Raw genomic sequence first — 57,671 nt, forward strand, 5'->3', positions numbered from 1 at the left:
CCGTCTTCGGCGAAGCGTTGGCCGTTGGTGCGGTCGAAGCCGTCTTCGGCGAAGCGTTGGCCGTTGGTGCGGTCGAAGCCATCTTCGGCGAAGCGTTGGCCATTGGTGCGGTCGAAGCCATCTTCGGCGAAGCGTTGGCCGTTGGTGCGGTCAAAGCCGTCTTCGGCGAAGCGTTGCGCGTTGGTGCGGTCGTAACCGTCTTCGGCATAAGTAGCCGACTGGCTCTGTACTGCGGCGAAGGTGTGGCTGTTGGTGCGGTCGTAGCCATCTTCGGCGAAGGCGCCTGCTGCGAAAACGCTGAGGGCCAGGGTCAGGATGATTTTGTTTTTCATGATCGTTGCTCCGTGGGTTTTGAGAGGTTGTTTGTTTCTATGGGTTTAATGCTACTCCGATTAATTTGATTAAAAAGCGCAAAAAATAGCGTATAAAAATCGAATTAATAGATGTATTGGTGCGCCTAAGTGACCGCCCCAATGCAAAGTCTCAGCATTCAGATATGGGGAATTCCTCGGGCGTCTGAGGCTTTTCGCGCTATGGAAAGCATGGGGGAGTGAAATTAATGGGGGGTTAAGACAGAAAAAATTCCGCTCCATCGCCTGGCCAACGTTTTTTTCATACGTCGCCAACCGATTTTTCAGGCTTTGCTCATCACCATCGCCGCACCCCAATCTGGAGCGGTAAACAATGAATAAACTTCCGCAAATCACCTTGGCCTTCTGGGTCATGAAGATCTGCGCCACCACCCTTGGCGAGACCGCTGGCGACCTGCTGTCGATGACTCTGAACATCGGCTACGCGCTCAGCTCGGTGTTGCTGATCTGCGTGTTCCTGCTGACCCTGTCGGGCCAGTTGTTCTCGCGCCGCTACCACCCGATGCTGTACTGGTTGGTGATCCTCTCCACCAGCACCGCTGGCACCACCCTGTCCGACTTCATGGACCGTACTCTGGGTCTGGGGTATGCCGCCGGCTCAGCGTTGTTGATCGGCATTCTGCTGTTGACCTTCCTGGCCTGGCGTTTGAGCGGAAACCCGCTGGACGTTACCCGCATCAGGAATCGTGCTGGCGAGCTGTTCTATTGGGTGGCGATCCTGTTTTCCAACACCTTGGGCACCGCGTTGGGTGATTACCTGGCCGATGATTCGGGGTTGGGCTTTGCAGGGGGGGCTCTGTTGATTGGCACTACCATCGGCCTGGTGGTGCTGGCGCGCTACTGGACGCGTATCCCGGGCGTGGTGCTGTTCTGGGTCGCTTTCGTCCTGACTCGACCGTTCGGCGCGACCCTTGGCGACTTCCTGACCAAACCTTACGAGAAGGGTGGGCTGGACTTTGGCACCATTGGCTCTTCGGCTGTGCTGGGCGGTTTGCTGCTGGTGCTGGTGCTGATGGCGACCTATTACCAGCGTCGTGAGCCGCGTCAGGTGTTGGAGATGTCCTGAACGGTCTGTTATCCCGCAATTGCAGTGTCGATCGCAATGAAGAAGGGGCGCTCCGTGCAACGGAGCGCCCCTTTCTCAACGGCGCAAACTCAGGATCAGTCAGTGGTGATGCGCGAGTGCTTGCGGGTGTCCTTCATGGTTGCGTACACCAGCAGTGAGCATGCGATGCAGCCGGTGACATACCAGTAGAAGCCGGTTTCCATGCCCACGCTCTTGAACCACAGGGCGACATATTCGGCGGTACCGCCGAATACCGATACGGTCAGGGCGTAGGGCAGGCCGACACCCAGGGCACGGATTTCGGTTGGGAACAGCTCTGCCTTGACCACCGCGTTGATCGAGGTGTAGCCGCTGACGATGATCAGCGCGGCCATGATCAGGAAGAACGCGCCCCACCAAGTCTGGATGGTGTGCAAGGTGCTGAGGATCGGCACGGTGAACAGGGTGCCGAGGACACCGAAGGCGATCAGGATCGGACGACGGCCGATCTTGTCGGACAGGCCCCCGATCACCGGTTGCAGGCACATGAACAGGAACAGGGTGGCCGCCGAGATGGTGGTCGAATCACTGATGCTCATGCCCACGGTGTTGACCAGGTACTTCTGCATGTAGGTGGTATAGGTGTAGAAGGCCAGGGTGCCGCCCATGGTCAGGCCGACCACGGTCATCAGTTCCTTGGGGTGGCGCATCAGGGTGCGCATCAGGCTTTCCTTGGACTTTTCCTTCTTGCTGAAAGAGGCGGTTTCTTCCATGCCACGGCGCAGCCACAGCGCGACCACCGCGCACAGCGCCCCGATCACGAACGGTACGCGCCAGCCCCAGGCATACAGCTGCTCGGTCGTCAGGGTCTGTTGCAGGACGATCAGCACCGCCAGGGCAATCAGCTGGCCGGAAATCAGCGTCACGTATTGGAAGCTGGAGAAGAAGCCACGGCGGTCCTTGCTGGCCATCTCGCTGAGGTAGGTGGCCGAGGTGCCGTATTCACCACCGACCGACAGGCCTTGCATGAGGCGGGCGATCACCAGCAGGATCGGTGCAGCGACGCCGATGGTTTCGTAGCCGGGGGTCAGGGCGATGACCAGGGAGCCGGCGCACATCAGCAGCACCGAGGCCATCAGCGCGGCCTTGCGGCCTTTGCGGTCTGCATACAGCCCCATCAGCCAGCCGCCGATCGGGCGCATGAGGAAGCCCACGGCGAAGATCGCAGCGGTATTGAGCAATTGAGCGGTGGAGTCGCCAGCAGGGAAGAAGGCTTTGGCGAAGTACAGCGAGAATGCAGCGTAGACGTACCAGTCGTACCATTCGACCATGTTGCCGATGGATCCACTGAAGATCGACTTCAGGCGGCTGGCGGTGGTTTTTTCCGCGGCGGGCGCAATGGCCGCCCCGGCGGGCAGGGAGGTGGCGTTATCCATCAGGGATACCTTCTCGTTGTTTTTGTGGAGCGCGCCAAAGCGCAGCTTGAGAAGGGTTTTGCAGAAGGTGTGCCAAATGAGTGCGGGACGATCCATTCGAGGGCGCCGCATGCCTGTCATCTACCGGCCAGCCCTTGCGCAGACTGGCCTTGCCGCAATCCCAGCAGGCGCTGGCGTGCCGGCGATGGGCTGCAAAGCTGAGCAGTCCGGACATGCCGATAAGCGGATTTCCGCCTATCTCTAGCGCTGGTTAGGCAAGTTTCCGCCTATTGCAGAAAGTCCTCGCGCACCAACCCATGCCGCTGCATCTTCTCGTTCAGCGTTCGCCGTGGCAGTTGCAAGGCCTCCATCACCGCCTTGATTTCGCCCTTGTGCTGGCGCAACGCTGCGCGCAGGCACTGTGCCTCGAAAGCCTCCATCTGCTCGACCAGCGACTGTCCGGCAGGACTCACTTCGATGTTCGCTGAACCCAACCCCAGGGCATGGCGTTCTGCTGCGTTGGCCAGTTCGCGCACGTTGCCCGGCCAGTCATGGGACAGTAACTGCGCCAACTGAGGCCCCGACAACGGCGGCACGGTCCGTCCCAATTTTTCAGCGGCCGCACGGGCGAAATGCTCGAACAGCAGCGGTAGGTCTTCACGCCGTTCACGCAACGGCGCCAGACGCAGTTCAGCCACATTCAGGCGGTAGGCGAGGTCTTCGCGAAAACGGCCGGCGCGGGCTTCTTCGAGCAGGTCGGGCTTGGTCGCGGCGACGATGCGCAGGTCGACATCGATGCTCTTGTTCGCTCCCAGGCGTTCCAGCTTCTGCTCTTGGATCACCCGCAGCAGTTTGGCTTGCTGGGCCAACGGCATGCTTTCGATTTCGTCGAGGAATACCGTGCCGCCGTTGGCGTATTCCAGTTTGCCGATGCGTTTGCCTTGGGCCCCGGTGAAGGCGCCGCTCTCATGGCCGAACAGCTCCGCTTCGAACAGCGACTCCGGAATCGCCGCGCAGTTGAGCGCGACGAATGGTTTGTCCGCTCGCGGACCGAAGTCATGCAGGCAGCGCGCCACGCGCTCCTTGCCGCTGCCGGTTTCGCCGCGAATCAACACATTGACCGGGAGACTCGCCAAGTCGAGCACTTGCCGACGTAACTGCTGCAGACCCTGGGACATGCCCAGCAACGTGGACTCAAGGCGCAACTTCAGGTCAGCCTGTAGGTGCAGGTGGCGGTTTTCCAGAACCAGCTGACGTTTTTCCAGGGCCCGGCGCAGGCTGCCCAGCAGGTGTTGCGGGGTGAAGGGTTTTTCCAGGAAGTCGTAGGCACCGTTGCGCATGGCCTCCACGGCCATGGGCACATCTCCATGGCCAGTCAGCAGGATTACCGGCAGGTCGGGGTCTTGCGCGTGCAGATTGCCAAGCAACTGCAGGCCATCCATGCCAGGCATGCGCACATCGCTGATGATCACGCCGGGAAAGTGCGCTGGCAGCTGGGCCAGGCAGTCTTCGGCGCGGGCGAACAGCTGCACGGTGAAGCCGGACAGGCTGAGCCATTGCTCTACCGCCGTGCGAATGCTGGCTTCATCATCGACGACGATCACTGAATTCAACATACAGGTTCCAGGTCGCGGGGCAGGGTGAGGCTGAGACGGGCACCGCCAGGCAGGTTCTGGGCCTGCAACTGGCCACCGGCCTCATGCACGATACCGTAGGAAATCGCCAGGCCAAGGCCCAGCCCTTCACCGACCGGTTTGGTGGTGAAGAAGGGATCGAAGACTTTGCCAAGGTCAGCCTCTGCGATGCCGCCTCCAGAGTCCAGAACGCTCAGGCGCCACTGCTCGTCATCGGCTTCGATGCGGATCTCCAGGCGTTTGTAGCGCTTGTCGGCCATGGCGTCCAGGGCGTTGTGCAACAGGTTGATCAGCACCTGCTCCAGGCGGATGGCATCGCCCCGTACCCAGGCCGGGCGCGCCAGGTACAAGGCGACTTCGACCCCTTCGTTGCGGATGCGGGTGTCGAGCAGGTGCAGCGCCTGGTCGACCACATTGGCCAGGTCCAGGCGCTCGCGCAGCCCGACCGGGCTGTTGCGGGCAAAGGTCTTGAGGTGGCTGGTCAACGCCGCCATGCGAGTGAGCATCTGTTCCAGCGGCTCCAGCGCCTTGCGGGCATCGTCGTAGCGGCCATGGTCGAGCAGCAGGCGCAGGGTTTCCAGTTGCATGCGCTGGGTGGTCAGCGGCTGGTTGATCTCGTGGGCCAGGGCCGCCGACATCTGTCCCAGGGCGGCGAGCTTGGCCGACTGCACCAAGCCTTCCTGGGCCGTGCGCAGTTCACGGGTGCGCTCCTCGACCAGGCGCTTTAGCTCTTCGCGGCTGCGCTGGCGCAGGCGTGCCAGGCGCAAGCGCTGGCTGACGAATAAGGCGGCGAACACCAGGCTTAGCCACACCGCCGCGGCGCCCAACGCTGCATTACGGCCGTCGGCGGCGACCTGCGGTTTGCGCAGCAGGTGCAAGGTCCAGTCCTCGCTCTGCAGCGGCAGGCTTTCCCACAGGTAGTCGGCCGGACCGTCCGGGCCTTGTACACGGGTCAGGTGGCTATTGCTGGCGAAACGGGTGAGTACATGGTGCTGCAAGGGCACCAGGGGCTGCTTGTCGTACTGGCGGGTTTCGGCGAGCTCCGCACGGTCGGCGGCACTGAGCGGTTGCAGCTCGCGGTAGCGCCAGCCGTCCTGGTTGGCGATGAACGTGATGCCACGGGCGTCGCTGACCAGCAGCACGTCGCTGCCCTGGCGCCATTCGCGTTCCAGCTCGGGGAATTCGAGCTTGACCACCATGGCGCCGAGGAAGCGCCCGTGTTCGTCGGTCACCGCGCTGGCAAGAAAGTACCCGGGTACGCCGCTGGTCACCCCAACGGCGTAGAAGCGGCCGCTGCCTTCGCTGCGGGTCTGTTTGAAGTAGGGCCGAAAGGCATAGTTGGAGCCGACATAGGTGGTTGGCAGGCGCCAGTTGCTGGCTGCGATGGCCAGGCCGGTTCGGTCCAGCAATTCCAGTGTCGAAGAGTTGGCTGCGCCGTTTATTCGCTCAAGCTTGCGGCTCAGGGCGTTTTGCTTCGCCTCGTCGACCGGGCCGCGCAAGGCCTCGACGAACTCCGGGTCCAGCGCCAGTACCGCGGGCAGGGCGCGATAGCGCTCGATCAGGGTGTGCAGGGCATTGGCGTAGAGCCCCAACTGTTGGCTGGCGCGGCGGGCATCGTCCTCCATTGCCTGGCGCTTGGCCTGGTGCATGGCCCAGCCTGCGCTGAGCGAGGTGCCCACCAGAATCAGCAGGATGATCAGCCCCAGACGCAGGGCGCGAAAGGAAAATGGCATGGGGCGGTCCGGTGAACGATGGTTGAGGCCTTCTCGCCGGCAAAGCCGGCTCCTACAGGGATTATCATGTCCTTGTAGGAGCCGGTTTACCGGCGATAGGGCAAGCTGCTTACAGCAATTCGAAACGCTTCTGTTGCACCGCCTCGGAATCGAGCCCGACCTGGACGTTGAATTCCCCTGGCTCGGCGACCCGCTGCAGTTGGCCATTGTAGAACTTCAGGTCGTCTTCACTGATGCGGAAGGTGAGCGTTCGCGACTCACCAGCCTTGAGCATCAGTTTCTGGAAGTTCTTCAGCTCCTTGACCGGCCGGCTCATGGACGCCGAAACATCCTGCAGGTACAGCTGCACGACCGTTTCGCCGTCGCGCTTGCCGGTGTTCTTCACGGTCACCTTGGCTTCCAGCGTGTCGCCGCGCTTGAGGTCTTTCTTCGACAGGGTAAAGCCGGACAGCTCGAAGCTGCTGTAGCTCAGACCGTAGCCGAAGGGGTACAGCGGGCCATTGGGTTCCTCGAAGTACTGCGAGGTGTAGTTGCCCGGTTTGCCCGGCGTGAACGGCCGGCCAATGCGGGTGTGGTTGTAGTGCATCGGAATCTGCCCGACCGAACGCGGGAAGGTAATGGCCAGCTTGCCCGACGGGTTGTAGTCGCCGAACAGCACATCAGCGATGGCGTTGCCGCCTTCGGTTCCGGCGAACCAGGTTTCCAGAATGGCGTCGGCCTGTTCGCGTTCCCACCCAATCGACAGCGGACGACCGTTCATCAGCACCAGCACCAGCGGTTTGCCGGTGGCCTTGAGCGCCTTGATCAGCTCACGCTGGCTGGCGGGGATTTCAAGGGTGGTGCGGCTCGACGATTCGTGGGACATCCCGCGGGATTCGCCGACCACCGCAACCACTACATCGGACTGCTGGGCGGCCTTGACGGCCTCATCGATCAGCACGGCGGCAGGGCGTGGGTCGTCGACGATCTCTGGCGCATCGAAGTTGAGGAAGTTCAGGTAGTCGAAGATCGCCTTGTCGCCGGTGACGTTGGAACCTTTGGCATAGACCAGTTTGGCCTTGCCCTCCACGGCGCGGCGCAAGCCCTCGCGTACGGTCACCGAGTGCACCGGTTTGCCGTCGGCGGCCCAGCTGCCCATCATGTCGATCGGGGCGTCGGCCAACGGCCCGACCAGGGCGATGGTGCCGGACTTTTTCAGCGGCAGGGTCTGGTGGCGGTTTTCCAGCAATACCAGGCTGCGGCGTGCGACATCCCGGGCCGCCTCGCGATGCAGACGCGCATCGGCGTAGGGTTCCTTGGGATCGTTCTCTGCCTTGCCGATCCGCACGTACGGGTCCTTGAACAGGCCCATGTCGTACTTCGCCCCGAGCACTTCGCGAACCGCCTGGTCCAGTTCGGCCTGGGTCACTTCACCCGTCTTGAGCAGCCCGGGCAGCTCCTGGCCATACAGCGTGTCGTTCATGCTCATGTCGATGCCGGCCTTGATCGCCAGTTTCGCCGCCTCGCGGCCATCGCGGGCCACGCCATGGCGGATCAACTCCTGAATGGCACCGTGGTCGCTGATGGTCACGCCCTTGAAGCCCCACTCCTTGCGCAACAGGTCATTCATCAACCAGGTGTTGGAAGTGGCTGGCACGCCGTTGATCGAGTTCAGCGCCACCATCACCCCGCCCGCGCCGGCATCCAGTGCCGCACGGTAGGGGGGCAGGTAGTCGTTGTACATCTTCGGCAGGCTCATATCGACCGTGTTGTAGTCGCGTCCGCCTTCCACTGCACCGTACAGGGCGAAGTGCTTGACGATGGCCATGATGCTGTCGGGGTTGGCCGGGCTGTTGCCCTGGAAGGACTGGACCATTACCTGGCCGATCCGCGAGGTCAGGTAGGTGTCTTCACCAAAGCCCTCGCTGGTGCGTCCCCAGCGTGGGTCGCGGGCGATATCGACCATTGGGGCGAAGGTCATGTCCAGGGCGTCCGCCGAGGCTTCGATGGCCGAAGTGCGGCCGACCTTGGCTATGGCGTCCATGTCCCAGGTCGCGGCCATGCCCAGGCCGATCGGGAAGATGGTGCGGTTGCCATGAATGACGTCGTAGGCGAAGAACATCGGGATCTTCAGGCGGCTGCGCATGGCCGCGTCCTGCATCGGGCGGTTCTCGGCGCCGGTACGGGAGTTGAAGGTACCGCCGATACGGCCGGCGGCGATCTCCTCGCGGATCTTGTCGCGGGGCATTTCCGGGCCGATGCTGATCAGGCGCAGCTGGCCGATCTTTTCGGCTTCGGTCATCTGGCTGATCAGATGGTTGATGAACGCCTGCTTGTCCTCGAGGGGGGGAGCGGTGGGGGCGGCGAGGGCCGCCTGACTGGCAAGGCCCAAGGCCAGGCCCAGCAAAGACAGTTTCATCATCAATTCCATTGTCGAGGCCTCTGCCGTATCCAGGGGGCGATACGCGCGCGGCCGAAGTTTTCAGGCGGCTATTGTTGTACAGTTTGCAAGGATCACGTCCAGCGGCGAATTATGCCTGAATATGCAAGCCGCGGATGAGCACCTGTGTGCCGGGACGACAACTATAAGAACGATCGAGAGCGCCAAGGCATGACCCTCCTCAACGAATATGACCGGCGCCGAATCGCCGAGGCCATCGCCCGTGCCGAAAAGCGCACCGATGCCGAACTGGTCACCGTGCTGGCGCGCCGCGCCGATGACTACGCTTATCTACCGCTATTCTGGGCCGCCGTGCTGGCATTGGCCGTGCCCGGCCTGCTGCAATGGTTGTCTGGCTGGCCGGGCATGCGCGGGCTCCTGGTCGCCAATGTGTTGCTCTTCGTCGGCTTGTGCCTGCTCTTGCGCAGCCCACGCCTGGCGGGATGGTTGATTCCACAGGCGCTGCGCCGCTGGCGGGCGTCGCGCCTGGCTCGCCAGCAGTTTCGCGAGCAGAACCTGCAACGCACGGCGGGCGGCACTGGTGTGCTGATTTTCGTCAGCGAGGCCGAGCAGCATGTCGAAATACTGGTCGATCGAGGCGTCAGCCAGCACCTGGACGCTGCTGCCAGAGCTGCCATCGTCGCCCGCTTTGCCGAACACGTGCGCCAGGGGCATACCTTGCAAGGCTTCGTCGAGTGCATCGAGGCTTGTGGCGAATTGCTGAGCGAACACCTGCCATCGACCCACGCCCGCAACGAGCTGCCCAACCGCTTGGTGGTCCTCGACTGATCGGCTCCCACTGGGTTGTCGTGGCACGGTAGAATGCGCGCATTGCGCTGCGCGCTTCCCGCTATTCGAGGCACCCGTTTTCCATGTCTGCTCGTACTTTCGCTTCACCCGCGCCGGATGCGCGTGCCCAGTTCCTTGAGCTGCTGGGCGCTGCCATGCACGGCAATACCCTGGTCAAGCTGGTGCTGGCCCGCCATGTGGGGGCCGACCAGACCTTGCAGCGGATCATGGCCAAGCCAGTGCAAGTCAAAGGGCAGCCCAACCTGTCGCTGGTGTACCGCCACCAGACCCGCGATATCACCCGCAACCTGTCATTGGACCAGGCCCTGACGCTGGTCGCCGAGCTGCTGCCGGAGAGTTTTCGCAATGCCCATCTGTTCGACGCTGACGGCGAAGTGCAGCTGACCTTCAGCAAGAAGGGCAAGCCAATGTTGCAGCGCCATGGCGCCCAAGCCCTCCGCGAAACGTCAGTGAGCACGGGGCACGACCGCGAGAAGAAGCGTTACCTGGAGCTGTCCCGGCCGTTTCTGCGTGATCTGGGGGTAACTGATGCACAGGGTGCGCTGATCCCTTCCATGTCGCGCAAATGGAAGCAGATCAACAAGTTCATCGAAGTTTTCGACCATGCGCTGGCCAATGCCCCGGTGCCGGCCGAGCAAGTGCTGCGGGTGGCCGACTTCGGTTCGGGGAAGGGCTACCTGACCTTCGCCATGCATGATTACCTGCGCAACACGCTTGGCCGTGAAGCCCAGGTGACGGGCGTCGAGTTGCGTCAGGACATGGTCGACCTGTGCAATGCAGCGGCTTCGCGCCTGGAGCATCCTGGCCTTGAGTTCCAGTGTGGTGATGTTCGCAGTGTGGTGCCAGAGGCCATCGAAGTAATGATTGCCCTGCATGCTTGCGACATCGCCACTGACTACGCCATCCACACCGGTATTCGCTGCAACGCCGCGATCATCATGTGCTCGCCATGCTGCCACAAGCAGATCCGCCCACAGTTGCACAGTCCAGGGCTGCTACAGCCGATGCTGCAATACGGCCTGCACCTGGGGCAGCAGGCCGAGATGCTGACCGACAGCCTGCGCGCGCTGTACCTGGAAGCCTGCGGCTATGAAACCAAGGTGTTCGAATTCATTTCGCTGGAGCACACCAACAAGAACAAGATGATTCTGGCGGTCAAGCGTCGACAGCCGGTGGACAATGGCGCATTGCTGGAGAAAATCTCGCAGCTCAAGGCGTTCTATGGGGTGCAGGAGCATTGCCTGGAGACGTTGCTCGCCGCCGACGGCCTGATCGCTCGCTGACCCCTCAACTGCGCCCGCTCGGTACCTCGATGGCCAACTCCGCCAGCCCCAACGGGTGGCTGCTCGCATCGAAGAAGTGCACTCCCGTTCCAGGCAAGTCACCGAACCTGTCCATGAAGTGTTGCTTCTGGTTGATTACCGAAGCGTCACTCAATGGTCGGATGGCGATCGCCAGGTAGGCCGGTCGGGCATGGCGAATGGCTTCGAGCAAATGCCCGTCTGTGCTGTCCAGGTGTTGTCCGAACAGGCACAGGCCCTGGCTTTCCTGCGCCAGCTGCGTCAGGCACCAGCCGAGGTAGTCGGAGTTGCGGATGGCGCGCAGTTTTTCGTCGCTGCGTTCTTCATTGACGAACAGTGGCACCTCCCCCGGAATGTTCACGGCGAAGCCATCGAGCAGTTCAGCGCATTCGGCACTGCGCTGGCGGGTGGAGCCGTCAGGCAGCTTGAGCAGGTGCATCCCGCCGTGCAGGTGCATGACCCGGGTGCCTTCGCAGCGGGTGCGGCGCAGGTCGAAGAAGCCTTGTTCGTCGAACAGCGTGGCGAATCCCTGTGGGGCGTGCTGCAGGGCCCACGGCAGAATCAGGTCGTAGTTGCTGGTATAGACGCTGCGGTACTGTCGCAAGGCCTGGTTGATGGTTGTCAATGTGCTCGCCGGCATCAGCGACCAGGGCAGGTGCACGGTGCGCACGGCGTGGATCAGTGCTTCCTTGATCGAGTAATAGCGGTTCAGGGGGGCAGTGGAGTTGATCGCCAACGCAGCATTGGCACGTACGGTATGGTTGAGGGTGCTGAGTACCGTCTCGAACATCTCCGTGCCCAGGGACTTGAACAGGGCTTGGTCGCTGACAGCAAGGCCTTTCTTGCGTCCGGCACGCTGGGCTTGTTCGAACAGCGAAAAGTAGCCGAACGGTTTCCACAGTGCACGGCTGGCACCATTGCCCAGCAGCAGGGCGTCGCAGCGGTGGCGTTGGTGGAGGTCGGGCCAGGTGGCGAGGTGGGCGTCGAGTGCAGGCATGCGAAGGTCCATTCGGTGGAGCGGGGCGGGGCGACTTTAGCATGTCGGGCAAGGCGAGGGTGGCTGGCTACCCAAAGGGCACACGCCACACAGCTTGCTCGCCCTCTGGACGCCGCCCCAGCCATGAAGTAGCGACCCCCGCCTGTGGCCTGCTGGCAATCACTCGGGAGCAGGGTTCCGTTGCGGGTTCCGGCTCCTGTTGCGCCATAACCGATACGCCCTTATCCCCGCGCGAACCGAGCCGAACAGCAGCTTGTCTTCCATTTCCCGCGCCATACCGGAGCGCACCAGCATGCGCAGGAACGTGCCACGGGCACGGGCGATGGCGAAGTGGATGCCCTGGGCCGAGAGGGTATCGCGCACTTCGCGCAGGGCGGCGATGCCGCTGACATCGATACGGGTCACCGCTTCGGCGTCGAACAGTACGGCCTTGGGCTCGGCCTGGCTTTGCACCGCTTCGAGCAGGCGCATCTTGAAGTAGTCGGCGTTGAAGAACAGGATCGCGTCATCGAAACGGTACACCACCAGGCCCGGCACGGTGCGGGCTTCCTTGTGGAGGCGGATGTCGACCTGGCCTTCTGTTCCTGGCAGCCAGCCCAGCACGGCGTCGGTGGGTTGGTAGATGCTGTACAGCAAGCGCAGGATCGCAAGGGTCACTGCGAAGACGATGCCTGGCAGTACGCCCAGGCTCAGTACGCCGACGGTGGTCAACAAACACAACCAGAACTCGAAGCGGCTCAGGCGTTTGATATGCTCAAGGGACTTGATGTCGATCAGCCCCCAGCCGGCCATCAGCAGCACGGCTCCGAGCGCGGCCTGTGGAATCCAGGCCATGGGGGCGGTGAAAAACAGCAGTATCAGCGCAATCACCAGGGCGGCGATGATGCCCACCAGCTGGCTCTTGCCACCGACCATGTCATTGACCGCCGTACGCGAGTCCGCGCCGCTGATGGCAAAGCCTTGGGAAATACCAGCGGCCAGGTTGCTCACGCCAAGGGCCACGAACTCATGGTTGGCGTTGATCGCGTAGCCGTGGCGTGCGGCGAAACTGCGTGCGGTGAGCATGGCGCTGCAGAAGCTGACGGTGGCGATACCCAGGGCGTCGCGCAGCAAGCTTTTGGTTTCCGCCAGGTTGCTCTGTGGCCAGGCCAACTGGGGAATGCCGGCCGGCACCGGACCGAGGATGGCCACCCCGAAGCGGTCCAGACCGAACAGGCCGACCACCAAGGTGAACAGTGCAACGGTGACCAGTGCCGCCGGTAGGCGCGGGTGGCGTCTTGGCAGCCACACCAACAGGCCCAAGGCGGCGAGGCCAATGATCAGCGTCAGCCAATGGATCTCGCCCAAGCGCTGGGCAAAGTTGATCAGGCTGAGAATGAAACCGTCACCTTCGATCTTGAAGCCCACCACCTTCGACATTTGCCCAGCGATCAGGCTCAGGCCGATGCCGTTGAGGTAGCCGATCAGAATGGGCCGGGAGAAGAAGCTGGCGATGAATCCGGCCCGGGCAAGCCCTGCGCCGATCAGCATGACCCCCACCAGCACCGTAACGATCACCGAAAGTTCGGCGATGCGTTGCGGATCACCCATCGCCAACGGCGCCACGGCGCCTGCGATCATTGCGCAGGTGGCAGCATCGGGGCCGACCATCAGTTGGCGCGAGCTGCCGACCAGGGCATAGACCATCATTGGCAGTACGCAGGCATACAGACCGTATTGGGGGGGCAGGCCGACGATTTGCGCGTAGGCAATGGCGATGGGAATCTGGATCGCCGCCACGGACAGGCCTGCCTGCAGGTCGGCGTGGAACCAGTCACGGCGGTAATGCAGCAGGTTGGCCAGGCCCGGCAACCAGCGGGAAAGAAACATACGCGGTCCTTTCGAAATGTTTCACGAGTCCATGGAACATATGCCTGGCAAATTGCTTTGCCGGCAAGTGAATAGTGCGGCGGGAATTCAAGCCGAATGGGTGGCACATGGCCATAGGGCCAGATCAAGGAAAAGGCAGAAACGAAAAAAGGAGCCGAGGCTCCTTCTGACAGCGATGACGTTGCTGGAACGTCATGCGGGAATGCGATGTGGAGCGGGTAGAGGGAATCGAACCCTCGTCGGAAGCTTGGGAAGCTACTGTTCTACCATTAAACTATACCCGCGTAGACGGTCGACTTTTTACCAGAACCCTCCTTCCTTGAGAAGCCCAAGTTATAAAAAAGCTGTCGGCGACCCATAGCCTGCGGGTGAACGGCTACGGGACGCCGATGCGCTCAGATGGCCAGTGCATGTTGCCCCGGGACGAAGTTGAAGCGTTGACGGGTTTCACGCACGGTTGGCTTGAGGAAGCCCAGCACGACATCACGGGTTTCCTCGCAGGCGGCCTTGTGCTCCATGTCGAGGAAGTGGCCAGCATCGCGGATCACGCTGAAGTGGCTCTTGCCAACGTGCTGGCTGAAGTGCCGGGCATCCTCGGCGGTGGTGTACTCGTCGCGATCACCGTTGATGAACAGCACCGGAATGTCGATGTTGACCGCAGCTTTCAGTGCACGCTCCAGGTCGTGTTGCAGCACTTGATTGATGTGGAAGTGCATCTGTGCGTACTCGTGGCTGTCCAGGCTGCTGACATGCCGGTAGTTGAAGCGCTTGAACAGCGACGGCAGGTGCTTGCCAATGGTGTCGTTGACCAGGTTGCCCACCTGGTAGCGGTCGCAGGCAGCCAGGTACTGGCATCCGCGCTCCAGGTAGTCGCGCATCGCTTCGTTGATGATTGGCGAGAACGAGCTGACCACCGCTTTCTTCACCAGTCGCGGCTGGTGCGCCAGCGCCAGCAGGGTACAGGCGCCACCCCAGGAGAACGACATTACGTGGTCGGCGCGGAAGTGCTCGATCAGCTCAAGAAGAATGTGCGCTTCGGTCTCCTTGGTGATCAGGCGCTCCTGGCGGTTGTGGGGCTTGGACTTGCCTGCATAGGGCTGGTCGTACAGCACCACGTTGAATTGTGGGTGCAGGTTGCGCACCGTCTGGGCGAACGAGGCCGTAGTGGCCAGCGACCCGTTGATCAGGATGATCGTTTTTTCGGCCGCTTCCGCGCGATAGAACTCCGTGTAAACCCGATACTGACCTTGAATATCAAGTACAGCAATTTCTGGCCTCATGTCTTCGACTCCTGGCGCAAAAAGGGTATTCGCGTCACCTAGGGTGCACGTTCTTTATGACAGGTAGGCATACGCCTGAAGAGAAACCGGGGGCCCTGTGTCGATCCTTGGCACGTGTGTCGACGGTATTGTTTTTCGCGGGCGATTCGCCGTGCCCCAAGGCATCGAGGCCCTGGGTGGCCGGCAAAAGGCGTCTTGGACTGCGTGTGTGACTAGCAAGTCACATGCAGACTGACGATTTGGATTCAAGCAGCAGGTGCGGGATCCCGCAAGTGCCGTTCAGGGAAAAATGTGACGTTGGCCGCTGGACGGTCGTGTGTCGATCATCTGCCGCCTGCCGGGGGGCCTTGGTCGGCACGCCGGCTCCCGCCTTCGCCGCTTTTCGTGGCCCTGGAAGGTGAGCTAGACCGAGGCGATTTCCTCGGCTGTCAGCGCCCTGAACGCCCCTGGCTCAAGGGCTGGGTCCAGTTGAATCGGGCCCATGCTTTCCCGGTGCAGCCCCACGACTTTGTTGTCGAAGTGCCCGAACATGCGCTTGACCTGGTGGTAACGTCCTTCGACGATTGCCAGCCGGGCCTGCCGCGGGCCGAGGATGTCCAGTTGGGCAGGCAGGGTGGTGAGGTTTTCGAAGGCGAAGTAGAAGCCTTCCCGGAACCTGGCGACATAGTGGTCGCCGATCTCGTCCTCGGTCTCGACCAGGTAGCGTTTGGGCAGTTTGGTCCTGGGCTGGGTGAGTCGTCTCGACCATTGGCCGTCATTGGTCAGGATCATCAGGCCGGTGGTGTTGTAGTCCAGGCGTCCGGCGATGTGCAGGCCGTCTCGCTGCTCGGCGGGTAGCAGGTCCAGCACCGTGCGGTGCCGAGGGTCCTGTGTGGCGCTGACGCAACCGGTGGGCTTGTGCAGCATCAGGTAGCGAGCCGGGTAGCCTGCCTGAAGCAACTTGTCGTCCACTTCGATGCGGCTGAAGTCGTTCACTTCCAGCAGTGGGTCATGCGCCACCTCGCCATTCACTCGCACACGTCGTTGTGCCAGCAGTCGTCGCACCTGCTGACGGTTGTAGTCGGGGAGATTGGCGAGGAAACGGTCAAGTCGCATGAGGCACGGCAGGGATAACAGCGGGGGGGCAGTCTAGCGCGTTGGCGAGTCGGGCGCTGCTTCGAGTTGTGCCAGAACACCGGCACAGCGTGGACACAGGCAGGCCTTGTCGCGCAGCTCGGCGGGCAGGGCCTGGAGCACGGCGGGGTCGATGGCCACGCCAAAGCACCAGCAAGCCTGGGTGGCGCTGCGTGGATCGGCCAAGGTGCACTGGTTGGGGGCGCCACAGGCGGGGCAGTGCTGCTTGTCATTCATGGTCGGATCCGGGGATTTCAGTGCAGACGCGGTTGCGACCGGCCTGCTTGGCACGGTAAAGCGCTCGGTCGGCGCGGGTCAGCAGGGTATGGACGGTGTCGCCCGGCTGAAGGTTGCCCAGGCCGATACTGGTGGTCAGGCGTAGCGGTTGGTCTTCGTAGGTGAACGTCAATTGTTCGGTGCGTCGGCGGATCTTCTCGGCCACTTCGATGGCTTGGCGACCGTTGGCCTCGCGCAGCAACACGATGAACTCCTCACCGCCCCAGCGGCAGATTATATCCGACTGGCGCAGGCTGCCTTGCAGCACCTGGGCGAACTGGCGCAACACTTCGTCGCCTGCCAGGTGGCCGTGGGTGTCGTTGAGCGCCTTGAAGTGGTCCAGGTCGATCAGCAGCGCCACCAGTGGCGCCCGGTCACGCTGGGCTTCCAGCAATGCCTGGGCGGCCAGTAGGTCGAAACTGCGTCGATTGGGCAGGCCGGTAAGGCTGTCGAGCGTGGCCAACGCGGTCGTGCTGGCCTGGTGCCGCTGGAGCATTGCATTGAGCAACGACAGCACCACCAGGGTGATCATCGCGCAGATCGCCAAATTCAGGTAAAGAGCATGGCGGACGCGGTCCAGCGTGCCGGTCTCGCGCTTGTCCACCAGGAGGTACCAGTCCAGCTCAGGCAGTTTGCGCACGTTGAGGAAGTGACTGTGTCCAGCGCCATCCTGATATTCGTGGCTGCCTTCGTCAGGCACCGCGGCTTGCGCCAGCAGCGCGGCGAAGTCGCCGCTGTCGCCGAGCATCTGTCCGACGCGCAAGCCATGAGGACCGCCATCGGAGCCGGTCAGCAGGATCTTGCCTTGGGCATCGGTGAAGAACACCGAGCGCTGATAGCGCCGTTGGTAGTTGTCGATCAGCTTGACCACCGACGCCACGCTGAGCCCCACACCTGCCGCGCCGATGAAGCGTTGCTGGTAGTCCAGCACGCGATAGTTGATGAACACCGTCAGGCTGTCCTGGTTGGCCATGTCCAGGTCGACGTTGATCTCGTAAGGGGCCTTGAGCTCGCGCAGGCGGAAATACCATTCATCGCGCCAGGTGCCGGGCTGGACTTGCTTGAGTACGCCTTTGGCCTGGTAGTAAGTGAGGCTGCGGTCGGAGACGAAGAACGAGGTGCAGGTGTCCTGCTTGCCCATGACTTCGCCCAGGTAACGGGTGATGCGCCGGGTGTCCTGTTCGCCGGCCAGCACCCAGTCGCGCAGGAAGGTGTCCTGGGCCATCATCGAGGCGATCAGTACAGGGCGAATGAGGTCTTTCTGGATTTCCGAGTAGACCGTGTCGGACGTCAGCGGCAGTTCGGTATGGACGATTCCGTCATGGATGGCGCTACGCGAGGAGTAGTAGCTGAGCAGCGAGGTGGCCAGGAAGCCGCAGGCCAGCAGCACCAGCAGGGTGAGGATCAGCGAGCGCTGTGAAAACAGGGCGGAGCGTGGAGGCATGATCGTCCCGTGATGTGTGCCGAGCTGCCCATTCTAGTGAGATGCCCGAGAAATGACTGCATCTTTTTTGGGGGTACTCGGACCTGTTTCAATTTGTTGCGAAAATGGCACTGCACCCCGACTGGACGGTCTTATTGGTTGTCGACGATCGCTTCTCGTCGACGCTCGCCAGCGCCGCTGTTCGGGCACCCCTGCGGTCCAGGAGGCCGCCATGTCCTATCGAATTCTGCTGATCGCCCTGCTGGGCCTGATGACGTCCGCCTGCGTGCCCTACTACGAGAGTGGGGGCTATTACCGCTCGGATTACTACTCCTCCGATCGCTACGTGTCGCCGGGGTACTACCGTTATGACCGCTACTATGTAACGCCACAACCGCGCTACTACTATCAGCCAGCGCCACGCTATTACCGGCCAGCGCCTGCACCGTACTACAGGCCTCATCCCCGTCCGGGTGTGAACCAGTGGCATGGTAACCCTCGCTTCGACTATGGCCATCGCCAGCGCTATGACGATGGGCGTGACCGCGATCGTCACGACTACCGCAATGACAGCAAGCGTTACCAGAACGAGCGGTGGCATTCGAACGGACACGGTGACCGTGACCGGCGGCCGGACCGTGGCCGCGGAGGGGACCGCAACTGGCAACGGTGATTCAGCTCCATCGCTTGCTGCAGGGGCTGCACTGCAGCCCCGAACACCAGGGTGCTAGGCCAGGTCGGCCAATGGATGCCGGCCTTCCCACACTTTGGCGAAATGTGCCTCGACCACCGCCAAGGGCACCTGTGCGATGTCTGGCCAGTGCCAGTGTGGCTGGTTGTCCTTGTCCAGCAGACGGGCACGTACGCCTTCGCTGAACTCTGGGTGCCGGCAGCAGTTGAGGCTCATGGTGTATTCCATCTGGAAAACCTGGGCCAAGGAAAGATGCCGCGCGCGCCGAATTTGTTCCCACACCAGATGCGCGGTCAGCGGGCAGCCTTCGTGCAGGCGTTGGCCTGCTTCGGCCAGCAGTGGGTCCGAATGCTGTTTCAGACCCTCAAGCGCACGCCAGGCACTCGCGGGGTCGGCCACGTCGAGCAACTCGTCGATCATTCGTCGGCGCGGCAACCACTGCGCCTCGGGTAACTCGGCACAGGCTCGATGCTGTTCGGCCTTGAGCAGACTGTTCAGTTGCAGTTCGGTTTGTTCCTGCCAATTCAGTTGCAGCAGCTCCTCGATCAAGGCCTCTTGCTGGTGTTCGCCCAAGAAGCGGTCGGCCAACCCCAGGTCAATCGCGTCGCGGGCGTTGATCGGTGCGCCGGTCAGACCCAGGAACAGCCCCAACCTGCCCGGCAGACGGGCGAGGAACCAGCTGGCGCCGACATCCGGATAAAGCCCGATGCTGATTTCCGGCATCCCCAGGCGGCTGCTGGGTGTCACGATACGTACCCCGGCGCCCTGCAGCAGCCCCATGCCGCCGCCGAGCACATGGCCGTGGCCCCAGCACAGCAGGGGTTTGGGGTAGGTGTGCAGCATGTAGTCGAGGCTGTACTCGGCGGCGAAGAAGGTCGCTGCCAGTGGTGGGACGCTGCCTGGGTGTTCGCGGCAGGCTTGGGCCAGCGCCCGCACGTCGCCTCCTGCGCAGAACGCCTTGGGCCCGCTGCCGCGCAGCAATACGCAGACTACGCCAGGGTCGTGGGCCCAGGCATGCAGGTGTTCAGCCAACACCTCGATCATCGGTAGATTGAGGGCATTGAGCGCCTTGGGGGCATCCAGCGTGGCAATGCCGATACGGGCGCCGTCGGCGCCGGTGAGTACCTCGCAATGAATGGACATGTGCTACCTCGTACAGGTCATCGCACAAGTATGGCTTGCCTTGCCGATCATGCCGGTCGCCGGTCGGACTGATTGACAAGGGGGGGCGGCTTACCTAGTGTCGCGCCATTGTTTACGGATGGCCCCATGACTGACGACGATCGCATCAAACTCGAACCCAGCTGGAAAGCCGCATTGCGTGGCGAATTCGACCAGCCCTACATGCACCAGCTGCGCGAGTTCCTGCGCCAGGAGTACGCGGCCGGCAAGGAAATCTACCCACCGGGGCCGCTGATCTTCAATGCGCTCAACTCCACCCCGCTGGAGCAGGTCAAAGTGGTCATTCTCGGCCAGGATCCTTACCACGGCCCAGGCCAGGCCCATGGTCTGTGTTTCTCGGTGCAGCCGGGCGTGCCGACACCACCGTCACTGGTCAACATCTACAAGGAACTGCAACGCGACCTGAACATCGCCATCCCTGATCACGGCTATCTGCAAAGCTGGGCCGAGCAGGGCGTGCTGCTGCTCAACACCACCATGACCGTGGAGCGTGCGAACGCGGCTTCGCATGCCAAGAAAGGCTGGGAGTTCTTCACCGACCGCATCATTCAGGTGGTGAGCGAGCAGTGCCCGAATGTGGTGTTCCTGCTGTGGGGCGCGCATGCCCAGAGCAAGCAGAAGCTGATCGACGGTACCAAGCATCTGGTGCTCAAGTCGGTGCATCCGTCGCCGTTGTCGGCCTATCGCGGTTTCTTTGGGTGTGGGCATTTCAGTCGGGCCAACAGCTTCCTCGAGCAGCGGGGGGTGGTGCCGATCAACTGGGCATTGCCGCCACTTTGAACAGGGTCATCGCCGGCTGCTACAGAGGCGACGCGCTCCGCACAGGAGCCGGCTTGCCGGCGATGAGGCCCGGGCGCGCTCAAGTCTTCCACAATCTGAACAACGGCTCTGCCAGGAACAGCACCATCAGCAGGCGCATCACCTGCAAGGCCGTCACCAGTGGCACCGACAGCTGCAAGGTCTCGGCCGTCAAGCTCATCTCGGCAATCCCACCGGGCATCATCCCCAGCGTCAATGACCGCAAATCCAGCCCGGTCATCACGCTCAAGGCCCACGCCGCACTTCCGGCAATAAGCATGCACAGCGCCGTGGCAATCAATGTGCGTCCGAGAAACGACGGTGCCCGGCGGAAGAACGCACGGTTGAAGTGGCAAGCCAGGCCGCTGCCGATCAGCCATTGGCCGATCTGACTGGCGCCGTTGGGCAGGGCGATTTGCAGATTGCCCGCCAGGCTGACTGTTGCCGCGACCAACAATGGCCCGAACAACCAGGGGTTAGGTTGACGTAAGCGCTGCCAGGCCAGGCCTGCCAAGATGCTCAGCGGCACGATCAGGGCCAGCCAACTCCAGCTCACGCTGCCGGTATGATTGAGCGGTATGCCATCCCCCAGCAGGAACTTGAACAGCGCCGGCACCACCAGCACCACGGCCAGCACCCGCAGGCTCTGCGCCGCAGCGACCTGGCTGAGCACGGCTCCGTTGCGTGCGCCGAGGTTGACCATTTCCCCGGAGCCGCCCGGCATACTGGCGAAGAACGCCGTCGCCCGGTCCTCGCCGGTGCGGCGCAGCATCCAGACCCCAATCACGCTGGACAGCGTGGTGAGCAGTGCGCCGAAGAAGATCAAGGCAAAATGGCTGCTGACCTGCTCGACCACCGCCGGCGTGAAGTGCAGGCCGATGCCGATGCCGATGATGCATTGCCCGCCCTTGCGGCCATTAGGGATTTCCGCGAGCTGCCAGGGCGTCAGGCAGCGCACCAGGATGATCGCCAGCAACGAGCCGACCATCCATGGCAAAGGCCAGCCGATCGTGCTGGCGAGAAAGCCACCAGCCAGCCCGACCAGCCCGGTTGCCCAGAACAGAGGGAACTGCCGATCAGGCATCGGCCATGGCCCGACGCTGCAGGCTGCGTTTACGCCAGATGCGCACCAGCGGCAGGGCCAACATGCACACCACCAGTACCCACACACCCATGCTGATGGGGCTCGACCAGAGGATGCCCAGTTCACCGTTGGAGATCGACAGCGCGCGGCGCAGGTTTTGCTCCATCAGGCCGCCGAGGATGAACCCGAGCAGGATCGGCGAAAGCGGGAAGTCCAGCTTGCGCAGGATGTAGCCCATGATGCCGATGCCGACCATCAGGAACAGGTCGAAGGTGGTGGCGTGCACGGCGTATACGCCGATCGCGGTGATGATCGCGATCACCGGCACCAGTGCCCAGTTCGGTACTGCGAGGATGCGGGTGAAGAGGCGGATCATCGGGATGTTCAGGATCACCAGCATGATGTTGGCGACGAACAGCGAGGCGATCAGACCCCAGACGATGTCCGGTTGTTGCTCGAACAGCAGCGGGCCCGGTGTGATGTTGTACAGGGTCAGTGCGCCGATCATCACCGCCGTGGTTCCCGAGCCCGGTACGCCGAGGGTCAGCATGGGCACCAGCGCGCCACAGCACGAAGCGCCGATGGCGGTTTCCGGGGCTGCCAGGCCTCGGGCATCGCCCTTGCCGAACTTGCCCGAGCTACCCGCGATGCGTTTTTCGGTCATGTAGGCCACCGCGCTGGCCAGGGTTGCCCCCGCACCTGGCAGCACGCCCATGATGAAGCCAAGCAGTCCGCAGCGGATGTTGACCACGAACACCGAGGCGGCTTCCTTGAAGTTGAACAGCATGCGCCCGGTGGCCTTGACCGCGGCGTGGCCGTGGTGGGTCTTCTCCAGCAGCAGGAGAATCTCGCTGATCGAGAACAGCCCCAGCACCAGGACCACGAACTGAATGCCATCGGCCAGGTGCACGCTGTCGCCGGTGAAGCGGTATACACCGCTGTTGGCGTCGATGCCCACTGCCGACAGGAACAAGCCGATAAGTGCCGCGATGAAGGTCTTCAGCGGTTTGTCACCGGCCATGCCGCCGAGGGCGACGATGGCGAACACCATCAGCACGAAATACTCGGCCGGCCCGAAGGCGATTGCCCATTTCGCCAGCAACGGCGCGAACAGCACCATGCCGCAGGTGGCGATCAAGGCGCCGATGAACGAACTCCACGCCGACAGCGACAGGGCCACGCCAGCCAAGCCCTGGCGGGCCATCGGGTAGCCGTCGAGGGTGGTCATGACGGTGGAGGCTTCGCCCGGAATATTCAGCAGGATCGAACTGATCCGGCCGCCGTACTCGCAGCCCAGGTAGACCGCGGCCAGTAGAATCAGGGCCGACTCCGGCGGCAGGCCGAGGGCGAAGGCGATGGGAATCAGCAGGGCCACGCCGTTGATCGGACCCAGGCCCGGCAACAGGCCGACCACCGTGCCGATCAGGGTACCGGTGAGGGCGGTCACCAGGTTGTAAGGGCTCAGGGCCACGCCGAAGCCCTGGCCCAGGTAGCTCAAGGTATCCATGTGTCAGTTCTCCAGTACGTCGAGCAGGCCGAGGGGCAAGGGCACATCCATCACACGGTCGAACAGCCAGTAGAGGAACAGGCTCATGCCCACCACCACGATGGCGCTGTGCAGCCAGCGGCCGCCGTACAGGCGGGCCATGGGGATGCCGACCAGGATGGCGCTGAGGATGAAGCCCAAGGCCTCGAAGGTGCTGGCGAAGACCAGCAACAGGCCAATGCACAAGCCGATCTTGGTGAGGGTTTCGCGGTCCAGTTCGGGTTCGTCGTCCTTGCGCACGATGGGCGTTGGGCGGATAGCCAGGTACAGCAGGCCGACGCTCATCAGGCCGAGCATCAGCAAGGGGTAGGCGCGCGGGCCCACCGGTTCATAGGAAAATGCAGCCTGGTAAGGCCAGGCCATCACGGCCAGGGCGGCGCACACCGCCAGCAGGACCAAGGCGAAGAGGCGTTGCAGGATCATCAGGGAGTCCTCGTAGAACGCGGCCGCTGTGGGAGTGGATCAGGTCCGCTCCCACAGGTGGGTGAAACAGCGTTGATGAGTTACTGAATCAGGCCGAATTCCCTGGCCAGCGACTTGTAATCAGCCACCTGCTTCTTCACGTAAACGTCCAGCTCTTCACCGGTCATGGCGAACGGGAACAGCTCGCGCTGGTCACGCAGCTTGGCGAAATCCTCGGACGCCAGCATCTTGTCGAACGAGGCTTTCCACCAGGCGTAGTCTTCGTCGCTGACCTTCGGGCCGAGGTAGAAGCCGCGCACCACTGGCCAGACGATGTCGTAGCCCTGTTCCTTGGCGGTAGGGATGTTCTTCATCTCGGGCTCGTCCAGGCGGTTTTCGGCGAATACCGCGAGGATGCGCATGTCACCGCTCTGGATATGCGGCATGGAGTCGGAAATGTCGGTGGAACCGACCTGGATATGCCCGCCCAGCAGCGCGGTGGCAATTTCGCCACCCCCTTCCAGGGCCACGTAACGCAGATCGCGGGGGTTGATGCCGGCCGCCTTGGCGATCAACGCGGTCTGCATCCAGTCCTGGCTACCCACGGTACCGCCAGAGCCGATCACCACCTTGCTTGGATCTTTCTTCAGGGCCGCGACCAGGTCATCGAGGGTCTTGTAGGGCGAATCGCTCTTCACCGCGATGGCGCCATAGCTGGTGCCGACCGCCGCCAGCCACTTCACGGCGTTCTCGTCGAAGCGGCCGAACTTGCCCTGGGCCAGGTTCAGCAGCGAGCCGCTGGACCAGGCCACCAAGGTGCCGGCGTCGGCCGGGCGCTGGGCGACCACGGCGTTGTAGGCCACTGCGCCGACGCCACCTGGCATGTAGGTCACGCGCATGGGCTTGCTGAGGATTTTCTCCTCGACCAGCGCGCTCTGCACCAGCTTGCAGGTCAGGTCGAAACCACCGCCGGGCGAGGCCGGGGCGATGCATTCAGGGCGTTTGGGTTCGGCGGCCAGGGCGTTGCCGGCCAACAGCAGGCAGCCGGTTGCCAGGACGAGGTGGCGCATTGAAAAGGTCATCGTCGATCTCCGCGAGCGTTGTTGTTATGGATTACCACAGGGCTACGCTGTAGCTCACCAGCAGCCGCACTTCGTCGGCATCGCGCGCGAAGTTGGAGCGGAAGGTGGCGTTGCGCAGGCGCACGGCGACGTTCTTCAACGGGCCGCTTTGTACCACGTACTTGAATTCGGTGTTGCGCTCCCACTCCTTGCCCTCGCTGCCATCGGCGCGGCTGACGTTGTCGCCATTGATGTAGCGGGTCATGAAGGTCAGGCCGGGAATGCCGAGCGCGGCGAAGTTGTAGTCGTAGCGCACCTGCCAGGAGCGCTCGTCGGCACCGGCGAAGTCGTTGATCTGGACGAAGTTGACCAGGTACGGGTCAGCGCCGTCGACGTAAGGAAAGGCGCTGTCGCCGGACAGATGCTGGTAAGCCGCGCTGACCTTGTGCCCGCCCAGGGCATAGCTGAGCATGCCGTTGACGGTGGTGTTGTCGATGTTGCCGGCCTTGGCTGCGCCTTGGTCGTCACTCACCGCCAGGCGCAGGTCGGCGCCCAAGGTGCCTGGGCCCCATGGCTGAGTGGCGACCATCCCAAGGAAGTGCTGACGGTAGATGTCGTCCAGCTGGGCGTAGTGGTAGCTGCCGGTGATGCGGTCGGTGAACTGGTAGTCGAGTCCGGCGAGGTCGAAGTTGTCGGCGGAGAAGGTACCGCCGAAGCGACCGTTCTTGTTGTTGAGGGCGAGGTCTTCCCAGTTGGTGTCGTTACGGTCCTTGGCCTTTTCCAGGCGCCCGCCGGTGAAGGTCAGGTGGTTGATCTCTTTGGAAGTCAGCAGCCCGCCTTCGAAGGTCTGCGGCAGGATCCGCCCGTCATTGGGCTGCAGGGTAGGCAGTTCGGGAATCAGGGTACCGACCTTCAGTTCGGTCTTGGAGACCTTGATCTTGCCGGTGAGGCCGAGCTTGGAGTACTCATCGGCGGCCTTGCCATCGTCGTGGGTGGGCAGCAGGCCGGTGTCGGTGCGATCAGGGCTGGAGTCGAGCTTGACGCCGAGCATGCCCAAGGCATCCAGGCCGAAGCCTACGGTGCCTTCGGTGTAGCCGGACTCGAAATTGAGCATGAAACCCTGGGCCCATTCGTCGCGCTTGGATTGTTGCGCGCTGGTGCCATCGCGAAAATCGCGATTGAAGTACATGTTGCGGGTTTCGAAGGTGGCCGTGCTGTCTTCGAAGAAAGCGGCCTGGCTCATCGGTGCGACACCGGCAAGGGCAAGAGCGCTGGCGATGGCGCTTGGACGTGCGGACAGGTAACGGGTAGGCGCGAACGCCTGCGGCTGCGATGACAGCATCGAGGATGACTCCGTTTATTGTTCTTATCGGCTGCACCTTGCTGGTGCTTTTTTCGGCGCGTGGGGCGACCGTGGTGCGATGCTAGGCAACGAACCTTTCGCTAACCTTTCAGCGTGAAAGGTTTGTGAATGGGGGCTACACAGGTCGTGCGACGGCGTTACACTCCGCGCCACCGTCAAACCCGAGCAGGGAGAATCCGATGCGTGTGCTGCTGGTCGAAGACCACCTGCAACTGGCCGAAAGCGTGGCTCAAGCGCTGAAAAGCCAAGGCCTGACCGTGGACGTTCTGCATGATGGCGTAGCCGCCGACCTGGCCCTGGCCAGCGAGGAATACGCCGTTGCGGTGCTGGATGTCGGCCTGCCGCGCATGGATGGCTTCGAGGTGCTGGCGCGCTTGCGAAGCCGAGGCAAGACCTTGCCCGTGCTGATGCTTACCGCCCGCAGCGATGTCAAGGACCGGGTCCACGGATTGAACCTGGGCGCCGACGATTACCTGGCCAAGCCGTTCGAACTGACCGAACTGGAGGCGCGGGTCAAGGCGTTGCTGCGCCGCAGTGTGCTCGGCGGTGAGCGTCAGCAGCGTTGCGGGCCTTTGGTCTACGACCTGGACACTCGGCGCTTCACCTTGGGTGAGGACAACCTGACCCTGACCTCGCGAGAGCAGGGCGTGCTGGAAGCGCTGATCGCCCGCCCGGGTCGCGTGATGAGCAAGGAGCAGTTGGCGGCCCAGGTCTTCGGCCTGGACGAGGAGGCCAGCCCAGACGCCATCGAGATCTACGTCCACCGCTTGCGCAAGAAGCTCGATGGCCATCCGGTGGCGATCGTGACCTTCCGTGGCCTTGGTTACCTGCTCGAGCACCGCGATGCGTGACAATGGCAGCCTGCGTGGCCGGCTGTTGGGCAACCTGGCCTTGCTGCTGGTGGTGCTGATGCTGGCCAGCGGCCTGAGCGCCTACTGGAACGGCCGTGAAGCTGCCGACACCGCCTACGACCGCACCCTGCTGGCTTCGGCGCGGACCATTGCCGCAGGTCTGTCACAGCGTGATGGTTCGTTGAGTGCCGACGTGCCTTACGTTGCCTTGGATACCTTCGCCTACGACAGCGCCGGGCGCATCTACTACCAGGTATTGGATATCCAGCAGCGGCTGATCTCGGGGTACGAGAACCTGCCGCCGCCACCACCGGGTACGCCGCGAACCGACGACTATCCGGCATTGGCCCGCTTCTACGATGCGACCTACCTGGGCCAGGACGTGCGTGTGGTCAGCCTGCTAAAGGCGGTCAGCGAGCCGAACATGAACGGTATGGCCGAGATCCGCGTGGCCGAGACCGAAGAAGCGCGGGTCCGTATGGCCCGCGGGTTGATGGCCGACACTTTGCTGCGCCTGGGCATGCTGGCCTTGGGGGCCCTGGTGATGGTCTGGTTCGCCGTGAGTGCCGCCCTGCGCCCGCTGGAGCGCTTGCGCACAGCGGTCGAAGAGCGTCAGCCGGATGACCTGCGCGCGTTGCCGGTGGTGCAGGTGCAGCGAGAGCTGGGCCCTCTGGTGCGGGCGTTGAACCACTTCACCGAACGCTTGCGCGGGCAGTTCGAACGCCAGGCGCAGTTCATCGCCGACGCGGCCCATGAACTGCGGACCCCGTTGGCCGCGCTCAAGGCTCGTGTCGAACTGGGCTTGCGCTCGTCGCAGCCAGAGGTGTGGCGCCAGACCCTGGAAAGCGCAGCCCAAGGCACCGATCGCCTGACCCATCTGGCCAACCAGCTGCTATCGCTGGCCAGGGTGGAAAATGGCGCCAGGGCGATCGCCGAAGGGGGCGCACAGCGTCTGGACCTGAGTCAGCTGGCCCGAGAGCTGGGCATGGCCATGGCGCCGCTGGCGCACAACCGTGGAGTGGCGTTGGCGCTGGAAGCCGAGGCGCCGGTATGGCTCAAGGGCGAGCCGACCCTGCTCAACGAGCTGCTGAGTAATCTGGTGGACAACGCCCTGGCCCATACCCCGGCGGGCGGTAATGTCATTTTGCGGGTATTGGCGCCAGCGGTCCTTGAGGTCGAGGATGACGGACCGGGAATTCCCGAGGCTGAACGCGAACGGGTGTTCGAGCGGTTCTATCGGCGTAGTGCCCAGGGCAGTGGCTTGGGGCTGGCGATTGTCGGAGAGATTTGCCGCGCCCATCTGGCGCAGATCAGCCTGCATGATGGGGCGAACGGTGGGCTGAAGGTGCGGGTGAGTTTTATCGCGGATTGAGGCGGGTATTGGGCAGGCTTGTTCGCGGACAAACCACGGTTTGGACTGCCCCCACGAAGTTGAACAAAAATCCAATCCGTTGGGGCAGTTCAGCTCACCCAGCGCATCCGTGGGCACAGGGCGCCCGCGAAAAGCCCAGGCGGCACCGCCACCTCAGCGCAACATGCTTCGGGCTTCGAGCAACTCACCGATCTCAAGCTCTGTCCCATGGGGCAGATTCAGGTGCCGGTAAGCCGGCAGTGCGGTCAGTGGCAGGTTGCGACCACGGTGGCTCAGGGCGCGGGCTATCTGCACGATGTCGATGTAGTCGATCTTGTCGGTCTCGCGTTCCAGGTTCTGAACCTGGCTTGGCAGATTGACCAGTTGCTCGGGAAACTCCCACGAAGTCAGAATCTTGTCGCCCAGAGCCGGCTGGATCTCCTCGATCACATAGTGCAGGCACACCGGGTCGGACAACAGTTCGTTGTGCTCCTCGGCGTAGATCAATACCGGCAGGGCACCGATCTGGTGAACCAGCCCGCCCAAGGTGGCCTGGTCAGCCTTCAATTGTGTGTAACGGCGGCACAGTTCATAGCTGATGCCTGCCACTTCCAGGCTGTTGGCCCAGATATCCCGTAATTTCTGCTCTACGGCAGGCGAGCGGGCATGGAAGATCTGTTCGATCACCAGGCCGATGGCCAGGTTGCAGCTGTAGTTGATGCCCAGGCGGGTGATGGCGGTATGCAGGTCGGTGACTTCGACCGCTGCACGCAGCAGCGGGCTGTTGACCACTTTGATCAAGCGCGCCGAAAGCGCGGCATCGCGGCCGATCACCTTGCTCAGGGCGGCAACACTGATCTCGCTGTCCTCGGCCGCTTCGCGGATGCTCAAGGCAACCTCGGGCAAGGTCGGCAGGACCAGGTCATCATTGTCGATGGCATCGAGCAGTTGTGCTTGAACCATCTCGGCCAGCTTGTTCATGGGCTTTTCTACCGCAGTGGTGGTGCGGCCCCGCCGACAGGGCGGGGCGGGCTGGTCAGCGTTGGATTTCCCGGTCGCGGTCCAGTGTGTAAGGCAGGTCGAGCAGGGTAAGGCGAGGGCCTTCCGGGCTACCCAGGTGCAGGTTGTCGTCCTCGACCGCCTCGGCGCTCAGCACGGCGAGCAGTTCGCAGCCCGGGCCGTCGCTGGCGGCGATAACGACTTCACCGACCGACGAGCCATGGGTGGGCGAGAAGATTTCGGTGCCGGGTGCGGGAACCGCCTGCTCGTCGAGCGCCAGCCGGTACTGGCGACGTTTGAGCTTGCCCAGGTACTGCATGCGGGCAACGATTTCCTGGCCGGTATAGCAGCCTTTCTTGAAGCTCACGCCATCCACGGCCTGCAGGTTGATCATCTGCGGTATGAACAATTCACGGGTCGGGCCCGTCACCTGGCCGATACCGGCGCGGATCTGACCCAGCAGCCAGTCGTTGAGGCTGCCTTCGGGCAGACTGGCAGCCAGGACCTCGCGCACGGCGTCAGCTTGTTCACCAGGCACCCAGAGTTCGATGCGATCTGCGCTGACGCAGAGGGCGATCAGGCCCTGGTGACGGACTGTGGCGCCGATCGAGGTTGGCGCTGTCAAGCCCAGCGCTGCCAGCGCTGCGTTGCCGCCTTGCAGGCCGAAGCGCGCCCATGCGGCGCTTTCGTCGGTCAGCGTCGCCTTGGAGAACACAGCGTACTTTTTCAGGTCGGCCATCTGCGCTTCGAGAAGTTCGCTGGCCATGGCCAGCAGGTAACCGTTGCCTTCGGGAAGGATACGGAAGCTCGACTGCATGCGCCCCTTGACCATGCAGCGGGCACCCAGACTGGCGTACTCGAGGCTCAGGTAGTTGATGTTGCAGGTCAGTTGACCCTGCAGGAACTTGCCGGCATCGGAGCCGCGGACGGCGAGGATGCCTTCGTGGGACAGGGGACTGAAGAAAGCGGAATCGGCCATGGGTCATCGAGGTGGCTAAAGACTGGCGGCCATCATAGAACGCCGGTAACAAAATAGGTAGGTGACTAGACCAACGCCCGGTGCCGCATCGTTGCGGGCGCTGTATACTGGCCGGCCATTCGAGGAGGGCCCCATGGTCGAACAAACTGAACTCAACCGGCTTTTCTGGCACAGTCGCCGCGGCATGCTGGAACTGGACGTACTGCTGGTGCCATTCACCCAGGAGGTCTATCCGACCCTGAGCGAAGCCGATCGCGAGCTCTATGTTCGCCTGCTCAGCTGCGAAGACCAGGACATGTTCGGCTGGTTCATGGAGCGTACCGAGTCCGAGGATCCTGAACTGCAGCGCATGGTCCGCATCATTCTGGATCGTGTCCAGCCCAAGTGAGTCCTTCGAGTGCCGTTGGCAGGGCTCGCCGCTGCTGCTGACGGCCTACCTGTTCTGTCAGGTGTTGGCGTGGTTCGTCTTATGGGTCATCGCGCTGCCCTGGTGGTTTTCCGTCCTGGCCGTTGTCGCCTGCCTTGCTCATGCTGGCTGGGTAATTCCCCGACGTATCCTGTTGACCCATGATCACGCCGTTGTCGGCGTGCGCCGTGATGCACTTGGCTGGCGAGTGTTCAGCCGTGCGCGCGGTTGGCAGCCGGTGCGGCTGTGCCGCGATAGCGTGGCATTGCCTGGCGTGGTGGTGTTGAGATTCGTACGCGAAGGCGGCTGGCTGGGCGAAGGCCAATGCGTGCTATGGGATGCCGTGGGTGCTGATCAGCATCGGCGTCTGCGGGTTCGGCTGAAGTTCAGCCGTCGCCGGTGGGGTGAGGTGTCGGCGCGGTAGGCAGATGACGCGTCGTCGCTACCGCCTGCGAGCCGGCTCCTGCAAGGATGGCGCTGGGCGTGCAGGAGCCGGCTTGCCGGCGATCAGGATGAGGCCGAGTCACAGGCCGGGCTCAGGATCGTATCCTTCGCCTCATCCAGCATTCCCGGATAATCCAGGGTGTAATGCAGCCCACGACTCTCCTTGCGCTGCATCGCTGAGCGAATCATCAGCTCCGCGACCTGGGCCAGGTTGCGCAATTCGATCAGGTCGCGGCTGACCTTGTAGTTGCTGTAGAACTCGTCGATTTCGTCCAGCAGCATGCGCACCCGGTGCTGGGCGCGCTGCAGACGCTTGCTGGTTCGTACGATGCCGACGTAGTCCCACATGAAACGCCGTAGCTCGTCCCAGTTGTGCGCAATGATGACGTCCTCGTCCGAGTCGGTGACCTGGCTGGCATCCCAGCAGGGCAGGGCCTTGGGCATTGCCACTTCATCGAGGTGCGCCTGGATGTCGGCAGCGGCCGAACGGCCGTACACGAAGCATTCGAGCAGTGAGTTGCTGGCCATGCGGTTGGCGCCGTGCAGGCCGGTGAAGCTGGTCTCGCCGATGGCGTAAAGACCCGGCACATCGGTGTGGCCGCGGTCGTCGACCATCACTCCGCCGCACGTGTAGTGCGCCGCCGGCACCACCGGAATCGGCTGGCGCGTGATGTCAATGCCGAAGGTCAGGCAGCGTTCGTAGACGGTGGGGAAATGGCTCTTGATGAAGTCGGCAGGCTTGTGGGTGATGTCCAGGTACACGCAGTCCACGCCCAGGCGCTTCATTTCATGGTCGATAGCGCGGGCCACGATGTCCCGTGGAGCCAGTTCTTCGCGGGGGTCGAAGCGTGGCATGAAGCGCTCGCCATTGGGCAGGCGCAACAGCGCACCCTCACCGCGCAGGGCTTCGGTAATCAGGAAGCTCTTGGCCTGCGGGTGGTACAGGCACGTGGGGTGGAACTGGTTGAACTCCAGATTCGCTACCCGGCAGCCGGCGCGCCAGGCCATGGCAATGCCATCGCCGCACGCCCCGTCGGGATTGCTGGTGTAGAGGTAGACCTTCGCCGCTCCGCCGGTGGCCAGCACCGTGAAACGCGCACCGAAGGTGTCGACTTCGCCGGTATTGCGGTTCAGCACGTAGGCGCCCAGACAACGATCTCCCGGCAGCCCGAGGCGGCGTTCGGTGATCAGGTCGACTGCCACGCGCTGTTCCAGCAACTCGATGTTCGGGCGCTGACGGGCCTGGCCCAGCAGCGTCGTGAAAATGGCCGCACCGGTGGCGTCCGCGGCGTGGATGATACGCCGATGGCTGTGGCCGCCTTCGCGGGTCAGGTGAAACTCGAAGCCACCGTCGTCGACACTGTAGTGTTCGTCTCGGGTGAACGGCACGCCCTGTTCGATCAGCCATTGGATGGCTTCGCGGCTGTGTTCGACGGTGAAGCGCACGGCTTCTTCATTGCACAGGCCACCGCCGGCATTGAGGGTATCCTCGACATGGGACTGCACGGTATCGGTATCGTCAAGCACCGCCGCGACGCCCCCCTGGGCCCAGAAGGTCGAGCCGTTGGCCAGGTCGCCCTTGCTCAGTACCGCGATGCGCAGGTGGCCAGGGAGGTTGAGCGCCAAGCTGAGACCGGCGGCACCGCTGCCGATCACCAGGACATCATGTTGGAATTGTTGGCTCATGTCGGGACACTAGTAATCTTTGGAAGGGGCGCGGCACAATAGTCAGGCACAGATGGCATTGTGAAACTATCGTGAAACGCAGCCGGGCTGCCTTTATAGCAGCCCCCGGTGGCCAATTTCCATGCCACTTGTGCGGTGCGTTCAGCTTTTGTGGGAACTTTCCGACACGGCAGGAAATCCTATGAAGGCTGCCCGCACGCCATAATATGTCGCGGCGACGCAGGGCGGTGGCTCTATCCGGGCTGACCTCTGCGTATTCGAAACCCGATTATCGTCGCAGCCGGCCGTGACCGCGCTGCGTCTTTCGTGCGAGCCGACCATGGGCCGCAGGAAACTTGCTTGGAGGGGAGAACTTTTGCGTAAAGCCCGAGTCTATGGTTGCAAGCCTGAACGAAGGTTGTTGCAACGCTCCTTCGAGTTCACTGAGGAGTGTTCATGCTAACCCAGGAAGAGGATCAGCAGCTTGTCGAGCGCGTGCAGCGTGGAGACAGGCGAGCGTTCGATCTGTTGGTGCTGAAGTATCAGCACAAGATTCTCGGGTTGATCGTGCGGTTTGTCCATGACACCCACGAAGCCCAGGATGTGGCGCAGGAGGCCTTTATCAAGGCTTACCGAGCGCTTGGTAATTTTCGCGGTGACAGTGCGTTTTATACCTGGCTGTACCGCATCGCCATCAACACGGCGAAGAACTACCTGGTGTCCCGTGGAAGACGGCCGCCAGACAGTGATGTGAGCTCCGAGGATGCGGAGTTTTACGACGGCGATCATGGCCTCAAGGATCTCGAGTCCCCAGAGCGCTCGTTGTTGCGGGATGAAATCGAAGGCACTGTCCATCGCACCATCCAGCAACTGCCCGAAGACCTGCGTACGGCACTGACCCTGCGCGAGTTCGACGGGTTGAGTTACGAGGACATTGCCAGCGTCATGCAGTGTCCGGTGGGTACCGTGCGCTCTCGGATCTTCCGCGCTCGGGAGGCCATAGACAAAGCCCTGCAGCCGTTGTTGCAGGAAACCTGAGACAGCGGCGACAGCCAAGAGAGGAACCGCCATGAGTCGTGAAGCTTTGCAGGAATCGCTGTCCGCGGTAATGGACAACGAAGCGGACGAACTGGAACTGCGTCGGGTATTGAATGCCGTTGACGATGCTGAAACCCGTGCCACCTGGTCGCGTTACCAGGTCGCTCGCGCAGCCATGCACAAAGAACTGCTGCTGCCCAAGCTTGATATCGCCTCGGCGGTGTCCGCCGCACTGGCTGACGAGGCCGTGCCGGCCAAGGTCAAGCAAGGCCCTTGGCGCAGCATCGGTCGCCTGGCGGTTGCCGCTTCGGTGACCTTGGCGGTGCTGGCTGGGGTGCGCCTGTACAACCAGGACGAGATCACCGGTGCCGAGCTTGCGGCCCAACAACCTGCGCAGCAGGGGCTGGCCATGCCACAAAGCCAGGGTCCGGCCGTTTTGGCAGGCTATAGTGAAAGCAGTGAGCAACCGACCGGGCCGATGGCCAACGGTGTGCTGCAGAACCAGGCCGGCTGGGATCAGCGTCTGCCAGGTTACCTGCGCCAGCATGCCCAGGAATCTGCGCTCAAGGGCACTGAGACCGCTTTGCCCTACGCACGGGCCGCCAGCCTGGAAAACCGCTAAGTAAGGAGGATCATGCGCGCGCTACCTCTCCTGTCGCTGCTGATAGGCAGCTGCGTGACGGTGCCAGCATTGGCGGCCAACTCTTCGCCTCAGGCGAGCGAGTGGTTGAGCAAGCTGGCCCAGGCCGAGCAGAAACAGAGTTACCAGGGCTCCTTCGTCTACGAACGTAACGGCAGCTTTTCTTCCCACGACATCTGGCATCGGGTCCAGGACGGCAAGGTCAGCGAGCGGCTGCTGCAGCTCGATGGCGCCGCCCAGGAAGTCGTGCGCGTGGATGGCAAGGTGCAGTGCGTCAGTGGTTCCCTGGTCAGTGGCGTCGGTACGCCGCCCGACTCAACACCGCGTGTGCTTGATCCTTTGAAGCTGATGAGCTGGTACAACCTGGGCTTGGCGGGCACGTCGCGGGTCGCCGGGCGCGATGCCGTGATCGTGACTCTCACGCCACGCGACCAGCATCGTTACGCCTTCGAGCTTCATCTTGATCGCCAGACCGGCCTTCCGCTTCGTTCGTTGATGATCAACGACAAGGGGCAACTGCTCGAGCGTTTCCAGATGACACGTCTTGAAACCCACCTGCCGAGCGACGACGACCTGCGTCCCAGTGCTGCCTGCAAGCCGGTCGAGCGGGTCGCCAGTACCGATGGCGAAGCCGTTGCCGGGTGGCGTTCGGACTGGCTGCCGGCGGGCTTCGAATTGATCAACAGCTCGGTCCGTCGCGACCCTGAGCGCAACAGTGCGGTCAGCAGCCTGATGTATGACGACGGCTTGGCGCGTTTCTCCGTATTCCTCGAACCGGTGACCGACGATGCCGGCCCTGACACCCGTGCCCAGCTCGGGCCTACCGTGGCGGTATCACGCCGTCTGAATACGCCCAAAGGCAAGGTCATGGTCACGGTGGTTGGCGAAATTCCGCTGGGTACCGCCGAGCGTATCGCACTGTCGATGCGCCCCCAGGACAGCTAGGCGTGCCAGTGACGACGGGCCGTGCGCAGGCTCCGGGAGTCCGCGGCTGAAATGAAATTAAAGCATTGTCATTTGCAATCCATCGGTAAATTTTCTATAGGTCAGGCTTCTTGGAGCCTGGCCTTTGCTGCTTCTGCAGATGGTCTAACTAACTTACGCTCGTTGTGACGGGAGCCGTATGTCAATACCACGCTTGAAATCCTACCTAACGATGTTCGCCGCCGTGCTCATGCTCGGTCAGGTGCTCACCGCCCAGGCCGAGGAAGCCCTGCCGGACTTCACGACCCTGGTCGAGCAGGCCTCGCCGGCCGTGGTCAACATCAGTACCAAGCAGAAACTGCCGGACCGCCGCGTGGCTGCCGGGCAGATGCCCGATCTCGAAGGCCTGCCGCCGATGTTCCGCGAGTTCTTCGAGCGCAACATGCCGCAACAACCGCGCGCGCCCCGGGGCGACCGCCAGCGAGAGGCCATGTCGCTGGGCTCGGGCTTCATCATCTCCAGCGATGGCTACGTGCTCACCAACAACCACGTGGTCGCCGATGCGGACGAGATCATCGTCCGCCTGTCGGACCGCAGCGAGCTGCAGGCCAAGTTGATCGGCACCGACCCGCGTACCGACGTGGCGCTGCTGAAGGTCGAAGGCAAGAACCTGCCGACCGTGAAGCTGGGCGATTCGGAAAAACTGAAAGTCGGTGAGTGGGTCCTGGCCATCGGCTCGCCGTTCGGCTTCGATCACTCGGTGACCAAAGGTATCGTCAGCGCCAAGGGGCGTACCCTGCCTAACGACACCTACGTGCCGTTCATCCAGACCGACGTGGCCATCAACCCGGGCAACTCGGGTGGCCCGCTGTTCAACATGAAAGGTGAAGTCGTGGGTATCAACTCGCAGATCTTTACCCGATCCGGCGGCTTCATGGGCTTGTCCTTCGCCATCCCGATCGACGTCGCGCTGGATGTTTCCAACCAGCTGAAGAAAGACGGCAAGGTCAGCCGCGGCTGGCTGGGTGTGGTGATCCAGGAGGTCAACAAGGACCTGGCTGAATCCTTCGGCCTCGACAAGCCCGCCGGCGCCCTGGTGGCCCAGGTACTGGAAGGCGGTCCTGCAGCCAAGGGTGGCCTGCAGGTGGGCGATGTGATCCTGAGCATGAACGGTCAGCCGATCGTCATGTCGGCCGATCTGCCGCACCTGGTGGGTGGCCTGAAAGACGGCGAGAAGGCCAAGCTGGAGATCATTCGCAATGGCAAGCGCCAGAACCTGGACATCACCATCGGCGCGATGCCCGATGACGATGCCGATATCGAAGCCAGTGCCCAGGGCGGCGCAGAGCGCAGCAGCAACCGCCTGGGTGTCTCCGTGGCGGACCTGACCGACGAGCAGAAGAAAACCCTGGAGCTCAAGGGCGGCGTGGTCATCAAGGAAATCCAGGATGGCCCGGCTGCCTTGATCGGTCTGCGTCCAGGTGACGTCATCAGCCACCTGAACAACCAGGCGATCAGCTCGGCCAAGCAATTCACTGAAATTGCCAAGGACCTGCCGAAGAATCGTTCGGTCTCCATGCGCGTGCTGCGTCAGGGGCGTGCGAGCTTCATTACCTTCAAGCTGGCTGAATAAGCCGGGTTCGACGTGGAAAGGGCAGCTCAGGCTGCCCTTTTTCATGAGATTTCATCCTCGTCTGTGTCGGCCGGCGACAGGGCCGGGGTAGGCCACCCAGGCTATTTGCATTTTTGCGCAACAATGTCAGCCGATCAGGAATCTCCCATATCCCTGCGGCTTGAGGTACAATTCCCGGCTATTTTTCGGCGGGCGTCCGGCTCGCAGCCTTTTCGAGTGTTGACCCGTGAGTGATTTGAGTCATATCCGCAATTTCTCCATCATCGCCCACATCGACCATGGCAAGTCGACGCTGGCAGACCGTTTCATCCAGATGTGCGGTGGCCTGTCGGCACGCGAAATGGAAGCCCAGGTCCTCGATTCGATGGACCTCGAGCGCGAACGCGGGATCACCATCAAGGCCCACAGCGTCACGCTCAACTACAAGGCGCAGGACGGTAAGGTCTACCAGCTCAATTTCATCGACACCCCCGGTCACGTCGACTTCACCTATGAAGTCTCCCGTTCGCTGGCCGCGTGCGAAGGTGCGCTGCTGGTGGTGGATGCCGGCCAGGGCGTCGAGGCCCAGTCCGTGGCCAACTGCTACACCGCCATCGAGCAGGGCCTCGAGGTCATGCCGGTGCTGAACAAGATGGACCTGCCCCAGGCCGACCCTGACCGCGTCAAGGACGAGATCGAGAAGATCATCGGCATCGACGCCACCGACGCCGTGGCTTGCAGTGCCAAGAGCGGCATGGGCGTCGACGAGGTGCTCGAACGCCTGGTCCAGACCATTCCCGCGCCGGAGGGCGATATCGACGCGCCGCTGCAGGCGCTGATCATCGACTCCTGGTTCGACAACTACCTGGGCGTGGTTTCCCTGGTGCGTGTGCGCCATGGCCGTGTCAAGAAAGGCGACAAGATCCTGGTCAAGTCCACCGGCAAGGTGCACTTGGTCGACAGCGTGGGCGTATTCACCCCAAAACACACCCAGACCGCTGATCTCAAGGCCGGTGAAGTGGGCTTCATCATCGCCAGCATCAAGGACATTCACGGGGCACCGGTCGGTGACACCCTGACCCTGTCCACGACCCCCGAGGTCGAAGTGCTGCCAGGCTTCAAGAAGATCCAGCCACAAGTTTACGCCGGTCTGTTCCCGGTCAGTTCCGATGACTTCGAAGACTTCCGCGACGCGCTGCAAAAGCTCACGCTCAACGACTCTTCGCTGCAGTACATGCCAGAAAGCTCCGACGCACTGGGCTTCGGCTTCCGTTGCGGCTTCCTCGGCATGCTGCACATGGAGATCATCCAGGAGCGCCTGGAGCGTGAATACGACCTGGACCTGATCACCACGGCGCCAAGCGTAATCTACGAGCTCGAACTCAAGACCGGTGAGACCATCACCGTCGACAACCCGTCGAAGCTGCCAGACGTCTCGGCCGTGGCTGATTTCCGCGAGCCGATCGTCACCGCGACCATCCTGGTTCCGCAAGAGCACCTGGGTAACGTCATTACCCTGTGCATCGAAAAACGCGGTGTCCAGCGCGACATGCAGTTCCTCGGCAGTCAAGTCCAGGTGCGTTACGACTTGCCGATGAACGAAGTGGTGCTGGACTTCTTCGACCGCCTGAAGTCGACCAGCCGTGGCTACGCGTCGCTGGACTATCATTTCGACCGCTACCAGTCGGCCAACCTGGTCAAACTGGACGTGCTGATCAACGGTGACAAGGTCGATGCCCTGGCACTGATCGTGCACCGTGACAACGCGGCCTACAAAGGCCGTGCGTTGACCGAGAAAATGAAGGAGCTGATTCCTCGGCAGATGTTCGACGTGGCGATCCAGGCAGCCATTGGTGGCCAGATCATCGCGCGTACTACCGTCAAGGCACTCAGAAAGAACGTACTGGCCAAGTGCTACGGTGGTGACGTCAGCCGTAAGAAAAAGCTGCTGGAGAAGCAGAAGGCTGGTAAGAAACGCATGAAACAGGTCGGTAACGTGGAGATTCCACAGGAAGCCTTCCTCGCCGTGCTCAGGTTGGATAGCTAGGTCCTATGTCGCTAAATTTCCCGCTGTTGCTAGTGATTGCCGTTGTCGTCTGCGGCCTCTTGGGCTTGATCGACCTGCTGTTCCTGGCCCCGCGCCGGCGGGCAGCGGTCGCCAACTACCAGGGCAGTGTCAGCCAGCCTGAAATGGCCGTGGTCGAACGACTGAACAAGGAGCCGTTGCTGGTCGAGTACGGCAAGTCGTTCTTCCCGGTGCTGTTCATCGTGCTGGTGCTGCGCTCGTTCCTGGTCGAGCCGTTCCAGATTCCTTCGGGGTCGATGAAACCCACGCTGGAAGTGGGTGATTTCATCCTGGTGAACAAGTTCTCCTACGGCATCCGCCTGCCGGTGATCGACAAGAAAGTGATCGAGGTAGGTGACCCGCAGCGTGGTGATGTCATGGTGTTCCGCTATCCAAGCGACCCGAACGTCAACTACATCAAGCGAGTGGTTGGCCTGCCGGGCGACCAGATCCGCTACACCAACGACAAGCGGCTGTTCGTCAACGGCCAGCTGGTTGCCGAACAGTTGGTCGGCACCGAGCCAGGCACCTTGGGCAGTGCGCAACTGTACAAGGAGAAGCTGGGCGAGGCCGAACACCTGATCCGCAAGGAGATGAGCCGTTATCGCATGCCGCCGGACCAGCAATGGACCGTACCGGCTGGCCATTACTTCATGATGGGCGACAACCGCGACAATTCTAATGACAGCCGTTACTGGGACGATCCGAACATTCCGAGGGAACTGCACGGCATGGTTCCGGACCGGAACATCGTCGGCAAGGCCTTCGCGGTCTGGATGAGCTGGCCGGAGCCCAAGCTGAGCCACTTGCCCAACCTTTCGCGGGTCGGCTTGATCCATTGATACCCATCGGCGCTGTCCAGCAGACAGCGCCGAATGCATTTCTGACATAGGCTGTGTTCTCAGGGATGGAGAGATTCGCCGTTCATGGCGACGGACCACAGCCAAACAGTCTTTCAGGATGTTGATTTGAACAACGCGTTTAACAACGAGCGGGTGGCTGCATGAGTGCTTCCCTTACCCGTCTGGAGCGAAAGCTCGGATACACCTTCAAGAACCAGGAGCAGATGCTGCTGGCCCTGACCCATCGCAGCTATGCCGGGCGCAACAACGAGCGCCTGGAGTTCCTCGGCGACGCCATTCTCAACTTCGTGGTGGGCGAGGCGCTGTTCGAGCGCTTCCCCCAGGCCCGCGAAGGCCAGCTGTCGCGCCTGCGAGCCCGCCTGGTCAAGGGTGAGACCCTGGCCCGCCTGGCCCGAGGCTTCGACCTGGGTGAATACCTGCGCCTGGGGTCGGGTGAGCTCAAAAGTGGCGGTTTCCGCCGTGAGTCGATCCTGGCCGATGCCCTGGAAGCGCTGATTGGCGCGATCTACCTGGATGCGGACATGCAGACCGCCCGTGAGCGCATTCTCGACTGGCTCACCGACGAGTTCGATGGCTTGACCCTGGTCGATACCAACAAGGACCCCAAGACCCGCCTGCAGGAATTCCTGCAGTCGCGTGCCTGCGAGCTGCCGCGTTACGAAGTGGTGGACATCCAGGGCGAACCGCACTGCCGCACGTTCTTCGTCGAATGCGAAGTGGTGCTGCTGAATAACAAGAGCCGCGGCCAGGGCGTGAGTCGGCGTATCGCCGAACAGGTCGCCGCCGCCTCTGCATTGATCGCCCTGGGCGTGGAGAATGGCAATGACTGATAACAACCCGACCCGTTGCGGCTATGTCGCCATCGTTGGCCGCCCAAACGTGGGCAAGTCGACCCTGCTCAACCACATCCTCGGCCAGAAGCTGGCGATCACCTCGCGCAAGCCGCAGACCACCCGCCACAACATGCTCGGTATCAAGACCGAGGGTGACGTACAGGCGATCTACGTCGACACGCCTGGCATGCACAAGGCCAACGACAAGGCCTTGAACCGCTACATGAACCGCAACGCGTCGGCAGCCCTGAAAGACGTCGATGTGGTCATTTTCGTGGTTGACCGTACCCGTTGGACCGACGAGGACCAGCTGGTGCTCGAGCGCGTGCAGTACGTCACCGGCCCGGTCATCCTGGCGGTCAACAAAACCGACCGGATGGACGAGAAGGCCGAACTGATTCCGCACCTGCAATGGCTGCAGCAGCAGCTGCCGAATGCCGAGATCGTGCCCATCTCCGCTCAGCAGGGGCACAACCTGGAGTCGCTGGAAGCACTGATCGCCAAGCATCTTCCAGAAAACGAACACTTCTTCCCGGAAGACCAGATCACCGACCGCAGCAGCCGCTTCCTGGCCGCCGAACTGGTCCGCGAGAAGATCATGCGCCAGCTGGGCGCGGAGCTTCCGTACCAGATCACCGTCGAGATCGAAGAGTTCAAGCAGCAAGGGCATGTGCTGCACATTCACGCGCTGATCCTGGTCGAGCGTGATGGGCAGAAGAAGATCATCATTGGTGACAAGGGCGAGCGCATCAAACGCATCGGTTCCGATGCCCGCAAGGACATGGAAGTGCTGTTCGATGCCAAGGTGATGCTCAACCTCTGGGTCAAGGTCAAGGGCGGATGGTCGGACGACGAGCGTGCTCTGCGCTCGTTGGGTTACGGCGACCTGTAATCCCTTCAGGCGGCCAGCACCTCTCTGTGGGAGCGGGTTCACCCGCGAAAGCGTCAGTGAATCCACTGCAGCGTTCGCGGGCGAACCCGTTCCCACAGGCACATCTGGCCTTTAGAGAGTTCTGATGGAACAACCTGCCGCCCAGCCGGCCTACGTGCTGCACAGCCGCGCTTACAAGGAAACCAGCGCACTGGTCGACTTCTTCACGCCGCAAGGGCGTGTACGTGCCGTGCTGCGCCGTGCACGCGGCAAGGGTGGCAGCCTGGTGCGCCCATTCGTGCCGTTGGAAGTGGAATTGCGCGGACGCGGCGAGCTGAAGAACGTTGGGCGCCTTGATACAGTCGGAATTGCCGCCTGGTTGCATGGCGATGCGCTGTTCAGTGGCCTGTATCTGAACGAGCTACTGATGCGCCTTTTGCCTGCCGAAGCCCCTCAGCCCGAGTTGTTCGAGCATTACGCCTTGACCTTGCAGGCACTGGCGGCCGGGCGTCCGCTCGAGCCCTTGCTGCGTTCGTTCGAATGGCGGCTGCTCGAAGACCTCGGTTATGCCTTCGCACTGGACCACGATGTCAACGACCAACCCATCGTTGCGCAAGGTTTCTACCGCCTCCAGGTCGAGGCTGGCCTGGAACGGGTTTATCTGGTGCAGCCTGGGTTGTTCAACGGCAACGAGCTGCTGGCCCTGGCTCAAGCCGACTGGGACGCACCGGGTGCGCTGCTGGCGGCCAAGCGCCTGATGCGCCAAGCGCTGGCGGTGCACCTGGGGTCAAAGCCATTGGTTAGCCGGGAACTGTTTCGCAAGCGCTGAGCACGTCGTATGCTGTGGGGCTACATCTTCAGGAGAGCCTTTCGTGACTCACAGCAACCGCATGCTTCTCGGCGTCAATATCGACCATGTGGCGACCCTGCGCCAGGCCCGGGGCACGCGCTATCCCGACCCGGTCAAGGCCGCGCTGGACGCCGAAGAGGCGGGCGCCGACGGCATCACCGTTCATCTGCGCGAAGACCGCCGGCATATCCAGGAGCGTGATGTCGTGCTGCTCAAGGATGTGCTGCAGACCCGCATGAACTTCGAGATGGGCGTCACGGAAGAGATGATGGCCTTCGCCGAGAAGATTCGCCCGGCGCATATCTGCCTGGTACCGGAAACCCGTCAGGAGCTGACCACCGAAGGTGGCCTGGATGTGGCCGGCCAAGAGGCGCGGATCAAGGCAGCAGTCGAGCGCCTGTCGCGCACCGGTGCCGAAGTGTCGCTGTTCATCGATGCCGACGAGCGGCAGATCGAAGCCTCGCGTCGCGTTGGTGCACCGGCCATCGAGTTGCACACCGGTCGTTATGCCGATGCCGAAACACCGACCGAAGTGGCAGACGAGCTCAAGCGCATCGTCGATGGCGTCGCCTTCGGCGTTGGCCAAGGGCTGATCGTCAACGCTGGCCATGGCTTGCATTACCACAACGTCGAGGCGGTGGCGGCAATCAAAGGCATCAACGAACTCAATATCGGCCACGCCTTGGTCGCGCATGCATTGTTCGTCGGCTTCAAGGCCGCTGTAGCAGAGATGAAGGCGCTGATCGTGGCGGCTTCGCGCTGATTCTTCCTTCTCATCGCCGGTAGTCCGAACCTCTAGAGACAGGTTGACCGGCGATGGCACCCCGCGATTGAAACGGGTCCGGCCCTTCGGGCCAGCGGCCCACCGCTGCCTTCCTTCATGCAGCGGCATGATCACCGTCCCCCTCGTTAGCCACCAGCCCCTGTCGGATCAGGAAAGCCTGCCCGCTGCTGTGGTGCATGACGATTGCCGTACTTTGCCCTGACCGAGCCAATGTAGGGCTCGTATACAGGGGCGAAATCATGAATGAACAATGGGCTGACTATGAGCTGCTTCAACAGAAAGCTGCTAAATACCCGCAAGCTGTAGTGAACGGCTTGGCCTCGCTCGATGGTGAGGGCCAAGGCGGCCTGACGCTCAGTCGCGAACACATCCTCACGCTCAATCGCTATGCCAATTTTGTCTTCGCGTTGCCCTCCAGCCGCGACAACCTGGAGCGTTGGTTGGGCTACAAGCAAATCGAAGAGCCCGAACTTACGCCCGAGTCCATGGACGAGCTGTTCGAGAGCCTGCGCACTCATGCCCGTACATGGGCGCCGCTGTCGGACAGGAGCAAGAAACTGGCAGCCGGGCTTTCTTCCACCGCTGCTTCGATCAACGCGGCCGGTGAAGGCATCCTCGAAGAATCCCGGCGTGCGGTGGGCGAGGTCAAGCACTGGGAGAAGCTCCTGCTAAGCACTCCGGTGAAACTGGACGGCCCAGGCAGGCAGTCAGTTTCGCTACTCGTCGTTTACATGGGCATTCTCAAGGAGGATGTGCAGTGGTATGCGCAGCAGGTGGAAAGCGTAAGGCTCGAAACCGAGAGCTTCCGGGACATCGCGCGTTTCGAGCTGATTCCCGCGGTTAAGCAAAAAGGCCATGCAGTCGAGCGAAAGCAGGGTGACAACCAGGTAGAGAACCTGCGCGAGCAGCTGAAGGTGCTCGACCAGGACATCACTGCACTCAGCACTGAGTACGATCAATACGTGAAGCTGGCGTTGGGTGGCCTGGCCGTTGGCCCCATCGGAGCGGCAATCACCGGGGGAATATACGGCAGCAAAGCGGAGAAAGTGCGCAAAGAGCGCAAGAAGCAGCAGGAGGAGCGCCGTAAAGTCAGCGATCAGTTGCGTCTGCGGGTGAATCTTGAGGGCCGCATGGAAGAGTTGGCGACGTTTGTCGGCGAACTCGACACCCGACTGCAAGACGTGGTCACCGCTGCTTCCCACCTGCAAACGGCGTGGGACACCGTAGGTTCCTATATCGATGCGTCGATCGAAAAGCTCGAAAGCATTTCCGACAACAAGCAGTTGATCAGGTTTTCTTTGTATTTCCGCCAGTTCCTCGCGCAATGGAAACATATCCAGGAAAAATCCCTGCAATTAACCCAAATCTTCGACGATGCAGCCTCGGCTCAATAAGGTGAAACGACCATGAACGACAACGTCCACGTCCTGCCCATGACTGCCGATGCGCCCGAGCTCGGCAAAGTGCTCGCGGCAACACGAAGCTACACCGAGGTGTGGCAGAAGGGTCAATTGAAGTTTTCGACACCGCTCCAGGAAAACCTGGAGCGACACATGAGGCTGTTCACCCATTGCATCGATCAAACGGTGCGTAAGGCCCAAAGGCTGACTGCCGAGCTGGATAACGAAGCGTTGAGCGATATGCTCGCCAGCCTCGGTAGTGGTCACGACAGTGACGTTCTCGCCATAGCCGCAGAAGAGCGGGATACGGTGAAATCGCGACTGGCTGATCAAATATCCCATTTGGGCAGAGAGATCCAGGCGCTCGCTACGTTGCCTTTGCTGGTCGGTACAGCCGATCAGGAGCGATTGAACAAGCAGCAGCAAAACCTGGTCAGGACCCACGCCCAGTTGGTGGAAGAGCATGATCGGGAGCAGCAGAACAAGGAGACGGTCGAGAAGGCCATTGCCACCTTGGAAGCCAATGGACTGCAGACGCGATTCGGTGGTGTGGTCCCTTCACTCGACGATCTCGGCAAACTGGCCGTTCCGGGTGGTGAAACGGTCGTCACCGTCGAGGCTGTCTCCAAAGCCGTCGAACAGCTTCAAACCCTGCTGGGCGATGTCGTCGAAGGTATGCGCTACACCCAACTGCAGCAGGAGCGCCGCAACATCGGTGAGCGCGTGCGCAAGCTAGCCGTTCAGGTCAGAGAACTCGTACAGCGCCAGGCAACGGTGACGCAGAGGCTTGCTGCACTGGAAATGCTGCCGATGCTGCAGGAGCAACGCACGGATTGGGCATCTGGCATGACGGTCGTCAGGCAGGCTCTGGGCAATTTCCACACCCATTTGGAGCGCGCTCCGATCGGTGACGGCGAGCAATTGCGAGTACTCAATGGGCTCTTCAAGCAATTGCTGACCTACCAGCGCCAGCTGTTGGAGCAACACCGTCGCGCGCTTTGAGGGCGCCCATCATGTCGCGCTCTGCGGAGCGCGATTTCTTTGCTATCGACGTCAATTGAAGACTCATGAATCCACGTACGTTGCCTTTCGAAGAGCAGCAGATGAAAGCAATCGTCCTGCCGGGTGAACTGATCCAGGCCATGGATAATCGAGATGGGCAGGGTTCTGCGGGTTTGATCCTTACGGCCGAATCGCGGTCGACGATCAGAAACTACAGCGAACGCATGCGCGTATTGCCGTCCACGCTGGCGCAGACCATCGCGTGGCTGGGGTACGACAGAATCACCGAGCCAGAATTGGCTCCCGAACGGATGTTGGGCCTGTTCAAACACTTGGCTTTGCATGCCCGTACATGGTCGATCCTCGACACGCAGTGCCTGGCTGTCACCACCGCCCTTGCAGAGCATGCCAGGCAGGTCGAAGCGCTCGGTGCCCAGGTGCTGGACCTTGCTGCACGCACACGGGCAATGGGCATCGATCGCGCATCCTGGGCCACGTTGCTTTCAGCGCCGGAAATGGACCTTGGCCCTCGGGACCTGCAATTGCTCCGGTCAATGGCTGACCAGTTGATGTGGCTGCACGGGCAAATCGACGATTTTGATCAACAAGTCGATGGGGTTCGCCTGGGACTCGAGAATTTTCGCGACCAGGCGCGCTTCACACTCAGGCCAGCGGTGTTCGAAAAGTGCCGTGCGGCCAAACGATTCTCGCTGGCGCCGGACGCTGAAGACCTCGAGTGGGAGTTGAGTCGCTTGGACGGTGAGATTCTAGACGTCCGTCATGATTACAGATCCTTCTCCAAGCAGTCGACATTGGGCTGGCTAGGTGGACCGTTCGGAGCCATTATCAGCAACTCGATCTATGGTGCAAAGGCCAGAAAGGCCCGCGCCCAGCTGCATGAGCTGGAGCTGCGGCACCGTCAGCTCAGCCAACGGCTGGCGGAGATCCAGCGGGTGAGCGGTCGCGTCAATGAGCTCAATGCATGCATGGGCGAATTGGAGATCGACTTATGGGACGTGGTGCTGGCGTCGGGGCATCTGCACACGACCTGGCAGACCATCGAGGCCTACCTGGAAAGTTCCGTGGTCCGGCTCGGCAGGATGAACACCCGTCAGGAACTGGTGGTGTTCATCCTGCACTTCCGCCAGTTCCTGGCACAGTGGAGCGGAATCGGCAGGCATGCGGGGCAGATGAGGAATATCTTCGCGTAGGCCAAAAAAACCGCGACGACCACGGGGGTTGCGTTTTACTTGCGGGCCACCAAGGTTGCCCGACGCGGGGCTGGCAGGCCTTCGATGGTCAGGCTGTGGTCGTGGGGATCGAGAAAATCGCTCAGCGACTGATAACGCATCCACTCGGTGCTGCGCTGCTCTTCGATGGTGGTCACGCTGACATCGACACAGCGTACGTCACTGAAGCCCGCCCGGCGCAGCCAGCGCGCGAGCGCAGGCACCGAGGGCAGGAACCAGACATTGCGCATTTGCGCGTAGCGGTCCTCAGGCACCAGCACCTGTTGTTCATCGCCTTCCACGACCAACGTTTCCAGCACCAGCTCGCCCCCTTTGACCAGGCAATCCTTGAGAGCCAGCAAGTGCTCGATCGGCGAGCGGCGGTGGTAGAACACGCCCATGGAGAACACCGTATCGAAGCCTTCCAGGTTGGCTGGCAGGTCTTCGAGGGCGAAGGGTAGGTGCCAGGCCGGCAGTGCTGGAAGGAATCGCTGCACCGCCTGGAATTGGCAGAAGAACAGCCAGTTGGGGTCGACGCCGATCACCATGTCGGCGCCAGCGCCGAGCATGCGCCACTGGTAGTAACCATTGCCACAACCCACGTCGAGCACGCGCTTGCCCTTGAGGTCCAGGTGCGGGCTGACACGCGACCATTTCCAGTCCGAGCGCCATTCGGTATCCACATGAACGCCGAACAGGTTGAACGGCCCCTTGCGCCAGGGCGACAAGCCCATCAGCGCCTGGCGCACCTGGGCGCGGGTCGCGTCGTCGCAGGCGCAGTCCAGACGCAGGCCGTCGACCAGGTCGATTTCGCTAGGCTGCAGGACGGGCAAGGCATCGAGGGCGCCGCGCCAGCGGTCGAGGTCGCCGTGGCCTTTTTCCAGCTTGGCATCCAGCTGTGCTTGCAGGCCCTGGGACCAGGTAGCGAGGGGCGTACCCGCCAAGCGGCGGACCAGAGGGGAAAGATCGATCATGGCAGGGCTATCAGTGAGGCGAAGTTGAGGCATTGGAACCAAGGCACGACCTTGGAGAAACCAGCGGCGTGCAGACGTTCCTGGTGGGCCTGGAGGGTATCGGGCTTCATCACGTTTTCGATGGCACTGCGTTTCTGGGCGATCTCCAGTTCGCTGTAGCCATTGGCACGTTTGAAGTCCAGGTGCAGCTCATTGAGCAGGGTTTGCTCCTCGTCATCGGCGAACCGCAGTTTCTCCGACAGGATCAGCGCGCCGCCCGGCAGCAGGGCCTGGCGGATACGGCCGAGCAACACCAGGCGTTGGTCAGGGGCGATGAACTGCAGGGTGAAATTCATCGCCACCACCGAGGCCGGCTCGAAGGGCAGGGCCAGGATATCGGCTTCCAGCACCTGTACCGGCAGCAGTTCCTGGAACATCGAGTCCTGAGCGGTAAGGTATTGGCGGCAGCGCTCGACCATGGCCGCCGAGTTGTCCACGGCGATGACTCGGCAGCCATCGCTGCGCACGTGACGGCGCAGGGACTGGGTCACAGCGCCCAGCGATGCGCCCAGATCGTACAGCGCGGTATTGGGCTGGGCGAAGCGCGCGGCCAGCACGCCGAGGTTCTCGACGATGGTCGGGTAGCCGGGCACCGAACGCTTGATCATGTCCGGGAATACCCGCACCACGTCTTCGTTGAAGACGAAGTCGGGCACCTGCTCCAGAGGCTGGGCGAATAGGCGGTCGGGTTCTTTGCTCACGGTGGATCCAGGCGCTGGCGATAGACAGGGCCGGCATTCTAGCCAAACCGCGGCGAGGATGCATGGTTGGCTGACCAGCGCTGTGCGATCACTTTACCCGAATGGCGCAATCGAAGGTCTGGACAGGCCTTACTTCGGGAGCCCAGGGTTGTTGGTAGACCAGGACCAGGTGGCCTTCGCCAGCTGACTTGGCCTGGAAGCGCCAGGTCGACAGGCCGGAACTGCCGACGATGCCAGCGTCCTCAGGGTCGCTGTAAACCTCGGGGCCGAGGCTGCGCAGGATGTCCGACGCTGGGTTCTGCACCAGCCAGCGGTAGCCGGTGGTGGGGTTGCTGGGCAGGGTGAGGGTGAGGGATTGACCGACCTGAAGGCGCTTGGGGCATTCGCTTTCAGCGTCCAGTTCGACGGTTTGTCTGGGCTGCTGGGCGCAGGCGGTGAGCAGGGCAAGGCTCAGGGGAACGAGTAGACGAGGGACGGTCATGGTGGCTCCGGAGGCTGGCGTTGGCCTGAGGATAACCGATGATCGCGCGGTTTTGTGCCACCTGTGCCGGCCTCTTCGCGGGCTTGACCCGCGAAGGGCGCACTATCGGTCAGAACAACACTTTGGCGACATCGGCGAAGCGTTTGGCGAAATGCACGGTCAGCCCTTCACGCAGGTAGTCCGGCAGCTCCTCGAAGTCTCCACGGTTGGGCTCCGGCAGAATCAGCTCGAAGATCTTCTGCCGCCGCGCCGCGATCACCTTCTCGCGCACCCCGCCGATAGGCAGGACCTGGCCAGTGAGGGTCAACTCGCCAGTCATGGCCACGCCTTTCTTCGGTGCCTGGTCGCGAGCCAGCGACAACAAGGCGCTGGCCATGGTGATACCCGCACTTGGACCGTCCTTGGGCGTGGCCCCTTCCGGCACGTGCAGGTGGATGAACGCTTCGTTGAAGAACGCTGGATCACCACCAAACTGCTTGAGGTTCGAGCTGACGTAGCTGTAGGCAATTTCGGCGGACTCTTTCATCACATCGCCCAGCTTGCCGGTCAGCTTGAAGCCGCGGTTCAGGGTGTGGATGCGGGTGGCCTCGATCGGCAAGGTCGCACCGCCCATGCTGGTCCAGGCAAGCCCGGTTATCACGCCCTTGCCGGCCAAAACCTGTTCGCTGCGAAACACCGGCATGCCCAGGGCAGGCTCAAGGTCTTTGTTGCCGATCTTCAGCTTGGCGTCAGGGTCATCCAGCAACTTGACCACCGACTTGCGCACCAACTTGCCCAGTTGCTTCTCCAACTGCCGTACACCGGCCTCACGGGCGTAGCCTTCGATCACGGTGCGCAGGGCGCTGTCGCTGATGCTCAGGCTGGCCTTGGCGACGCCGGCTTTTTCCAGTTGCTTGGGCCACAAGTGGCGCTTGGCGATGGCCAGTTTTTCCTCGGTGATGTAGCCAGACAGGCGGATCACTTCCATCCGGTCGAGCAGCGGGCCGGGGATCGAGTCCAGCGTGTTGGCGGTGCACACGAACAGCACCTTGGACAAGTCCAGGCGCAGGTCCAGGTAGTGATCGAGGAAGTCGACATTCTGCTCCGGGTCGAGGGTCTCAAGCAGTGCCGAGGCCGGGTCACCCTGGTAGCTTTGACCCATCTTGTCGATTTCGTCGAGCATGATCACCGGGTTCATCACCTCGACCTCTTTCAACGCCTGCACCAGTTTGCCTGGCTGGGCGCCGATGTAGGTGCGGCGGTGACCCTTGATCTCGGCCTCATCGCGCATGCCGCCGACGCTGAAGCGGTAGAACGGCCGCCCCAAGGATTCGGCGATGGACTTGCCGATGCTGGTCTTGCCCACGCCAGGCGGGCCTACCAGCAGCACGATGGAGCCGCTGATCTCGCCTTTCCAGGCACCGACGGCGAGGAATTCGAGGATGCGTTCCTTGATGTCATCGAGGCCGGCATGGTGCTGGTCCAAGACCTTGCGGGCGTGCTTGAGGTCGAGCTTGTCCTTGCCGTACAGGCCCCAGGGCAGGGCGGTGGCCCATTCCAGGTAATTGCGGGTGACGGCGTACTCGGGCGAGCCGGTCTCCAGAATCGCCAGCTTGCCCATTTCTTCGTCGATGCGTTTTTTCGCCTGCTCCGGCAGGGTCTTGCCTTCCAGGCGCTGTTCGAACTGCTCCAGGTCGGCGCTGCGATCGTCCTTGGTCAGGCCCAGCTCCTGCTGGATGACCTTGAGTTGCTCCTTGAGGAAGAACTCACGCTGGTGCTCGCCGATCTGCCGGTTGACCTCGGCGGAGATCTCGTTTTGCAGGCGTGCGACCTCGACTTCCTTGCGCAGCATGGGCAGGACTTTTTCCATGCGTTTGAGCATGGGCACGCAGTCCAGCACTTCTTGCAGCTGATTGCCGGTGGCGGAGGTGAGCGCTGCGGCGAAATCGGTCAGCGGCGACGGGTCGTTGGGGCTGAAGCGGTTGAGGTAGTTCTTCAGCTCCTCGCTGTACAGCGGATTGAGCGGTAGCAGTTCCTTGATCGCATTGATCAGGGCCATGCCGTAGGCCTTCACCTCATCGGTAGGCTCGGTCGGTTGGCGCGGATAATCGACCTCGACCAGATACGGTGGGCGGTGGTGCTTGAGCCAGGTGCGAATGCGCACCCGGGTCAGGCCCTGGGCGACGAACTGCAGCTTGCCGTTCTCGCGGCTGGCGTGGTGCACCTTGACCAGCGTGCCGTACTGCGGCAGGGCGGAGGTATCGAAGTGGCGATGGTCTTCGGGTGGCGTGTCCATGAAGAACAGTGCCAGGGAGTGGTGCGGTGTCTTGGCCACCAGGTCGAGCGTTTCTGCCCAAGGCTCTTCATTGACGATGACCGGCAGGACTTGGGCCGGGAAGAACGGGCGGTTGTGAATCGGGATCACATAGACCTTGTCCGGTAACTGCTGGCCGGGCAAGGCGAGGGCGTGGCCAGTGTTGGCCTGGGACTGAAGGTGTTCGACTTCGCTGTGTTCGTCGGGTTGTTCCGGGAAATCCTGCTGGTCGCTCATGGGGCACCTGCGTAAATGACTATGGTGCTTAGATGGGGCGGGGGGGAATGGGTTTCAATGGTGTAGGAGCGCCCTTGTGTCGCGCAAGGCTCGTTTAGCAGCCCCAGTTCCCCGGCCGGTAGCGTGACCTCGGGGTTGCTGGGCAGCCCTTTCGCGACACAAGGCCGCTCCCACAGGCGTGGACCTGGGGGAGCGGTGGTGCTTACTCCGAGAGTTTGTAAGCGATGATGTAATCGCCCATCTTGGTGCCCAGCGAGCCATGGCCGCCAGCCGTGACCAGCACATACTGCTTGCCGTCCTTGCCGGTGTAGGTCATGGGGGTGGCCTGGCCACCTGCTGGCAGGCGGGACTTCCACAGTTCCTTGCCGTTGTGGGTGTCGTAGGCGCGCAGGTACTGGTCCAGCGTGCCGCTGAGGAAGCCGACGCCGCCAGCGGTGACGATCGACCCGCCCATGCTCGGCACACCTACCGGCAGGCCGATCGGAATTGGCGTGCTGTCACGGGTGGTGCCGTTCTTGTGCTTCCACACGACCTTGTTGGTGAACAGGTCGATGGCGGCTACATAACCCCAGGCAGGCGCCTGGCACGGAACGCCCAGTGGCGACATGAACGGGTGCATGATCACGGCATACGGAGCGCCGGTGTTCGGCTGCACGCCGCTGGTCTCGCTTTCGCGCTTGCTACCAGCGGCAACTTGCTCGCGTGGCACCATCTTCGAGACGAAGGCCATGTAGTTCGGCGAAGTGAACAGCAGCTGGCGCACCGGGTCGACGGAAACGCTGCCCCAGTTGAACACACCGACGTTACCCGGATAGACCAGCGAACCCTGCTCGGACGGTGGGGTGTACTGGCCCTCGTAGCGCAGCTCACGGAACTGGATACGGCACAGCATCTGGTCGAACGGGGTGGCGCCCCACATGGCCTGTTCGGTCAGCTCGGGGCCGAGGAGGTTGAGGTCCGAACGCGCCTGGGTCGGTGCCGTGTGGTCGCCCTTGACTGCGCCTTGCGGCACCGGGATCTCGCGGATCGGCACGATCGGGGTGCCGTCGCGGCGGTCCAGGACGTACAGGCTGCCCTGCTTGGTCGGCACGATAACCGCAGGCTTCACGCCTTCCTTGGTTTTAAGGTGAACCAGGGTCGGCTGGCTGCCCACGTCCATGTCCCACAGGTCGTGGTGGGTGAACTGGTAGTTCCAGCGAGCCTTGCCGGTGGCCAGGTCCAGGGCGACGATACCGGCGCTGTACTTCTCGGCGCCTGGGGTACGGTTGGCGCCCCATTGGTCAGGCGTCTGGTTGCCCAGCGGCAGGTAGATCATGCCCAGGTCTTCATCGACGCTGGCGATCGACCACATGTTGGCCGAGTTGCGGCTGTAGGTCTTGCCAGGAGCCAATGGCTTGGTGTCGTCCGGGTTGTTGCTGTCCCAGTTCCACACCAGGTGGCCGTCGTGCACGTCGTAGGCGCGAATCACACCGGAAGGCTCGTTGGTCGACTCGTTGTCGGTCACGTGGCCGCCGATGATCACCAGGTCACGGGTGATGGCTGCAGGCGACGTGGAGTAGTAGCCGCCAGCGGTGAACGGACCGATGCCGGTGGTCAGGTCGATCACGCCCTGGTTGGCGAAGCCTTCGCAGACTTTGCCGTTGTCGGCGTTGATGGCGATCAGACGCGCGTCGGCGGTCGGCAGGTAGAGGCGGCGTGGGCACGCCTGGGCAACAGCCTGGCCGGCATCCGAGATTTTCGGCGCAGGGCTGCCGTCGCGGCTGACGTAGCGGTTTTCGTCATAGTACGAAACGCCACGGCAGGTCATGTGGGCAAAGCCCTTGAAGGTGCCTACCGGGCTTTTCACCTGAGGGTCGAAACGCCAGATTTCCGCGCCAGTGTCCGGGTCCAAGGCCAGGACCTTGCTGTGAGCGGTGCAGGCATAGAGCATGCCATTGACCTTCAGCGGCGTGTTCTGGTTGGTCAGCTCAACAGGGTCATTTTCCGTCGGCAGGTCGCCGGTACGGATACGCCAGGCCTCCTCCAGGCGATAGACGTTCTGCGGGGTGATCTGGCGCAGGGGCGAGTAGCGGTCGCCATGCTCGGTGCGGCCATAGGCCTGCCATTCACCGTCAGGCATGTCCGGTGCGGCGCTGGCCATTTCGCTGCTCTCGCGGCCCAATTCGCCGAACACTTCGCCAGGGTGGGTAAACTGGCTGGCCAGGGCGCAGGCACCAGAGGCCACGACCGCGACGCTGAGCAGGGCGGTATTGGCTTTCGAAGCTGGGCCGGTCAAGGGGCGGCGGGCCCACGGCAGCAGCAGAAGCACGCCAATGGCGAACCAGATGGCCAGGCGTGGTACCAGTTGCCACCAGTCCAGGCCGACTTCCAGCAGGGCCCACACCGTGCTGCCGAGCAGCACCAGGCCGTATAGCCCCAGGGCGATGCGCCGTTTGGCCAGCAGCAGGATGCCGGACAAGGCGAAGCCGATACCGGCGATCAGGTAATAGAGCGATCCCCCCAGCTGGCTCAGCTTGATGCCGCCTGCCAGCAGGGCCAGGCCCATCAGCAATAGCAGCACGCCCAGAAGGCGCGGCAGCCAGCGGGTTCCGTTCTTGGCACCGTCAGTGCTCATCGTAGGTTCTCCGTTAGGTCAAAAAGTGATGCAAATGCGTCGATCAGAAACTGCTTTGGATCTTCAGGCCGCCAATCAGGGCGTCCTCGACCTGCGACACCCCGCCCGGATGGCGGATGTACTGCAGGTTCGGGCGCACCGTGAGCCAATCGGCCAGGTGGATGCCGTAGTAGAGTTCGGCGCTGTACTCGGTGTCCTGTACAGGCAGGAAATTCGGGTTGTCATAGTCATCGAGGCCGGCGGCCTGGTTGGCCAGGCGGGCGTTCTTGCGGTAGCCGGGATTGACGTGCACGCGGGCGAGGGCGAAACCGATGTCGTCCTTGGCGCGGGCGTCGAATGGGCCCTTGTAAACCAGTCCTGCCTGAACATAGTTGTCGATGGCATTGGTCTTCTTGTCGTGCATGGTGGCGTTGGCGAACAGGCTCAGGCCACGTGACTGGTCGGACGCCAGCGATGTCACCTGCTGTTGAGCGCCAAGCCAGAAGCCATGCTTGCTCGAACGGCTGCGGTAGGCGGCGCCGCTCAGGGCTGCCGGCTGGCCGTTGCTGTCCTTGAGAACGTCCTGAGCCTTGGCATTACTGTAGTAGTACCCGGCGCGATATTCCCCTTTAAAGCCATTGAGTCTTGGGGTCCACACCAGTTCCACCGGCATCACCGCACCTTGGGTGCCGCTTCCGCTGAGCTTGAAGCCGTTGCCGGATTCGAGGTTGGAAGGGTTCTGCTCGAACACCCCGACCTGCGCGTACAGCTCGCTGTTGAGGTTGTAGCGCACACGCAGCGCCCACTGGCTGACTGGCCAGTTGTACCAGATGCCGCCCACCCAGTTGCCCACCTGCGAGCCGCAGAACGCCAGGTTCTGGAAGTCGCACGGGAAGCTGTTGAAGTCTTCGCCTTCGCCGAAGCGGCCGAATTTCACATCCAGAGCACCGTCGAAGTATTTCTGCTTGATCCACAGTTGGGTCAGCCGCCAGGTTTCGCCTCGACCCCAGACTTCCTGGGCAGAAGTGAAGCCGCCGACCCGTGGGTCGTTGATACGGTCGTTGCTGATGTTGTCGCCGTGGCGTTCGGTGAGGGTCAGTTGCAACTCGGTGTCTTGCCAGCCGAGGATTTTTTCCAGGTTCATATGGCTGGCGAAGGTGAACTGGTCGCTGTAGCGTGCGGTGCGGTCGTGGTCGTAACCACCGTGCAGGTTGCTGCCCATCTCGCCGGTGTAGCCGAGGGTGAAGTCGTAGCCTTTTTCCAGCAGTTCGCTGCGGGTGCCCCCCCAGTCACCGAGCATCCAGGGAGAGTCGCTGGCGAACATGTCGTTGGCGCAGGCGTTGCTCGCGAGTGCAGTGAGGGCAAGGCCGATGTAACAGTTTTTGGGCAGTTGGAGCATGAGATAGCGCTATCTTTTGATTATTGAAAAAACGGCAAGCGCACCAAAGGGCGGGCCCTTCGATGAGGATGGAGACAGGGTTCGGCAGATGAAGCGATTCAGCTTGCGGTGTGGAGGATATAGAGGAAGTTGTAAGAAAAAAAGACAAATTGTCGCAGTTGATTGTTGTCGAGTTTGCAACAGTCCGGCCCTGCCGGAGCGGGCTTGCCGGCGATAGGGGCGCAAAGCGCCCCCGCGACCTCAGAACGAAGTGCGTAATCCGACTTCCACGCTGCGCCCAGGGGCCGGTGCGATATCGCGCAGGATCGAACTGGCGTAGCGCACCGTCTGGTCCGTCAGGTTCTCGCCCCGGACGAATGCCAGCCACTGACTCTGCCCGATATCGAACCGGTAGCCGACGCTCGCGCCCAAGGTGGTGTAGCCATCGGTGCGGGTTTCATTGGCTGGCTTGCGATGTTGCGCTGCCGCATGTTGTACATCCACCCTTGCTTGCCAGCGGTCCAGTTCCCACACCAGGCCGCTGTTCAGTCGCAGTGGTGCGATGCGGGGCAGGGGTTCGCCACTGTCGAGGTTCTTGGCTCGGGTGTAGTCGCCGGACAATTCCAGGGCCAAATTGCCGTAGCGGTTCTCGGCCAGTTGCCAACGATCCTGGGCTTCGATGCCGTAGAACCGCGCTCGTACCCCTTGGTACTGGTACTCGGGCAAGCCTTCGTCGTGGTCATGGTCATGATCATCGTCGCCATGGTCGTGATCATGGCCTTCACGCAGATTGCCCGTGCCGATCAGGCCGATGTAGTTGCGGAAGTGGCTGTAGAACACCCCCACGCTGCCCTTGTGGGTGCCATTGTCGAAGCGCAAGGCCAGGTCGGCGGAAATGGCTTTTTCCTTGTTCAGATTGGCGTCGCCGACTTCGAAGGCGCCGGTGGCCACATGGGCGCCATTGGCGTACAGCTCGTAGAAGGTCGGAGCGCGTTCGGTGTAGCCAAGGTTCGCGGCCAGCGACCAGTAGGGGTCGAGCTGGTACACCGCACCCGACGATAGGCTCCAGGCATTGAACGTGCTGGCGCTGTCGGCGTTGGCGAAGTTGTCGTTGCCTTTGGCATCCGGCTCGACTCGTGTGTGCTCGAGGCGTGCGCCGAGGCTCAGGTTCAGACGCTCGCTGGCCTGCCATTGTTCGAGCAGGAACAGTGCCAGGCTGTCAGTATCGGTATGTGGGACGAAGGCTTCCTCGCCCAGTGCGGAGAATTCATTGCGGTTGACTTGCGCGCCGATCACGCCTTCGACCGGGCCGATAGGCTGGTGGCGGGCCTCGACCCGCGCTTCGTAGCCTTTGTTCTTGAAGGTGGTGTGCACCTCGCCTCCTTCAATCTCGCTGTGTTCGTAGTCGGTGTAGCCGGCATCGACCTTGATCGAGCTGAAGGGGCCTTCCAGATCACGGACTTCGGTTTCGAAACCGTAGTGATCCTGTTTCATGTCCAGGCGCACGCCGGACTCGGCCACCGAACCGTAATTGCTGTCGTAACGGCTGTAGGACATGCCGGTGTAACCGTGGTCCCAATGGTAGGCGCCTCCGAGGGCGCCGCCGTCCTGGCGCCCATCGCTGTTTTCCAGGCGGTGGCGGCTGCCGGGGTCGTCGCTGTCACGGACTTTGGAGCTACGTGCATAACCGGGTATGCGCAAGTCGTTGAACTGTCGGCTGCTGGCATCCAGATGCAAGGCGAAGGTCCCGTCGCCGGCCTCGAGCTTGCCGGCGCTGCTGCGAGTGGTATCGGCGCCGCCGTAGCGCAGTTCACCCGCGCCATGAATGCCTTCGATGGGGGTAGCGGGGATGCGGTTGTCGAAGGTGTTGACCACGCCGCCGATGGCATTGCCGCCGTACAGCAAGGCAGCGGGGCCGCGGACGATTTCGATGCGGTCGACGTTCACCGGATCCAGCGGTACGGCGTGGTCGTAGGACAGCGACGAGGCATCCAGGGCGCCTACGCCATTACGCAGGATGCGGATGCGGTCACCATCGAGGCCGCGAATGACTGGGCGGCTGGCACCAGGGCCGAACCAGGTGGAGGCGACCCCAGGTTGTTTGTTGAGCGTTTCACCGAGGCTGCCGTGCTGCTGTTGCAGCAGTTCGTCACCTTCAAGGATGGTGCTAGGGGCTGCCATCTGTGGGTTGCCCAGTGGGTTGGCGGTGATGACCTGGGGTTCGAGTTCAACGGCATGGCTGCTGGTTGAAACCAGCCAGAGCGTGGCGGCGAGGGGGGTTAGGCGTAAAGGTGAGCACAGCATGGGGATGTGACGGTCCTTGGCAGATAACGTTACTGTTATAATATAACGTTTC

Annotated in this window: 49 protein-coding genes and 1 tRNA gene; 22 read left to right on the forward strand and 28 right to left on the reverse strand. The window is 62.3% G+C overall.

Annotated elements, in window-relative coordinates; translation table 11 throughout:
- Positions 1-332: heme utilization protein (locus H620_RS0123035; protein WP_425311466.1), on the reverse strand; the 332-nt coding region annotated here is incomplete at its 3' end.
- Positions 333-684: 352 nt separating this feature from the next.
- Here H620_RS0123035 and H620_RS0123040 point away from each other — a divergent pair.
- Positions 685-1,437 (forward strand): COG4705 family protein, encoded by a 753-nt coding sequence (locus tag H620_RS0123040; RefSeq protein ID WP_023378934.1) that lies wholly within the window; start codon positions 685-687, stop codon positions 1,435-1,437.
- 95 nt (positions 1,438-1,532) lie between these two features.
- Here H620_RS0123040 and H620_RS0123045 read toward each other — a convergent pair whose 3' ends face one another.
- The 4 genes from H620_RS0123045 to bglX form a co-directional block, all read right to left on the reverse strand.
- Positions 1,533-2,852 (reverse strand): MFS transporter, encoded by a 1,320-nt coding sequence (locus tag H620_RS0123045; RefSeq protein WP_023378935.1) that lies wholly within the window; start codon positions 2,850-2,852, stop codon positions 1,533-1,535.
- A 266-nt stretch (positions 2,853-3,118) separates the two neighbouring features.
- Complete coding sequence (locus tag H620_RS0123050; RefSeq protein ID WP_023378936.1) at positions 3,119-4,447, reverse strand: sigma-54-dependent transcriptional regulator; 1,329 nt, start codon at positions 4,445-4,447, stop codon at positions 3,119-3,121.
- Positions 4,441-6,198 carry a sensor histidine kinase gene (locus H620_RS0123055; RefSeq protein WP_023378937.1) on the reverse strand — a complete coding sequence of 586 codons (1,758 nt, stop codon included), beginning with the start codon at positions 6,196-6,198 and terminating at the stop codon, positions 4,441-4,443. The genes H620_RS0123050 and H620_RS0123055 overlap by 7 nt, the downstream gene beginning before the upstream one ends.
- A 109-nt stretch (positions 6,199-6,307) precedes the next feature.
- Positions 6,308-8,599: a beta-glucosidase BglX gene (gene bglX / locus H620_RS0123060; RefSeq protein WP_023378938.1), complete on the reverse strand. Its 2,292-nt coding sequence runs from the start codon at positions 8,597-8,599 to the stop codon at positions 6,308-6,310.
- 189 nt (positions 8,600-8,788) lie between these two features.
- On the opposite strand from bglX, the gene H620_RS0123065 reads away from it, so the two are divergent.
- Together H620_RS0123065 and H620_RS0123070 are read left to right on the forward strand one after the other, a co-directional pair.
- Positions 8,789-9,406: a TPM domain-containing protein gene (locus H620_RS0123065; RefSeq protein ID WP_023378939.1), complete on the forward strand. Its 618-nt coding sequence runs from the start codon at positions 8,789-8,791 to the stop codon at positions 9,404-9,406.
- An 83-nt stretch (positions 9,407-9,489) separates the two neighbouring features.
- Positions 9,490-10,710, forward strand: a complete 1,221-nt coding sequence (locus H620_RS0123070) for a class I SAM-dependent methyltransferase (RefSeq protein ID WP_023378940.1) — start codon at positions 9,490-9,492, stop codon at positions 10,708-10,710.
- Positions 10,711-10,714: 4 nt separating this feature from the next.
- Here the strand turns inward: H620_RS0123070 and H620_RS0123075 are convergent, their stop codons facing one another.
- From H620_RS0123075 to H620_RS0123105, 7 genes are all read right to left on the reverse strand, one after another.
- On the reverse strand, positions 10,715-11,725 hold the full coding sequence (locus tag H620_RS0123075) for a DUF4917 family protein (protein ID WP_023378941.1): 1,011 nt from the start codon (positions 11,723-11,725) through the stop codon (positions 10,715-10,717).
- 159 nt (positions 11,726-11,884) lie between these two features.
- The gene (locus H620_RS0123080; protein ID WP_027908110.1) at positions 11,885-13,594 is read right to left on the reverse strand and encodes a SulP family inorganic anion transporter; all 1,710 of its coding nucleotides are present in this window, start codon (positions 13,592-13,594) and stop codon (positions 11,885-11,887) included.
- A gap of 210 nt (positions 13,595-13,804) precedes the next feature.
- Positions 13,805-13,878, reverse strand: a tRNA-Gly gene (locus H620_RS0123085).
- Between the two features lie 111 nt (positions 13,879-13,989).
- Complete coding sequence (locus H620_RS0123090; RefSeq protein ID WP_023378943.1) at positions 13,990-14,874, reverse strand: alpha/beta fold hydrolase; 885 nt, start codon at positions 14,872-14,874, stop codon at positions 13,990-13,992.
- A 402-nt stretch (positions 14,875-15,276) separates the two neighbouring features.
- Positions 15,277-15,969 (reverse strand): pseudouridine synthase, encoded by a 693-nt coding sequence (locus tag H620_RS0123095; RefSeq protein ID WP_023378944.1) that lies wholly within the window; start codon positions 15,967-15,969, stop codon positions 15,277-15,279.
- A 33-nt stretch (positions 15,970-16,002) separates the two neighbouring features.
- Positions 16,003-16,224, reverse strand: a complete 222-nt coding sequence (locus H620_RS0123100; RefSeq protein WP_023378945.1) for a cysteine-rich CWC family protein — start codon at positions 16,222-16,224, stop codon at positions 16,003-16,005.
- A complete protein-coding gene (locus H620_RS0123105; RefSeq protein WP_023378946.1) occupies positions 16,217-17,707 on the reverse strand; it encodes a sensor domain-containing diguanylate cyclase in 1,491 nt (496 codons plus the stop codon). Before H620_RS0123105 ends, H620_RS0123100 begins: the two co-directional genes overlap by 8 nt.
- A gap of 211 nt (positions 17,708-17,918) precedes the next feature.
- Between H620_RS0123105 and H620_RS0123110 the strand changes: the two genes are divergently transcribed.
- Complete coding sequence (locus H620_RS0123110) at positions 17,919-18,359, forward strand: hypothetical protein (protein WP_023378947.1); 441 nt, start codon at positions 17,919-17,921, stop codon at positions 18,357-18,359.
- 54 nt (positions 18,360-18,413) lie between these two features.
- Here the strand turns inward: H620_RS0123110 and H620_RS0123115 are convergent, their stop codons facing one another.
- On the reverse strand, positions 18,414-19,520 hold the full coding sequence (locus tag H620_RS0123115; protein ID WP_027908111.1) for an enoyl-CoA hydratase/isomerase family protein: 1,107 nt from the start codon (positions 19,518-19,520) through the stop codon (positions 18,414-18,416).
- Between the two features lie 126 nt (positions 19,521-19,646).
- Between H620_RS0123115 and ung the strand changes: the two genes are divergently transcribed.
- Positions 19,647-20,339 (forward strand): uracil-DNA glycosylase, encoded by a 693-nt coding sequence (gene ung, locus H620_RS0123120; RefSeq protein WP_027908112.1) that lies wholly within the window; start codon positions 19,647-19,649, stop codon positions 20,337-20,339.
- A 79-nt stretch (positions 20,340-20,418) separates the two neighbouring features.
- Here the strand turns inward: ung and H620_RS0123125 are convergent, their stop codons facing one another.
- The 5 genes from H620_RS0123125 to H620_RS0123145 form a co-directional block, all read right to left on the reverse strand.
- The gene (locus H620_RS0123125; protein ID WP_023378950.1) at positions 20,419-21,441 is read right to left on the reverse strand and encodes an AbrB family transcriptional regulator; all 1,023 of its coding nucleotides are present in this window, start codon (positions 21,439-21,441) and stop codon (positions 20,419-20,421) included.
- Positions 21,434-22,948: a tripartite tricarboxylate transporter permease gene (locus H620_RS0123130; protein ID WP_023378951.1), complete on the reverse strand. Its 1,515-nt coding sequence runs from the start codon at positions 22,946-22,948 to the stop codon at positions 21,434-21,436. The genes H620_RS0123125 and H620_RS0123130 overlap by 8 nt, the downstream gene beginning before the upstream one ends.
- 3 nt (positions 22,949-22,951) lie before the next feature.
- Entirely contained in the window at positions 22,952-23,410 is a 459-nt protein-coding gene (locus H620_RS0123135; protein WP_023378952.1) for a tripartite tricarboxylate transporter TctB family protein, read from the reverse strand.
- 80 nt (positions 23,411-23,490) lie between these two features.
- Positions 23,491-24,471 (reverse strand): Bug family tripartite tricarboxylate transporter substrate binding protein, encoded by a 981-nt coding sequence (locus H620_RS0123140; protein WP_023378953.1) that lies wholly within the window; start codon positions 24,469-24,471, stop codon positions 23,491-23,493.
- Between the two features lie 31 nt (positions 24,472-24,502).
- On the reverse strand, positions 24,503-25,792 hold the full coding sequence (locus H620_RS0123145; RefSeq protein ID WP_023378954.1) for an OprD family porin: 1,290 nt from the start codon (positions 25,790-25,792) through the stop codon (positions 24,503-24,505).
- Positions 25,793-25,992: 200 nt separating this feature from the next.
- Here H620_RS0123145 and H620_RS0123150 point away from each other — a divergent pair, with 200 nt between their 5' ends.
- Entirely contained in the window at positions 25,993-26,664 is a 672-nt protein-coding gene (locus H620_RS0123150; protein WP_027908113.1) for a response regulator, read from the forward strand.
- Positions 26,657-28,036, forward strand: a complete 1,380-nt coding sequence (locus tag H620_RS0123155) for a sensor histidine kinase (RefSeq protein ID WP_023378958.1) — start codon at positions 26,657-26,659, stop codon at positions 28,034-28,036. The genes H620_RS0123150 and H620_RS0123155 overlap by 8 nt, the downstream gene beginning before the upstream one ends.
- Before the next feature lie 153 nt (positions 28,037-28,189).
- Here the strand turns inward: H620_RS0123155 and H620_RS0123160 are convergent, their stop codons facing one another.
- Positions 28,190-28,996 (reverse strand): HDOD domain-containing protein, encoded by an 807-nt coding sequence (locus H620_RS0123160; RefSeq protein WP_023378959.1) that lies wholly within the window; start codon positions 28,994-28,996, stop codon positions 28,190-28,192.
- A 55-nt stretch (positions 28,997-29,051) separates the two neighbouring features.
- Positions 29,052-29,993 (reverse strand): CAF17-like 4Fe-4S cluster assembly/insertion protein YgfZ, encoded by a 942-nt coding sequence (ygfZ, locus tag H620_RS0123165; RefSeq protein ID WP_027908114.1) that lies wholly within the window; start codon positions 29,991-29,993, stop codon positions 29,052-29,054.
- A gap of 133 nt (positions 29,994-30,126) precedes the next feature.
- On the opposite strand from ygfZ, the gene H620_RS0123170 reads away from it, so the two are divergent.
- Both H620_RS0123170 and H620_RS0123175 read left to right on the forward strand, forming a co-directional pair.
- Complete coding sequence (locus H620_RS0123170) at positions 30,127-30,381, forward strand: FAD assembly factor SdhE (protein ID WP_008094993.1); 255 nt, start codon at positions 30,127-30,129, stop codon at positions 30,379-30,381.
- Entirely contained in the window at positions 30,365-30,823 is a 459-nt protein-coding gene (locus H620_RS0123175) for a protein YgfX (RefSeq protein ID WP_023378962.1), read from the forward strand. The genes H620_RS0123170 and H620_RS0123175 overlap by 17 nt, the downstream gene beginning before the upstream one ends.
- Before the next feature lie 83 nt (positions 30,824-30,906).
- Here H620_RS0123175 and nadB read toward each other — a convergent pair whose 3' ends face one another.
- Positions 30,907-32,529, reverse strand: a complete 1,623-nt coding sequence (gene nadB / locus H620_RS0123180) for an L-aspartate oxidase (RefSeq protein ID WP_023378964.1) — start codon at positions 32,527-32,529, stop codon at positions 30,907-30,909.
- 435 nt (positions 32,530-32,964) lie between these two features.
- Between nadB and rpoE the strand changes: the two genes are divergently transcribed.
- The 13 genes from rpoE (at position 32,965) to H620_RS0123245 (ending at position 46,601) form a co-directional block, all read left to right on the forward strand.
- The gene (rpoE, locus tag H620_RS0123185) at positions 32,965-33,546 is read left to right on the forward strand and encodes an RNA polymerase sigma factor RpoE/AlgU (protein WP_003252049.1); all 582 of its coding nucleotides are present in this window, start codon (positions 32,965-32,967) and stop codon (positions 33,544-33,546) included.
- 31 nt (positions 33,547-33,577) lie between these two features.
- Entirely contained in the window at positions 33,578-34,168 is a 591-nt protein-coding gene (locus tag H620_RS0123190; RefSeq protein WP_023378965.1) for a sigma-E factor negative regulatory protein, read from the forward strand.
- Between the two features lie 12 nt (positions 34,169-34,180).
- Positions 34,181-35,131: a MucB/RseB C-terminal domain-containing protein gene (locus tag H620_RS0123195; protein WP_023378967.1), complete on the forward strand. Its 951-nt coding sequence runs from the start codon at positions 34,181-34,183 to the stop codon at positions 35,129-35,131.
- A gap of 211 nt (positions 35,132-35,342) precedes the next feature.
- Entirely contained in the window at positions 35,343-36,743 is a 1,401-nt protein-coding gene (locus H620_RS0123200) for a DegQ family serine endoprotease (RefSeq protein ID WP_374374739.1), read from the forward strand.
- Between the two features lie 226 nt (positions 36,744-36,969).
- Complete coding sequence (gene lepA / locus H620_RS0123205; protein ID WP_027908115.1) at positions 36,970-38,769, forward strand: translation elongation factor 4; 1,800 nt, start codon at positions 36,970-36,972, stop codon at positions 38,767-38,769.
- A 5-nt stretch (positions 38,770-38,774) separates the two neighbouring features.
- Positions 38,775-39,629 (forward strand): signal peptidase I, encoded by an 855-nt coding sequence (gene lepB / locus H620_RS0123210; RefSeq protein WP_023378972.1) that lies wholly within the window; start codon positions 38,775-38,777, stop codon positions 39,627-39,629.
- 161 nt (positions 39,630-39,790) lie between these two features.
- Positions 39,791-40,480, forward strand: coding sequence for a ribonuclease III (rnc, locus tag H620_RS0123215; RefSeq protein ID WP_023378974.1), 690 nt, complete (start codon positions 39,791-39,793; stop codon positions 40,478-40,480).
- Positions 40,473-41,375 carry a GTPase Era gene (gene era / locus H620_RS0123220; RefSeq protein WP_023378976.1) on the forward strand — a complete coding sequence of 301 codons (903 nt, stop codon included), beginning with the start codon at positions 40,473-40,475 and terminating at the stop codon, positions 41,373-41,375. Before rnc ends, era begins: the two co-directional genes overlap by 8 nt.
- Positions 41,376-41,499: 124 nt before the next feature.
- The gene (gene recO, locus H620_RS0123225; RefSeq protein WP_023378978.1) at positions 41,500-42,183 is read left to right on the forward strand and encodes a DNA repair protein RecO; all 684 of its coding nucleotides are present in this window, start codon (positions 41,500-41,502) and stop codon (positions 42,181-42,183) included.
- 61 nt (positions 42,184-42,244) lie between these two features.
- Complete coding sequence (gene pdxJ, locus H620_RS0123230; RefSeq protein ID WP_189672858.1) at positions 42,245-42,967, forward strand: pyridoxine 5'-phosphate synthase; 723 nt, start codon at positions 42,245-42,247, stop codon at positions 42,965-42,967.
- A 197-nt stretch (positions 42,968-43,164) separates the two neighbouring features.
- On the forward strand, positions 43,165-44,382 hold the full coding sequence (locus tag H620_RS0123235; RefSeq protein ID WP_238346465.1) for an alpha-xenorhabdolysin family binary toxin subunit A: 1,218 nt from the start codon (positions 43,165-43,167) through the stop codon (positions 44,380-44,382).
- Between the two features lie 12 nt (positions 44,383-44,394).
- Positions 44,395-45,390 carry an alpha-xenorhabdolysin family binary toxin subunit B gene (locus H620_RS0123240; RefSeq protein ID WP_023378982.1) on the forward strand — a complete coding sequence of 332 codons (996 nt, stop codon included), beginning with the start codon at positions 44,395-44,397 and terminating at the stop codon, positions 45,388-45,390.
- Between the two features lie 65 nt (positions 45,391-45,455).
- A complete protein-coding gene (locus H620_RS0123245) occupies positions 45,456-46,601 on the forward strand; it encodes an alpha-xenorhabdolysin family binary toxin subunit A (protein ID WP_027908116.1) in 1,146 nt (381 codons plus the stop codon).
- 35 nt (positions 46,602-46,636) lie between these two features.
- Here the strand turns inward: H620_RS0123245 and cmoB are convergent, their stop codons facing one another.
- The 7 genes from cmoB to H620_RS0123280 all read right to left on the reverse strand — a co-directional run bounded on the left by cmoB (position 46,637) and on the right by H620_RS0123280 (position 57,619).
- Positions 46,637-47,593 carry a tRNA 5-methoxyuridine(34)/uridine 5-oxyacetic acid(34) synthase CmoB gene (cmoB, locus tag H620_RS0123250; RefSeq protein ID WP_023378984.1) on the reverse strand — a complete coding sequence of 319 codons (957 nt, stop codon included), beginning with the start codon at positions 47,591-47,593 and terminating at the stop codon, positions 46,637-46,639.
- The gene (gene cmoA, locus H620_RS0123255) at positions 47,590-48,333 is read right to left on the reverse strand and encodes a carboxy-S-adenosyl-L-methionine synthase CmoA (RefSeq protein WP_023378985.1); all 744 of its coding nucleotides are present in this window, start codon (positions 48,331-48,333) and stop codon (positions 47,590-47,592) included. The genes cmoB and cmoA overlap by 4 nt, the downstream gene beginning before the upstream one ends.
- An 88-nt stretch (positions 48,334-48,421) precedes the next feature.
- Positions 48,422-48,814, reverse strand: a complete 393-nt coding sequence (locus tag H620_RS0123260) for a protease inhibitor I42 family protein (RefSeq protein ID WP_023378986.1) — start codon at positions 48,812-48,814, stop codon at positions 48,422-48,424.
- Between the two features lie 109 nt (positions 48,815-48,923).
- Positions 48,924-51,344 (reverse strand): endopeptidase La, encoded by a 2,421-nt coding sequence (lon, locus tag H620_RS0123265; protein ID WP_027908117.1) that lies wholly within the window; start codon positions 51,342-51,344, stop codon positions 48,924-48,926.
- A 202-nt stretch (positions 51,345-51,546) separates the two neighbouring features.
- Positions 51,547-53,958, reverse strand: coding sequence for a glucose/quinate/shikimate family membrane-bound PQQ-dependent dehydrogenase (locus H620_RS0123270; protein WP_023378988.1), 2,412 nt, complete (start codon positions 53,956-53,958; stop codon positions 51,547-51,549).
- Between the two features lie 43 nt (positions 53,959-54,001).
- Positions 54,002-55,336: a carbohydrate porin gene (locus tag H620_RS0123275; protein WP_027908118.1), complete on the reverse strand. Its 1,335-nt coding sequence runs from the start codon at positions 55,334-55,336 to the stop codon at positions 54,002-54,004.
- 240 nt (positions 55,337-55,576) lie between these two features.
- Positions 55,577-57,619 (reverse strand): TonB-dependent receptor, encoded by a 2,043-nt coding sequence (locus H620_RS0123280; protein ID WP_027908119.1) that lies wholly within the window; start codon positions 57,617-57,619, stop codon positions 55,577-55,579.
- Between the last annotated feature and the right edge of the window lie 52 nt (positions 57,620-57,671).

This window comes from Pseudomonas taiwanensis DSM 21245, from assembly GCF_000425785.1.
GTDB classification, from domain to species: Bacteria; Pseudomonadota; Gammaproteobacteria; order Pseudomonadales; family Pseudomonadaceae; genus Aquipseudomonas; species Aquipseudomonas taiwanensis.

Coding starts and splice junctions, on each gene's coding strand:
- H620_RS0123195 (WP_023378967.1), top strand. CDS start 34,181: ATGCGCGCGCTACCTCTCCTGTCGCTGCTGATAGGCAGCTGCGTGACG.
- H620_RS0123190 (WP_023378965.1), top strand. CDS start 33,578: ATGAGTCGTGAAGCTTTGCAGGAATCGCTGTCCGCGGTAATGGACAAC.
- H620_RS0123110 (WP_023378947.1), top strand. CDS start 17,919: ATGTCCTATCGAATTCTGCTGATCGCCCTGCTGGGCCTGATGACGTCC.
- H620_RS0123080 (WP_027908110.1), bottom strand. CDS start 13,594: ATGTTTCTTTCCCGCTGGTTGCCGGGCCTGGCCAACCTGCTGCATTAC.
- H620_RS0123095 (WP_023378944.1), bottom strand. CDS start 15,969: ATGCGACTTGACCGTTTCCTCGCCAATCTCCCCGACTACAACCGTCAG.
- H620_RS0123040 (WP_023378934.1), top strand. CDS start 685: ATGAATAAACTTCCGCAAATCACCTTGGCCTTCTGGGTCATGAAGATC.
- H620_RS0123260 (WP_023378986.1), bottom strand. CDS start 48,814: ATGACCGTCCCTCGTCTACTCGTTCCCCTGAGCCTTGCCCTGCTCACC.
- H620_RS0123105 (WP_023378946.1), bottom strand. CDS start 17,707: ATGCCTCCACGCTCCGCCCTGTTTTCACAGCGCTCGCTGATCCTCACC.
- H620_RS0123135 (WP_023378952.1), bottom strand. CDS start 23,410: ATGATCCTGCAACGCCTCTTCGCCTTGGTCCTGCTGGCGGTGTGCGCC.
- nadB (WP_023378964.1), bottom strand. CDS start 32,529: ATGAGCCAACAATTCCAACATGATGTCCTGGTGATCGGCAGCGGTGCC.
- H620_RS0123090 (WP_023378943.1), bottom strand. CDS start 14,874: ATGAGGCCAGAAATTGCTGTACTTGATATTCAAGGTCAGTATCGGGTT.
- H620_RS0123270 (WP_023378988.1), bottom strand. CDS start 53,958: ATGAGCACTGACGGTGCCAAGAACGGAACCCGCTGGCTGCCGCGCCTT.
- H620_RS0123240 (WP_023378982.1), top strand. CDS start 44,395: ATGAACGACAACGTCCACGTCCTGCCCATGACTGCCGATGCGCCCGAG.
- H620_RS0123275 (WP_027908118.1), bottom strand. CDS start 55,336: ATGCTCCAACTGCCCAAAAACTGTTACATCGGCCTTGCCCTCACTGCA.
- H620_RS0123235 (WP_238346465.1), top strand. CDS start 43,165: ATGACGATTGCCGTACTTTGCCCTGACCGAGCCAATGTAGGGCTCGTA.
- ygfZ (WP_027908114.1), bottom strand. CDS start 29,993: ATGGCCGATTCCGCTTTCTTCAGTCCCCTGTCCCACGAAGGCATCCTC.
- H620_RS0123160 (WP_023378959.1), bottom strand. CDS start 28,996: ATGAACAAGCTGGCCGAGATGGTTCAAGCACAACTGCTCGATGCCATC.
- H620_RS0123130 (WP_023378951.1), bottom strand. CDS start 22,948: ATGGATACCTTGAGCTACCTGGGCCAGGGCTTCGGCGTGGCCCTGAGC.
- H620_RS0123155 (WP_023378958.1), top strand. CDS start 26,657: ATGCGTGACAATGGCAGCCTGCGTGGCCGGCTGTTGGGCAACCTGGCC.
- H620_RS0123065 (WP_023378939.1), top strand. CDS start 8,789: ATGACCCTCCTCAACGAATATGACCGGCGCCGAATCGCCGAGGCCATC.
- H620_RS0123070 (WP_023378940.1), top strand. CDS start 9,490: ATGTCTGCTCGTACTTTCGCTTCACCCGCGCCGGATGCGCGTGCCCAG.
- H620_RS0123145 (WP_023378954.1), bottom strand. CDS start 25,792: ATGCTGTCATCGCAGCCGCAGGCGTTCGCGCCTACCCGTTACCTGTCC.
- H620_RS0123055 (WP_023378937.1), bottom strand. CDS start 6,198: ATGCCATTTTCCTTTCGCGCCCTGCGTCTGGGGCTGATCATCCTGCTG.
- rnc (WP_023378974.1), top strand. CDS start 39,791: ATGAGTGCTTCCCTTACCCGTCTGGAGCGAAAGCTCGGATACACCTTC.
- H620_RS0123050 (WP_023378936.1), bottom strand. CDS start 4,447: ATGTTGAATTCAGTGATCGTCGTCGATGATGAAGCCAGCATTCGCACG.
- era (WP_023378976.1), top strand. CDS start 40,473: ATGACTGATAACAACCCGACCCGTTGCGGCTATGTCGCCATCGTTGGC.
- H620_RS0123075 (WP_023378941.1), bottom strand. CDS start 11,725: ATGCCTGCACTCGACGCCCACCTCGCCACCTGGCCCGACCTCCACCAA.
- H620_RS0123150 (WP_027908113.1), top strand. CDS start 25,993: ATGCGTGTGCTGCTGGTCGAAGACCACCTGCAACTGGCCGAAAGCGTG.
- H620_RS0123200 (WP_374374739.1), top strand. CDS start 35,343: ATGTTCGCCGCCGTGCTCATGCTCGGTCAGGTGCTCACCGCCCAGGCC.
- pdxJ (WP_189672858.1), top strand. CDS start 42,245: ATGCTTCTCGGCGTCAATATCGACCATGTGGCGACCCTGCGCCAGGCC.
- H620_RS0123125 (WP_023378950.1), bottom strand. CDS start 21,441: ATGCCTGATCGGCAGTTCCCTCTGTTCTGGGCAACCGGGCTGGTCGGG.
- H620_RS0123045 (WP_023378935.1), bottom strand. CDS start 2,852: ATGGATAACGCCACCTCCCTGCCCGCCGGGGCGGCCATTGCGCCCGCC.
- H620_RS0123100 (WP_023378945.1), bottom strand. CDS start 16,224: ATGAATGACAAGCAGCACTGCCCCGCCTGTGGCGCCCCCAACCAGTGC.
- cmoB (WP_023378984.1), bottom strand. CDS start 47,593: ATGATCGATCTTTCCCCTCTGGTCCGCCGCTTGGCGGGTACGCCCCTC.
- bglX (WP_023378938.1), bottom strand. CDS start 8,599: ATGATGAAACTGTCTTTGCTGGGCCTGGCCTTGGGCCTTGCCAGTCAG.
- rpoE (WP_003252049.1), top strand. CDS start 32,965: ATGCTAACCCAGGAAGAGGATCAGCAGCTTGTCGAGCGCGTGCAGCGT.
- H620_RS0123245 (WP_027908116.1), top strand. CDS start 45,456: ATGAATCCACGTACGTTGCCTTTCGAAGAGCAGCAGATGAAAGCAATC.
- recO (WP_023378978.1), top strand. CDS start 41,500: ATGGAACAACCTGCCGCCCAGCCGGCCTACGTGCTGCACAGCCGCGCT.
- H620_RS0123140 (WP_023378953.1), bottom strand. CDS start 24,471: ATGACCTTTTCAATGCGCCACCTCGTCCTGGCAACCGGCTGCCTGCTG.
- H620_RS0123115 (WP_027908111.1), bottom strand. CDS start 19,520: ATGTCCATTCATTGCGAGGTACTCACCGGCGCCGACGGCGCCCGTATC.
- lepB (WP_023378972.1), top strand. CDS start 38,775: ATGTCGCTAAATTTCCCGCTGTTGCTAGTGATTGCCGTTGTCGTCTGC.
- H620_RS0123170 (WP_008094993.1), top strand. CDS start 30,127: ATGGTCGAACAAACTGAACTCAACCGGCTTTTCTGGCACAGTCGCCGC.
- ung (WP_027908112.1), top strand. CDS start 19,647: ATGACTGACGACGATCGCATCAAACTCGAACCCAGCTGGAAAGCCGCA.
- H620_RS0123280 (WP_027908119.1), bottom strand. CDS start 57,619: ATGCTGTGCTCACCTTTACGCCTAACCCCCCTCGCCGCCACGCTCTGG.
- lon (WP_027908117.1), bottom strand. CDS start 51,344: ATGAGCGACCAGCAGGATTTCCCGGAACAACCCGACGAACACAGCGAA.